At 60.3% G+C, this 54,392-nt stretch carries 62 protein-coding genes, 1 tRNA gene and 1 pseudogene (2 of these 64 only partly in view); 32 read left to right on the top strand and 32 right to left on the bottom strand.

The window, feature by feature from the left end; genetic code table 11:
- The 5 genes in view from F6X24_RS07825 to mraZ are tightly spaced (each overlapping or abutting the next) and all read right to left on the bottom strand, a layout consistent with a single transcriptional unit that may run on beyond the window.
- Positions 1-142: the beginning of a UDP-N-acetylmuramoyl-L-alanyl-D-glutamate--2,6-diaminopimelate ligase gene (locus tag F6X24_RS07825; RefSeq protein ID WP_191906508.1), read on the bottom strand. 1,337 nt of this gene lie to the left of the window's left edge; the window shows 142 of its 1,479 coding nt (coding positions 1-142); the start codon lies at positions 140-142; its stop codon lies off the left edge, out of view.
- Complete coding sequence (locus F6X24_RS07820; RefSeq protein WP_317132523.1) at positions 139-2,652, bottom strand: penicillin-binding protein; 2,514 nt, start codon at positions 2,650-2,652, stop codon at positions 139-141. Before F6X24_RS07820 ends, F6X24_RS07825 begins: the two co-directional genes overlap by 4 nt.
- The gene (locus F6X24_RS18940) at positions 2,636-3,622 is read right to left on the bottom strand and encodes an FtsL-like putative cell division protein (RefSeq protein WP_191906507.1); all 987 of its coding nucleotides are present in this window, start codon (positions 3,620-3,622) and stop codon (positions 2,636-2,638) included. Before F6X24_RS18940 ends, F6X24_RS07820 begins: the two co-directional genes overlap by 17 nt.
- Complete coding sequence (rsmH, locus tag F6X24_RS07810; protein WP_151087472.1) at positions 3,594-4,535, bottom strand: 16S rRNA (cytosine(1402)-N(4))-methyltransferase RsmH; 942 nt, start codon at positions 4,533-4,535, stop codon at positions 3,594-3,596. The genes F6X24_RS18940 and rsmH overlap by 29 nt, the downstream gene beginning before the upstream one ends.
- Positions 4,532-5,014, bottom strand: coding sequence for a division/cell wall cluster transcriptional repressor MraZ (gene mraZ, locus F6X24_RS07805; protein WP_151087471.1), 483 nt, complete (start codon positions 5,012-5,014; stop codon positions 4,532-4,534). The genes rsmH and mraZ overlap by 4 nt, the downstream gene beginning before the upstream one ends.
- Positions 5,015-5,326: 312 nt before the next feature.
- Between mraZ and F6X24_RS07800 the strand changes: the two genes are divergently transcribed.
- The 9 genes from F6X24_RS07800 (at position 5,327) to rlmF (ending at position 15,544) form a co-directional block, all read left to right on the top strand.
- Entirely contained in the window at positions 5,327-5,893 is a 567-nt protein-coding gene (locus tag F6X24_RS07800) for a glycoside hydrolase family 30 beta sandwich domain-containing protein (RefSeq protein ID WP_151087470.1), read from the top strand.
- A 48-nt stretch (positions 5,894-5,941) separates the two neighbouring features.
- Positions 5,942-7,393, top strand: coding sequence for a glycoside hydrolase family 30 protein (locus tag F6X24_RS07795; RefSeq protein ID WP_151087469.1), 1,452 nt, complete (start codon positions 5,942-5,944; stop codon positions 7,391-7,393).
- Positions 7,394-7,422: 29 nt separating this feature from the next.
- Positions 7,423-8,745, top strand: a complete 1,323-nt coding sequence (locus F6X24_RS07790; protein WP_151087468.1) for a glycoside hydrolase family 5 protein — start codon at positions 7,423-7,425, stop codon at positions 8,743-8,745.
- 191 nt (positions 8,746-8,936) lie between these two features.
- Positions 8,937-9,908 carry an alpha/beta hydrolase gene (locus F6X24_RS07785; protein ID WP_191906506.1) on the top strand — a complete coding sequence of 324 codons (972 nt, stop codon included), beginning with the start codon at positions 8,937-8,939 and terminating at the stop codon, positions 9,906-9,908.
- Positions 9,909-9,980: 72 nt separating this feature from the next.
- Entirely contained in the window at positions 9,981-10,943 is a 963-nt protein-coding gene (locus F6X24_RS07780) for an SGNH/GDSL hydrolase family protein (protein ID WP_151087466.1), read from the top strand.
- 76 nt (positions 10,944-11,019) lie between these two features.
- The gene (locus tag F6X24_RS07775) at positions 11,020-11,493 is read left to right on the top strand and encodes a hypothetical protein (RefSeq protein ID WP_151087465.1); all 474 of its coding nucleotides are present in this window, start codon (positions 11,020-11,022) and stop codon (positions 11,491-11,493) included.
- Positions 11,494-11,569: 76 nt separating this feature from the next.
- A complete protein-coding gene (locus tag F6X24_RS07770) occupies positions 11,570-13,897 on the top strand; it encodes a TonB-dependent receptor plug domain-containing protein (RefSeq protein WP_151087464.1) in 2,328 nt (775 codons plus the stop codon).
- Between the two features lie 169 nt (positions 13,898-14,066).
- Positions 14,067-14,438 (top strand): heavy-metal-associated domain-containing protein, encoded by a 372-nt coding sequence (locus F6X24_RS07765; protein WP_151087463.1) that lies wholly within the window; start codon positions 14,067-14,069, stop codon positions 14,436-14,438.
- A 122-nt stretch (positions 14,439-14,560) separates the two neighbouring features.
- Positions 14,561-15,544, top strand: a complete 984-nt coding sequence (rlmF, locus tag F6X24_RS07760) for a 23S rRNA (adenine(1618)-N(6))-methyltransferase RlmF (protein ID WP_151087462.1) — start codon at positions 14,561-14,563, stop codon at positions 15,542-15,544.
- Between the two features lie 14 nt (positions 15,545-15,558).
- Here rlmF and F6X24_RS07755 read toward each other — a convergent pair whose 3' ends face one another.
- The 11 genes from F6X24_RS07755 to F6X24_RS07705 all read right to left on the bottom strand — a co-directional run bounded on the left by F6X24_RS07755 (position 15,559) and on the right by F6X24_RS07705 (position 26,789).
- Positions 15,559-16,200 carry a fatty acid desaturase gene (locus tag F6X24_RS07755; RefSeq protein ID WP_151089549.1) on the bottom strand — a complete coding sequence of 214 codons (642 nt, stop codon included), beginning with the start codon at positions 16,198-16,200 and terminating at the stop codon, positions 15,559-15,561.
- A 234-nt stretch (positions 16,201-16,434) separates the two neighbouring features.
- Positions 16,435-17,289, bottom strand: a complete 855-nt coding sequence (locus F6X24_RS07750) for a 4-hydroxy-3-methylbut-2-enyl diphosphate reductase (protein WP_191906505.1) — start codon at positions 17,287-17,289, stop codon at positions 16,435-16,437.
- Positions 17,290-17,388: 99 nt separating this feature from the next.
- On the bottom strand, positions 17,389-17,946 hold the full coding sequence (locus F6X24_RS07745) for a hypothetical protein (RefSeq protein WP_151087461.1): 558 nt from the start codon (positions 17,944-17,946) through the stop codon (positions 17,389-17,391).
- 81 nt (positions 17,947-18,027) lie between these two features.
- Positions 18,028-18,870: a phytoene/squalene synthase family protein gene (locus F6X24_RS07740; protein WP_151087460.1), complete on the bottom strand. Its 843-nt coding sequence runs from the start codon at positions 18,868-18,870 to the stop codon at positions 18,028-18,030.
- A gap of 88 nt (positions 18,871-18,958) precedes the next feature.
- Positions 18,959-20,431 carry a phytoene desaturase family protein gene (locus F6X24_RS07735; protein ID WP_151087459.1) on the bottom strand — a complete coding sequence of 491 codons (1,473 nt, stop codon included), beginning with the start codon at positions 20,429-20,431 and terminating at the stop codon, positions 18,959-18,961.
- 117 nt (positions 20,432-20,548) lie between these two features.
- Complete coding sequence (locus tag F6X24_RS07730; protein ID WP_151087458.1) at positions 20,549-21,109, bottom strand: RNA polymerase sigma factor; 561 nt, start codon at positions 21,107-21,109, stop codon at positions 20,549-20,551.
- 166 nt (positions 21,110-21,275) lie between these two features.
- Positions 21,276-22,196, bottom strand: a complete 921-nt coding sequence (locus F6X24_RS07725) for a MerR family transcriptional regulator (protein WP_191906504.1) — start codon at positions 22,194-22,196, stop codon at positions 21,276-21,278.
- Between the two features lie 169 nt (positions 22,197-22,365).
- Positions 22,366-22,842: a sterol desaturase family protein gene (locus F6X24_RS07720; RefSeq protein WP_151087456.1), complete on the bottom strand. Its 477-nt coding sequence runs from the start codon at positions 22,840-22,842 to the stop codon at positions 22,366-22,368.
- Between the two features lie 57 nt (positions 22,843-22,899).
- Positions 22,900-23,706, bottom strand: a complete 807-nt coding sequence (locus F6X24_RS07715) for an enoyl-CoA hydratase/isomerase family protein (RefSeq protein WP_151087455.1) — start codon at positions 23,704-23,706, stop codon at positions 22,900-22,902.
- A gap of 209 nt (positions 23,707-23,915) precedes the next feature.
- The gene (locus tag F6X24_RS07710; RefSeq protein WP_151087454.1) at positions 23,916-26,204 is read right to left on the bottom strand and encodes a ComEC/Rec2 family competence protein; all 2,289 of its coding nucleotides are present in this window, start codon (positions 26,202-26,204) and stop codon (positions 23,916-23,918) included.
- A gap of 150 nt (positions 26,205-26,354) precedes the next feature.
- Positions 26,355-26,789, bottom strand: coding sequence for a GNAT family N-acetyltransferase (locus F6X24_RS07705; protein ID WP_151087453.1), 435 nt, complete (start codon positions 26,787-26,789; stop codon positions 26,355-26,357).
- Between the two features lie 126 nt (positions 26,790-26,915).
- On the opposite strand from F6X24_RS07705, the gene F6X24_RS07700 reads away from it, so the two are divergent.
- Complete coding sequence (locus tag F6X24_RS07700) at positions 26,916-27,236, top strand: DUF3817 domain-containing protein (RefSeq protein WP_151087452.1); 321 nt, start codon at positions 26,916-26,918, stop codon at positions 27,234-27,236.
- Between the two features lie 79 nt (positions 27,237-27,315).
- On the opposite strand, the gene F6X24_RS07695 is transcribed toward F6X24_RS07700, so the two are convergent.
- Positions 27,316-28,410: a PhoH family protein gene (locus tag F6X24_RS07695; RefSeq protein WP_151087451.1), complete on the bottom strand. Its 1,095-nt coding sequence runs from the start codon at positions 28,408-28,410 to the stop codon at positions 27,316-27,318.
- A 206-nt stretch (positions 28,411-28,616) separates the two neighbouring features.
- Between F6X24_RS07695 and F6X24_RS07690 the strand changes: the two genes are divergently transcribed.
- Positions 28,617-29,456 (top strand): SAM hydrolase/SAM-dependent halogenase family protein, encoded by an 840-nt coding sequence (locus tag F6X24_RS07690; protein WP_151087450.1) that lies wholly within the window; start codon positions 28,617-28,619, stop codon positions 29,454-29,456.
- 57 nt (positions 29,457-29,513) lie between these two features.
- Here F6X24_RS07690 and F6X24_RS07685 read toward each other — a convergent pair whose 3' ends face one another.
- Positions 29,514-29,705, bottom strand: a complete 192-nt coding sequence (locus F6X24_RS07685; RefSeq protein ID WP_151087449.1) for a hypothetical protein — start codon at positions 29,703-29,705, stop codon at positions 29,514-29,516.
- A gap of 126 nt (positions 29,706-29,831) precedes the next feature.
- Here F6X24_RS07685 and F6X24_RS07680 point away from each other — a divergent pair, with 126 nt between their 5' ends.
- The 4 genes from F6X24_RS07680 to F6X24_RS07665 all read left to right on the top strand — a co-directional run bounded on the left by F6X24_RS07680 (position 29,832) and on the right by F6X24_RS07665 (position 32,275).
- Positions 29,832-30,119, top strand: a complete 288-nt coding sequence (locus tag F6X24_RS07680) for a putative quinol monooxygenase (RefSeq protein ID WP_151087448.1) — start codon at positions 29,832-29,834, stop codon at positions 30,117-30,119.
- 51 nt (positions 30,120-30,170) lie between these two features.
- The gene (locus F6X24_RS07675; RefSeq protein ID WP_229725418.1) at positions 30,171-30,659 is read left to right on the top strand and encodes an iron-sulfur cluster co-chaperone HscB C-terminal domain-containing protein; all 489 of its coding nucleotides are present in this window, start codon (positions 30,171-30,173) and stop codon (positions 30,657-30,659) included.
- 82 nt (positions 30,660-30,741) lie between these two features.
- Positions 30,742-30,823: transfer RNA gene (locus F6X24_RS07670), tRNA-Leu, on the top strand.
- Between the two features lie 138 nt (positions 30,824-30,961).
- The gene (locus tag F6X24_RS07665) at positions 30,962-32,275 is read left to right on the top strand and encodes a site-specific integrase (protein ID WP_191906503.1); all 1,314 of its coding nucleotides are present in this window, start codon (positions 30,962-30,964) and stop codon (positions 32,273-32,275) included.
- A gap of 157 nt (positions 32,276-32,432) precedes the next feature.
- On the opposite strand, the gene F6X24_RS07660 is transcribed toward F6X24_RS07665, so the two are convergent.
- Entirely contained in the window at positions 32,433-32,669 is a 237-nt protein-coding gene (locus tag F6X24_RS07660; protein ID WP_151087446.1) for a hypothetical protein, read from the bottom strand.
- 70 nt (positions 32,670-32,739) lie between these two features.
- Here F6X24_RS07660 and F6X24_RS07655 point away from each other — a divergent pair, with 70 nt between their 5' ends.
- The 6 genes from F6X24_RS07655 to F6X24_RS07630 all read left to right on the top strand — a co-directional run bounded on the left by F6X24_RS07655 (position 32,740) and on the right by F6X24_RS07630 (position 37,099).
- Positions 32,740-33,282, top strand: coding sequence for a thermonuclease family protein (locus F6X24_RS07655; RefSeq protein ID WP_151087445.1), 543 nt, complete (start codon positions 32,740-32,742; stop codon positions 33,280-33,282).
- A gap of 66 nt (positions 33,283-33,348) precedes the next feature.
- Positions 33,349-34,374, top strand: a complete 1,026-nt coding sequence (locus tag F6X24_RS07650) for a hypothetical protein (RefSeq protein WP_151087444.1) — start codon at positions 33,349-33,351, stop codon at positions 34,372-34,374.
- Positions 34,375-34,456: 82 nt separating this feature from the next.
- Positions 34,457-34,723, top strand: coding sequence for a hypothetical protein (locus tag F6X24_RS07645; RefSeq protein ID WP_151087443.1), 267 nt, complete (start codon positions 34,457-34,459; stop codon positions 34,721-34,723).
- 21 nt (positions 34,724-34,744) lie between these two features.
- Positions 34,745-35,293 (top strand): hypothetical protein, encoded by a 549-nt coding sequence (locus F6X24_RS07640; RefSeq protein WP_151087442.1) that lies wholly within the window; start codon positions 34,745-34,747, stop codon positions 35,291-35,293.
- Positions 35,294-35,323: 30 nt separating this feature from the next.
- On the top strand, positions 35,324-35,869 hold the full coding sequence (locus F6X24_RS07635) for a hypothetical protein (protein WP_151087441.1): 546 nt from the start codon (positions 35,324-35,326) through the stop codon (positions 35,867-35,869).
- 117 nt (positions 35,870-35,986) lie between these two features.
- Positions 35,987-37,099 (top strand): PDDEXK nuclease domain-containing protein, encoded by a 1,113-nt coding sequence (locus F6X24_RS07630; protein WP_151087440.1) that lies wholly within the window; start codon positions 35,987-35,989, stop codon positions 37,097-37,099.
- A gap of 28 nt (positions 37,100-37,127) precedes the next feature.
- Here the strand turns inward: F6X24_RS07630 and F6X24_RS07625 are convergent, their stop codons facing one another.
- The 6 genes from F6X24_RS07625 to F6X24_RS07600 all read right to left on the bottom strand — a co-directional run bounded on the left by F6X24_RS07625 (position 37,128) and on the right by F6X24_RS07600 (position 40,805).
- Positions 37,128-37,910: a type IV toxin-antitoxin system AbiEi family antitoxin gene (locus F6X24_RS07625; RefSeq protein ID WP_191906502.1), complete on the bottom strand. Its 783-nt coding sequence runs from the start codon at positions 37,908-37,910 to the stop codon at positions 37,128-37,130.
- A gap of 322 nt (positions 37,911-38,232) precedes the next feature.
- On the bottom strand, positions 38,233-38,910 hold the full coding sequence (locus tag F6X24_RS07620) for a PD-(D/E)XK nuclease-like domain-containing protein (RefSeq protein ID WP_151087438.1): 678 nt from the start codon (positions 38,908-38,910) through the stop codon (positions 38,233-38,235).
- A gap of 4 nt (positions 38,911-38,914) precedes the next feature.
- A complete protein-coding gene (locus F6X24_RS07615) occupies positions 38,915-39,358 on the bottom strand; it encodes a hypothetical protein (protein ID WP_151087437.1) in 444 nt (147 codons plus the stop codon).
- A 59-nt stretch (positions 39,359-39,417) separates the two neighbouring features.
- Positions 39,418-40,164 (bottom strand): hypothetical protein, encoded by a 747-nt coding sequence (locus F6X24_RS07610; protein ID WP_229725416.1) that lies wholly within the window; start codon positions 40,162-40,164, stop codon positions 39,418-39,420.
- A gap of 42 nt (positions 40,165-40,206) precedes the next feature.
- Positions 40,207-40,443, bottom strand: a complete 237-nt coding sequence (locus F6X24_RS07605) for a hypothetical protein (protein ID WP_151087436.1) — start codon at positions 40,441-40,443, stop codon at positions 40,207-40,209.
- A 47-nt stretch (positions 40,444-40,490) separates the two neighbouring features.
- Positions 40,491-40,805 carry a DUF3846 domain-containing protein gene (locus F6X24_RS07600; RefSeq protein ID WP_151087435.1) on the bottom strand — a complete coding sequence of 105 codons (315 nt, stop codon included), beginning with the start codon at positions 40,803-40,805 and terminating at the stop codon, positions 40,491-40,493.
- Between the two features lie 190 nt (positions 40,806-40,995).
- Here F6X24_RS07600 and F6X24_RS07595 point away from each other — a divergent pair, with 190 nt between their 5' ends.
- Positions 40,996-41,793 carry an IS5 family transposase gene (locus tag F6X24_RS07595; RefSeq protein WP_151087205.1) on the top strand — a complete coding sequence of 266 codons (798 nt, stop codon included), beginning with the start codon at positions 40,996-40,998 and terminating at the stop codon, positions 41,791-41,793.
- Here F6X24_RS07595 and F6X24_RS07590 read toward each other — a convergent pair.
- Genes F6X24_RS07590 through F6X24_RS07580 form a run of 3 tightly spaced genes read right to left on the bottom strand, consistent with a single transcriptional unit; the run spans position 41,780 to position 42,633 of the window.
- Complete coding sequence (locus tag F6X24_RS07590; RefSeq protein ID WP_151087434.1) at positions 41,780-41,986, bottom strand: hypothetical protein; 207 nt, start codon at positions 41,984-41,986, stop codon at positions 41,780-41,782. The genes F6X24_RS07595 and F6X24_RS07590 overlap by 14 nt on opposite strands.
- A 49-nt stretch (positions 41,987-42,035) precedes the next feature.
- A complete protein-coding gene (locus F6X24_RS07585; RefSeq protein ID WP_151087433.1) occupies positions 42,036-42,242 on the bottom strand; it encodes a hypothetical protein in 207 nt (68 codons plus the stop codon).
- The gene (locus F6X24_RS07580; protein ID WP_151087432.1) at positions 42,235-42,633 is read right to left on the bottom strand and encodes a hypothetical protein; all 399 of its coding nucleotides are present in this window, start codon (positions 42,631-42,633) and stop codon (positions 42,235-42,237) included. The genes F6X24_RS07585 and F6X24_RS07580 overlap by 8 nt, the downstream gene beginning before the upstream one ends.
- Before the next feature lie 1,410 nt (positions 42,634-44,043).
- Between F6X24_RS07580 and F6X24_RS07575 the strand changes: the two genes are divergently transcribed.
- Together F6X24_RS07575 and F6X24_RS07570 are read left to right on the top strand one after the other, a co-directional pair.
- Entirely contained in the window at positions 44,044-44,340 is a 297-nt protein-coding gene (locus F6X24_RS07575; RefSeq protein WP_191906501.1) for a hypothetical protein, read from the top strand.
- Entirely contained in the window at positions 44,324-44,746 is a 423-nt protein-coding gene (locus tag F6X24_RS07570) for a M15 family metallopeptidase (RefSeq protein WP_151087430.1), read from the top strand. Before F6X24_RS07575 ends, F6X24_RS07570 begins: the two co-directional genes overlap by 17 nt.
- Positions 44,747-44,811: 65 nt before the next feature.
- Here the strand turns inward: F6X24_RS07570 and F6X24_RS19510 are convergent.
- Positions 44,812-45,628, bottom strand: a pseudogene (locus F6X24_RS19510) (IS982 family transposase).
- Between the two features lie 308 nt (positions 45,629-45,936).
- Here F6X24_RS19510 and F6X24_RS07560 point away from each other — a divergent pair.
- The gene (locus tag F6X24_RS07560) at positions 45,937-46,695 is read left to right on the top strand and encodes a DUF72 domain-containing protein (RefSeq protein ID WP_151087428.1); all 759 of its coding nucleotides are present in this window, start codon (positions 45,937-45,939) and stop codon (positions 46,693-46,695) included.
- A 212-nt stretch (positions 46,696-46,907) separates the two neighbouring features.
- On the opposite strand, the gene F6X24_RS07555 is transcribed toward F6X24_RS07560, so the two are convergent.
- A complete protein-coding gene (locus tag F6X24_RS07555; RefSeq protein ID WP_151087427.1) occupies positions 46,908-47,687 on the bottom strand; it encodes an MBL fold metallo-hydrolase in 780 nt (259 codons plus the stop codon).
- A gap of 245 nt (positions 47,688-47,932) precedes the next feature.
- Here F6X24_RS07555 and F6X24_RS07550 point away from each other — a divergent pair, with 245 nt between their 5' ends.
- Positions 47,933-48,325, top strand: coding sequence for a VOC family protein (locus F6X24_RS07550; RefSeq protein WP_151087426.1), 393 nt, complete (start codon positions 47,933-47,935; stop codon positions 48,323-48,325).
- Positions 48,326-48,530: 205 nt separating this feature from the next.
- On the opposite strand, the gene F6X24_RS07545 is transcribed toward F6X24_RS07550, so the two are convergent.
- The gene (locus tag F6X24_RS07545) at positions 48,531-48,929 is read right to left on the bottom strand and encodes an NUDIX hydrolase (RefSeq protein ID WP_151087425.1); all 399 of its coding nucleotides are present in this window, start codon (positions 48,927-48,929) and stop codon (positions 48,531-48,533) included.
- 189 nt (positions 48,930-49,118) lie between these two features.
- Positions 49,119-49,415, bottom strand: coding sequence for an STAS-like domain-containing protein (locus F6X24_RS07540; protein WP_151087424.1), 297 nt, complete (start codon positions 49,413-49,415; stop codon positions 49,119-49,121).
- A gap of 109 nt (positions 49,416-49,524) precedes the next feature.
- Between F6X24_RS07540 and F6X24_RS07535 the strand changes: the two genes are divergently transcribed.
- From F6X24_RS07535 to F6X24_RS07510, 6 genes are all read left to right on the top strand, one after another.
- Entirely contained in the window at positions 49,525-49,725 is a 201-nt protein-coding gene (locus F6X24_RS07535; RefSeq protein ID WP_151087423.1) for a hypothetical protein, read from the top strand.
- 74 nt (positions 49,726-49,799) lie between these two features.
- Positions 49,800-50,474 (top strand): HNH endonuclease, encoded by a 675-nt coding sequence (locus F6X24_RS07530; protein ID WP_151087422.1) that lies wholly within the window; start codon positions 49,800-49,802, stop codon positions 50,472-50,474.
- 435 nt (positions 50,475-50,909) lie between these two features.
- A complete protein-coding gene (locus tag F6X24_RS07525) occupies positions 50,910-51,512 on the top strand; it encodes a hypothetical protein (RefSeq protein ID WP_151087421.1) in 603 nt (200 codons plus the stop codon).
- A gap of 396 nt (positions 51,513-51,908) precedes the next feature.
- On the top strand, positions 51,909-52,439 hold the full coding sequence (locus F6X24_RS07520) for a hypothetical protein (RefSeq protein ID WP_151087420.1): 531 nt from the start codon (positions 51,909-51,911) through the stop codon (positions 52,437-52,439).
- 195 nt (positions 52,440-52,634) lie between these two features.
- Positions 52,635-53,402 carry a hypothetical protein gene (locus F6X24_RS07515; RefSeq protein ID WP_151087419.1) on the top strand — a complete coding sequence of 256 codons (768 nt, stop codon included), beginning with the start codon at positions 52,635-52,637 and terminating at the stop codon, positions 53,400-53,402.
- Positions 53,403-53,412: 10 nt separating this feature from the next.
- Positions 53,413-54,392, top strand: partial view of a hypothetical protein gene (locus F6X24_RS07510; RefSeq protein ID WP_151087418.1) — the 5' portion only. It continues 589 nt past the right edge of the window; the window shows 980 of its 1,569 coding nt (coding positions 1-980); it begins with the start codon at positions 53,413-53,415; the stop codon falls past the right edge of the window.

Raw genomic sequence — 54,392 nt, 5'->3', positions numbered from 1 at the left:
TGCCGCGCAGGGCACAGAACAGCTGCCCCGGCCCGGCCCGGCGCGAGTCGAGGGTGAGGCCGGCCACGGGCACATCGGGGTTGCCGTGCTGGGCAAGCACCGGAATTTCGGCGAGCAGGGCAAATAGCGGCAGCGTGCTCATGCGCGTTTGGGGGTTTTAGCTTTGAGGGCCGTATTGGCCTTTGCTTTTACCAGGGCGCTGCCGGCTGCGGACGTCGGAGCGGGCGGGCGCTGAGTGGTTCGACTATCAGCCTTTTCGGGCGCCGCCGGTTTTTTGGGCCGGGCCGCCGGAGCCGGCTTTTTGCTGGCTTTAGCTGGCGCGGCAGCCTTTTCCTTCGCCGTTTCAATGGCAGCCGGCCTGGGAGCAGCCGGCCTGGTGGCCGTTGGCTTAGCCTTGGCAGCGGCGGCTGGCCGGGCTACCTTGGCATGGCTGGTATTTTCGGCCGGAATAAGCAGCGTGTTTTCGGCAATTTCCGTGTGTAGCGGGGCGGGCAGGGCCAGTGGGGCGGCCGTGGGCGCGGCAGTGGGCGCCAGTATCAGGCCCACTGCGAGGCCACGCCGAACGGGCTCACCCGGCGCCAGTGACTGCTCGCGCACCCGGCCCGAGCCCCTGCTTTGCACGCTCATACCCCGGTTTTCGAGCAAAAACAGCGCATCGCGCAGCGTCAGGCCGCGCACGTCGGGCATGCGGCCGGGATGGGCCACGCTGGCATCGGGGCGCAAGGCCACCGTGCGGGCTACAAAAGCCGTGTCCACTGCCGCGGTAGCGCGCACCCACTCCTCACCACCGGTGGCGTGGGTTAGGCCGGGCAGGCCTATTTTCTGGCAAACCAACGCTATTTCTTCCTGCAGGCCGGCGCGCACCAGCGGCACGGGCGTGCGCCGGGCGGGCACCCGGGCCAGCATAGGCCGCTGGCTGGCCTGGTCGCGGGCCATGCAGCGGTCGGCAATGTCGCGAAATACCGGGGCGGCCACATCGCCGCCGTAGATGCGTCCCTTGCTCGGCGAGTCAATGACCACGATGCAGCTGTACTTGGGCTTGTCGGCCGGAAAGAAGCCGCAAAAGCTGGTCGAATACGTCTTGGTATACTGGCCGTTCTTGAACTTCCAGGCCGTGCCCGTTTTGCCGGCAATGCTGTAGTCTTTGGGCCGGATAGCCTTGGCCGTGCCTTGCAGCACCACGCCTTCCATCATGGCGTGCAGCTTGCGTAAGGTGGCATCGGAGCAGATTTTTGGAATAAGCACCTGCGTGTCGAAATGCTCCACTACCTGGTCGGCCTGCTTTATTTCCTTCACAATCATGGGCGCCACCTTCACGCCGCCATTGGCCACGGCATTGTAAAAAGCCAGGGTTTGCAGCGGGGCCAGCTTCAGCTCGTAGCCAATGGCCATGGTAGAGAGCGAGGTGCGGCTCCAACTGCGGTCGCGCGGGTCTTTCACGTAGGGCAGCGCTTCGCCGCTCATCTGAAAGCCCAGCGGCTTGTCGAGGCCGAAGCGCTTGAGGTAATCGGTGTACTGCGTGGGGTTGCTGGCAAAATGCTCCTGCACCAGCCGCGCCACGCCAATGTTGCTCGACTTCTCAAACACCTGCTGCACCGTGATGCGGCCATTGGCGTGCGAGTCGGTTTTGACCGCGCCGCCAATCAGCATCCGGCCGGGGCCGGTATCCACCATGTCGTCGAGCTTCAGCGCGGGGTCGGCTTCCAGCACGGCCATCATCGAGGCCAGCTTGAAAGTCGAGCCCGGCTCGGTGCGGCCCTGGTCGGCAAAGGCGTAGTTATAGTCTTCCTTATAAGTGCCGTCGGCGGCTTTGCCGAGGTTGGCCACCGCTTTTATGGCCCCGGTCTTCACCTCCATCAGAATGGCGCAGCCATACTTGGCATCGTTGGCTACCAGCGACTTATAAAGCGCGTCCTCAGCCCCGTCCTGCAGGTTGATGTCGAGGGTCGTTTTGACATCGTAGCCCGGCTGGGGCTTTATTTCGGTGCCATCATATACCGGCTTGAGGCCGCCCGGCACCCGCTCAAACAGGGCTTCCCCGGCCCGGCCGGCCAGCTTTTGCTGAAAGGTAAACTCCAGCCCCGCCCCGTTGCGGTCCTCATTGACAAAGCCTACCGTGCGCTGGGCCAGCCCGCCAAAGGGCCGGAAGCGTTTATCTACTTTTTCGAATATAACCCCGCCCCGCCGCTTGGCCCGGAAGATGGGCCAGGCCGCCAGCTCCTTCTTTTCCTGAAAGTTAATCTGCCGCGAGTTGAGGCGCAGGTAGCGCACCTCATGGTCGAGGTGGGCATCCACGAGCTTGCGCTTGTACTCCTGCTCACTACGGTCGCCAAAGAAGTGGGCCAGGTGCCAGGCCAGGGAGTCGACGTTGCTGGCAAACACGGCATCATCGACCACGCCGGGGTCCCAGGCTACCCGGTAAAAGGGCAGCGACGTAGCCATAATACTCTCATTATCAGAATATATATTGCCCCGCGTGGCCGGCACCGGCTGGTAGCTGATGCGCCGCTCCTGCTCCAGCGCCCGCCACTTGGCGCCTTCCTGGTATTGAATGCGCGAGATTTTCCAGGCGACAGCGCAGGAAAACAGCGCCACCCCCAGAAACGCGAGCCGTACCCGCGTAACGATGGATTTCTTAACGCTGCCTTTCATGGTTTTTAGCTCCTGACTTCTGGTTGCTGGTTGACTTGGAGGCTGCCGGATGGGCAGGCCCAGAAGCCTTTTTAGACTTTTTTATACTTTTTTGCCTGTCCCCTCCGCTTCCTGCTCTACTTCCTGCGCCAGTCTTATTGGTGGTAGTCAAGCCGGTAGCAACACCGTCAGCAGTCGCCTCCTCGTCGGCCGGGCCGGGCGGCGGAGCTCCCAGCTCGGGCGTATCATCCTCCGACAAGCCCAGCTGCTGGCGGCGGGCACGGCCCTGAATGGAATCGGCCCGGAAGGCCGCTACCGAGTCGCGGGCCGCGCGGGCCGCCAGAGTATCGGCCGTGAGCACGGGCATCGACTCCAGCTCCGCCTCATCGAGGCGGCCCGCCGGCACCGTAATGCGGAAAGGAGGCGATGAGCTTTCAACCAGCCCGATGGCCGCGACCTTACGGGCCACCTCGCTTTGCTTGCTGGCCTCCATATAATCCGATTTCAGGGTAGTATAATCGGCGCGCAAATCTTCCGTTTCCTGCTTGAGCCGCTGAATGTTGCGGTTCATACGGTTGCCATAATGGGTATTTCCTATATATATTAAAATAAGAAACATCCCAAACAGCAGCTTAGGCAGAAAGCGCACCGGCAAGCCCTCCCGAAACAGGCCATCGAGGCCCGTGAAGCGGTCGAGCAGCGAAAACAGACTCCAGCCGGTCGCCGTCACGCCTTCGTGCCGCTCCCAGGCCGGCGCGGTAAACTCGGCCGGAGCAGGCGCGGGCTTGCGGGCTTTTTTGGGCCCGACGGGCGGGGTGGGCACCGGCTCAACTGCGGCCACGGGCGGCGCGGCCACCGGTGCCTCAGGCAATTCTTCAGGCGCGGGGGCCTGCGGGGGGCGCACGGTGTTGGCGCGGGGCGGACCTGCCGCTGGTGGACGCATCGTATTGCCGGCCATGAGCTTACGCGGGAATAGAAGTTCGAACTGCAATGCGCAGCTTGGCGCTGCGGGCGCGGCTGTTTTCGGCTACCTCTTCGGCCGACGCCTCTACGGGCTTGCGCGTGATGGCCTCAAAAGGGAGACTAACACGGCCATACAGGTCCTTCTCGGCTTGCCCAAAGAACCTGCCCTGACTCAAAAAATTCTTTACCAGCCGGTCTTCGAGCGAGTGGTAGCTCATCACCACCAGCCGCCCGCCGGGGCGCAGGACCTGGGCCGTCTGGGTCAGCATTTCCTGCAGAGCGGCCAGCTCATCGTTTACTTCAATGCGCAGCGCCTGAAACACCTGGGCCAGGTATTTATTTTCTTTACCGCGCGCTACTACCGGCTGGATAGCCTGCTTTAGCTCCTGGATAGTACGCAGCGAGCGCTGGCGACGAGCCTGCACCACGGTAGCGGCCAGGGTGCGCGCGTTGGTCACCTCGCCATACATACCAAAAATGCGATGTAGCGCGGCTTCGTCGTAGGTATTGAGTACGTCGGCGGCCGTGGCCACGCCGGTATCGTGCGGGTCCATGCGCATGTCGAGCGGCCCGTCGAAGCGGGTGCTAAAGCCCCGCTCGGCCGTATCGAACTGATGCGACGACACGCCCAAATCGGCCAGCAGGCCATCGACGGGCAGGGCATCGCGCTGGGCCAGCTCGGCCGTCAGGTGCCGAAAATTGGCCCGGATAAAGGTAAACTGTGGCCGCGCCAGCTGCCGGGCCTCGCGCTCAGCCGCCTCGTCCTGGTCGAAGCTATAGAGATGTCCCTCAACTAGTTGGTCAAGAATACGTGCTGAGTGGCCACCGCCGCCGAAGGTGACGTCCACGTAGCGGCCGCCGGGCACCAGCTCGAGGCCGGCCAGGCACTCGGCCAGCAGCACGGGGCGATGGTAGGCGGTATCGTTGGCACGGGTGCTCATACGGCCAGTCCGGGCAGGGCCGGCGTTTCGGGGGTGTCGGACAAGAACTTCTGGGCCAGCTTGGAGAACGCCTGCTGGTCCTTTATCAGGAACTCGTCGTAGCGGGCGGGGTCCCACACTTCGCAGCGGTTGCCGAGGCCCACAATTACGGCTTCCTTTTCGAGGCCGGCGTAGCGGCGCATCGAGCCCGGCAAGCCAAAGCGGCCAATGCTATCGAGCTCAACTTCGGTCATGCCCCGGAAAAAATTACGCTGAAACTGCCGGTATTCTTCGTTAAACTCATCCAGGGCCATCACCTTAGCATGAATCAGCTCCCAGGCCGAGCGCGGGTACAGCACCAGGCAAGGCTCAAAGCCCCGTACCAGCACCAGCTGATTGGCGTAGGTATCGGGCAGGGCCGCTTTTACCTTGGCAGGCAGCACCAGCCGGCCCTTAGGGTCGAGCTTGCAGTCGTATTCGCCGGATAGAAGCTGGTGCATGGTGGTTGGATAGCCCGGCGAGCAGAACTACGCCTAGGATAACAAAAGTACGAGTCGTTTTAAAAAAGCCACCACTTTCTACCACTTTCTACCACAAGCCTAAAAGCCTGTCAAAACCTCACAAATGCACTTTTTAGCAATAATGAAACAATGTTGCGCCTATTGAAAAGGGGAACTAATAGGTAATTCACGAGAAGAGGCTGAGAAAATTTGCCTTCTCAAAAATTTGTTTTTCAGTGAAGCAATGTTGCAAAATACCTTAGGCATCACGTTCAGCAGCCAGCGCGTGACCGTTAACTAGGCAACTACTGTTTGCCACCTGCCGGGGCCAACCCCTACGTCGATGGCTCGGCGTTTCACTTCTACAGCCCAAATTCGCCCATCAGCGTGCTGAGCCAGGTGCACGACGCCTTCCCGACCAAGAACGTGTACTTTACCGAGCTGTGGACCCAGGCGCCCGGCAATTTCCCCTCCGACCTGAGCTACCACGTCAGCAACCTCGAAATCGGGGCCGTACGCAACTGGAGCCGCAACGTGCTGGAGTGGAACTTGGCCAGCGACCAGAACTACGGCCCCTACACCAACGGCGGCTGCAGCCAGTGCCTGGGCGCTGTTACCATCAACGGCGACGTAGTAACCCGCAACCCGGCCTACTACACGGTGGCCCACAGCAGCAAGTTTGTGCGCCCCGGCTCGGTGCGCGTGGCTACCAACGTGCCGGGCAACCTGCAGAATGTGGCGTATAAAACGCCTAACGGCAAGCGCTGCCTGGTGGTGCTCAATACTGGCCCGACGCTGCAAAGCTTTACTATTCAATACAAAGGGAAAGTTGTAAATACCTCGCTCTACGGGGGCGCGGTAGCCACCTATATTTGGTAGCGGCCGCTACCGGCCGCTGGCTCCTTTTCCCACCCGTTTTTCTTTCCGATGACTTCTAAATTTTTGCCCCTGCTGCTGGTATCGGCGCTGGGCCTGGGCCGCGCAGCGGCCCAAACCACGACTTACTCGGCCGCCGGCAAAAAAGCGCAGGTATATACCACGGCTCAGGGTACCGACCAGCGCCTCACGGCCGGCCCCGCGCTGAGCTTTGCGCCGGCGGCGCAGCCCGTCGAAACCCAGGTATGCGTGTTTGTCGACCCCAGCCACTCGTTTCAGACACTGGTTGGCATCGGCGGGGCGCTCACCGATGCCGCGGCCGAAACCTTTGCTAAGCTGCCCAAAGCGCAGCAGCAGGAGTTTTTGCAGGCTTACTACAACCCCACTACGGGTATCGGCTACTCGCTGGCGCGTACCAACATCGGCAGCTGCGATTTTTCGAGCGACAGCTACGCCTACGTGGCCGATAACGACGTGAGTCTGAAAAGCTTCAGCGTGCAGCACGACGAAAAGTACAAGATTCCGCTTATCAAACAGGCCACGGCGGCGGCCGGCGGCAAGCTGCCGCTGTTTGTGAGCCCCTGGAGCCCCCCGGCCTGGATGAAAACCAACCACGACCTGCTGCACGGCGGCAAGCTGCTGCCGCAGTTTCGCCAGCCCTGGGCCGACTACTTCGTGAAGTTTATTCAGACCTACGAAAAGCAGGGTATTCCCATCTGGGGCCTCACGGTGCAGAACGAGGAGATGGCCACTCAGAAGTGGGAATCGTGCGTGTTTACGGCCGAGGAGGAGCGCGACTTTATCAAGGAATACCTGGGTCCGACCTTGCAAAAAAATGGGCTGGGCAGCCGCAAGCTCCTGGCCTGGGACCACAACCGTGACCTGGTGTACCAGCGGGCCAGCACCGTGCTCGATGACCCAGCCGCCGCCAAATACGTGTGGGGCATCGGCTACCACTGGTACGAAACCTGGACCGGCAGCGGCATGCTGTTCGACAACGTGCGCCGCGTGCACGAAACCTACCCCGCCACCAACCTGATGCTGACCGAGGCCTGCATCGAGAACTTTAAGCTCGACCAGGTCAACGAGTGGCGCCTGGGCGAGAAGTACGGGCACTCCATGCTCAACGACTTCAACGCCGGCACCGTGGGCTGGACCGACTGGAACGTGCTGCTCGACGAAACCGGCGGCCCCAACCACGTGGGCAACTTCTGCTTTGCGCCTATCATCGCGGATACTAAAACTGGAAAACTAATTTATACCAATATTTATTATTATATTGGTCACTTCTCGAAATTTATCCGCCCCGGTGCCAGGCGCATTGCCACCACTTCCAACCGCGACTGGCTGCAAGCCACGGCCTTCCGCAACCCCGACGGCAAGGTAGCGGTGGTGGTGATGAACAGCGGCGACAAGCCCCAGGAGTTTCAGCTTTGGGTGAAGGGCCAGGCCGCGACAACGACCAGCCTGCCGCACTCCATCGCCACCTACGTCATCAACTAACGGCGCGGCCGGGGCACCTCACCCCCATCATGAAAATTCTACCTCTGTTCGCGCTTGTCGCGGCCCTGCCCAGCCTGGCCCAACCGCAGGTCGGCGCTAGCCAAACCACCACCAGCCCGCTGCTCCGCGCCGAAGGGCCCAGGATAGTAGATGCCCGGCACCACGAAGTGCTGCTGCGGGGCATGAACCTCGGCGGCTGGCTTTTGCAGGAAGGCTACATGATGAAGCCCGGCTACGTCGGCACCCAGGGCTCGGTGAAAAAAGTACTCTACCAGGCCGGACTAAGCGACGCGGCGGTAGAGCATTTTTACCAGCAGTACCGCGCCAACTTTATCACGAAGGCAGACATTGATTTCATTGCCCGGCAGGGCTTTAACTGCATTCGGCTGCCGCTGCACTACGACCTTTTTCTGACCCCGGCCCAGCGGGCCGTGCGCAACGGCGTCATTCGGGGCACCGTGCCGTATGCCGACTACCTGGCGAAGCTGAAGGAATGGCAGCAGAAGGATGAGCTGTTTAAAGAGCCCGCTAAGCTCGAAGCCATTCGCATTATTGACCAGACGCTGGCCTGGTGCGCCGCCAATAAGCTGTACGCAGTGCTGGATTTGCACGCCGCGCCCGGCGCGCAGGGCAGCGATACCAACATTGCCGACGCGCTACAGCCGCTCGACTTTTGGAAAGAGCCTGTGTTTCAGGATATGACCAACAGGCTGTGGGCTACCCTGGCCCGGCGCTACAAAAACGACGGGCGCATTGCGATGTACGACCTGGTAAATGAGCCCAATAACGTGCCGGGCGGCAATCCGCCCATCCAGGCCATGTTGGAGCGGCTTATTAATACGGTGCGCGCCGCTGGCGACCAGCACCTGCTCCTGCTCGAAGGCAATGGCTTCGGCAACAACTACAACGGCATCGAAAAGAAGACCTTTACCCACCCCGAAAACCTGGTTTATAACGCGCACCGCTACAGCATCTTGCCTAAGTATCCGCTCAGCAATGCGGTAGATGCCAGCAACCCCGATGCCAACCAGCTCGGGGCCATCGGCAACCTGGTGCGCTTCCGCGAAAGCCAGCAGGTGCCGGTGTGGGTGGGCGAAACCGGCGAAAACTCGGCCCAGTGGATGGGCGAAGCGGCCCACAACCTGAACAGCGTGGGCATTGGCTGGTGCAGCTGGACGTACAAGCGCTTCAGCGACCAGCCCATTGCCGCGCTGCTGCGCATCAAGCCACCCTACCCGGTGGATGTAAAAAGCGCCGCCGACCTGCCGGTTATTCTGGAAGACATCAAATTTAAAAACTGCCTGCCAAACCCCGACGTCATAGCGGCGCTGAAGGCCGAACTCACGAAATAATCTTCCCTTAAAGTGTGTCAGGCTGATGAAGGAAGCACCTTGTCAGGCTTAATTCTTAATTACAGAGGCTTCCTGTGCCAGCCCGACGTTTAGTTATGCTATTTTTATGCTTATCAAACGCTTGGCAGCCCTGCTGCTAGCCCTGCTCTACGTTTCGGCTAATTGCCCAAGCTGCGCCACCCGCCGGCCGCGTGGTCGTCACGCACCTCGATTCGAAGCTCCTGCGCGGCAACCCCGGTGGCGAAAACCCGCGCCGCCGCGTAAGCGTGTACCTGCCGGCCGGCTACGAGGCCAGCCCCGGCCAGCGCTACCCGGTGCTGTACTACCTGCACGGCTTTACCTGGAACGACAGCCTGATTTTCAACAAAGACGGCCTGAAGGCGCTGCTCGACCAGGCAATCGCGGCCGGGCAAATCAGGCCGCTTATTGTGGTGGTGCCCGATGAGCAAACGCGCTTCGGCGGCAGCTGGTACGCCAACTCGGCCACCAATGGCCCCTGGGCCGACTTCACGGCCCGTGAGCTTGTCACCTTCATCGACAAGCAGTTCCGCACGCTGGCTAAGCCTGGCAGCCGGGGCCTGGCCGGCCACTCCATGGGCGGCGGCGGCACCCTGCGGCTGGCTCTGGCCTACCCCGGCACCTGGGCTGCCGCGTATGCCCTAAGTCCGGCTTTTATAGGGCCGCACCCCACCTTTCTGCCCGGTGCGGGCGTGGCCCCGGCCCTGCGCGCTACCAGCGCAGCCCAGGCGCAGCGCAGCTACCCGGTGCTGACCACCGCATCACTCGCCCGGGCTTTCTCGCCCAATCCTAAGGCCGCACCGTTTGGGGCCGACTTTCCGGGCTCGCTCGGGGCCGACAGCGTGGCCCGGCGCGAGGCCGTGCTGGCACGCTGGCTTGAAGCTATGCCCACTTTCGTGCTGCCAACGCACGCGGCCGCCCTGCGTCAGCTGCGCGCCCTGGCTTTTGACTGGGGTGCCCAGGACGAGATAACGCATATTCCGCCCACTTGCCGCTATTTCAGCGGCCTGCTCACCGTTTTCGGCATTCCGCACTCGGCCGAGGAATACCAGGGCACCCACGGCAGCCGCATTATGGGCACCGATGGGCGCCTGTTTCAGCAGGTGCTGCCGTTTTTCAACAAGCACCTCGATTTTAAGCCGTAGCTTACTGCGGCCTTCAGCGAAAAGCACGAAGCTGCCGAGCGCTTTGTCAATATTAATTTTTTACTATATCAAATGCCCGTTTTTATTCGTTTTCTGCGTAGGGCAGCTGCGCTGGCGGCCGTAACTACCAGCTGTTCGCCAGCAGCGCTCGCGTATCCGGCTGCCCCGCCCCACAAGCCCACCGTTATCCTGTTTGTTGGCAACAGCTTTTTTCACGGGGCGTTTGAGCCGGTACTGAGCTACAATGCGGCGGGTATCACGGACGAAAATTTTAAGCCCGGCGGGGCGGCGGGGCGGGCCCGCAGCACCCTGCACGGCCGCGCCGCCTGGGGCGGTATTCCGGGTATTTTCAAGAAGCTGACCGCCGAGGCCGGGCTGAACTACGAGGTGCATATGGAGGCCATCAGCGGGCAAACAGTAAAGTTTCACTATGATAGCGCCCTGGCCGTGGTGCAGCAGCGCCCCTGGGACCAGGTGGTGCTGCACGACTACAGCACCGGCCCAGTGCCAACGCGCCACGGGGGCCAGCCAGCGCGCTTTTTCGACTACGCCACCCGGCTCGAACAGGCCGTACACGCGGCCAACCCCAAAGCCCAGGTGTACCTCTACGAAACCTGGGCGCGCGCCGACCTCACCTACCCGGCTGGCAAAAACTACTCGGGCCTGCCGCTCGATTCGATGACCACCGACCTGCACCGTGCCTATTACCGCGAAGCAGCTCAGGATAAGCATTTTGCTGGCGTAGCGCCGGCTGGCGATGCCTGGCTATGGGCTATTCAGCAGGGCGTGGCCATGCCCAATCCTTACGCCCCCGAAGCGGGCAAGGTAGACCTCTGGGGCCCCGACCACTACCATCCCAGCATCTACGGCGCCTACCTTAACGCCTGCGTGCTGCTGGACCGGGTAGCCCAGTATGACCCCCGCCGGCTGGGTGCCCAGGAGCAGGCCGCGGCCGACTTGGGCATTGCGCCCGAGGTCGCCGTGAAGCTTCAGCGCCTGGCCCACGAGCAGGTGCGGGCCGCCTGGCCTCACTAGTCAACCCCAAATCATGCACCCTGCGGCCCGTTGATTTGCACGCCGGGAGCACACTACCGGGCCGTACCTTTGTGCTATGCCGCGCCCCCTCCCCTATTGCCATCGCTTGCTAAGCGCCTTCCTGGCGCTGTTGGTGCTGGCTACGTCGGTGGGCCTCACGGCCGAGCGGCACCGCTGCCGCATCAGCGGGCGTAGCACGGTGGCGCTCAGCCTGCCCGGCCTGGCAAGCCCCGAAGCGGATGGGCTCACCAGCAAGCCTGGGCGGCCCTGCAAAAAGCGCCGCGCCGATGGCTGCTGCGATGTCAGCCACCTGCACCACAAGCTCAGCGCCCAAAGCGCCGATGCTGGGCCGGCCAAGTGGCTGCCCGAGCCATCACCGCTGCTACCGCCGGCCGTGCTGCCCGCGCCGGTGTGGGCGAGGCAGCCAGCAGCGGCGCCATTGGCCCTGGCCCTGGCCGTTGCCGCGGGCACGGCGGCCAACTCTTCGCCGCCCGGCGTGCCCCGGGCGGGGCGCATCCTGCTTACCCTGGGTTGTAAGCTGGTGGTTTAGGCTTCTCTGAAAATTCGCAAGTCCGGCCCGCCCGGCCTGACCGTATGTTTTCAGAAATGCTTAACTTTCAGACAAAATGAGCTTTATCAGCGGGAGATACCCGCGCTTATTACTAGGAATTCCAGGAATTCTGCCCCTGCTGGCCCACGCCCAGAGCGGGGCGGCCGTGCGCGGCGAAGTGCGCGAGGGCCGCGGCCCGGTGCCCGGCGCAGTGGTGCGCTGGCTACTGCCGGCAGGCGCCACCGGCCCTACCACTACGACCAACGACGCAGGTACTTTCGTGCTGCCCTTTCCGGCCCAGGCCAGCCACCGCGTTATCGTGGGCGCGGTGGGCTATACTACTGACACCGTGGCCGTGCCCACTACCAGCGCGGCGCCGTACCTGCGCGTGAGCTTGCGCGGCGGCGCGGCCCTCGGCGAAGTGGCCATCACCGGGCATGCCGTAGCTTATTCGGCCCGGTCGGTGAGCAGTATGCAAACCATTAGCGCCCGCGACCTGACCAAATCGGCGTGCTGCAACCTGGCCGAGAGCTTCGAAACCAACGCCGCCGTGGAGGTGAGCACCGCCGACGCCGTGAGCGGCGCCAAGCAGATTCAGCTGCTGGGCCTCGACGGGTCATATTCGCTGCTGACCATCGACAACCAGCCGGCCCTGCGCGGGCTAGCTGCCCCCTACCGCCTGGGCTACCTGGCGGGGCCCTGGATTGGCAGCATCGACATTATCAAGGGCACCGGCTCGGTGGTGAATGGCTACGAGGGAATATCGGGCCAGGTGAATATTCAGCTCAAGGAGCCTGACCTCACCGACCAGCTGCTGCTCAATACCTACGTGAACGACCTCGGCAAATTTGACCTGAATGCCGTGGCCTCGCAGCGCCTCAACAAGAAGTGGAGCAACGTGCTGCTGCTGCACACCGACCACCTGGGCAACCGCGTCGACCGCAACGGCGATGGCTTCCTGGATTTGCCGCTGGCTACCCAGTTCAACGGCTACGACAAGGTAAAGTATAAGTCGGGCACCGGCCTGGTGGCCGAGCTGGGCGCGGGGGCCCTGCGCGAAACCCGCCAGGGCGGGCAGGTTGGCTTTCGGGAAGGCGCCAGCGACTCGCTCGCCTTCCGGCAGTACTACGGCACTACCCAACGTACCGACCGCTACACGGCCCAGGCCCGCACCTCCTACACCTGGCCGGGCCGGCCTTTCCAGAGCCTGGGCCTGCTGGTGAATGGCACAAGTCATGATTTTACGTCGACCTACTCTTTCCGGCAGTACAGCGGCCCCCGCCAATATAGCGGCCACCAGACTACCGGGCAGGCCACGCTGCTTTTCCAGAGCGTGCTGGGCAATACCATGCACACCTACCGCACGGGCCTGAGCTTTTTGTACGACGACTACCACGAGCTGCTGCGCAACGGCGACATTCCCGTGCTGATAGCTGCCGCCCAAACCCTGCAGCGCACCGAGCGCGTGCCCGGTGCCTTTGCCGAGTATACGTATAACAATACCCGCAACCTGACCGCCGTGCTGGGGTTGCGCACCGATTACCACAACCTTTTTGGCTGGCAGGTAACGCCGCGCTTCAACCTCAAATATGACGTGCGCCCGGCTACCTCGCTGCGCGTGTCGGCAGGCCGGGGCTTCCGGGTGCCCAACCCGGTTGCCGACAATGCCGCCATGCTGGCCAGCGCCCGCCAGTTTTACCTGCTTCCCAGCTCCGGCTACCGGCCCGAAACGGCCTGGAACCTGGGGGGTTCGCTTACGCAGTACTTCCAGGTGCTGGGCCGGCAGGCTACGTTTGTGGCCGACTACTACGATACCATCTTTCAAAACCAGTTGGTGGCGGATATGTACACCTCGCCGCAGTTTATTCTGCTCGACAACCTTACGCCGGGCGCCCGCTCTTTTGCCCGCAGCGCGCAGGCCGAAGTGCAGGCCGAGCCGCTGAAAGGGCTGCAAGTGAAGGCTGCCTACAAGTGGCTCGACGTGCGCAGCACCTACGCCGGGCAGCTGCTGCCCAAGCCTCTCACGCCCCAGAACCGGGCATTTCTGAACCTGGGCTACGCCTCGGCTTTCGACAAGTGGCGCGCCGACCTCACGGTGCAATGGTACGGCGAGCGCCCGCTGGCCCACCTGCCCGCCGATGGCAGCAACACCGGCCACCAGCACGGCACCGGCACTACCGGCCTCGAGTATGCCCCGCGCTACGCCCTGCTCAACACCCAGCTTACCCGCGCCTTCAAGCGCATTGAGGTGTACGCGGGCGTCGAAAACCTCACCAACTTCCGCCAGCCCAACCCCATTCAGAATGCCGCCACGCCCTTCAGCGATGGCTTCGATGCGGCAATGGTGTGGGGGCCAGTGTACGGCCGGCTCACCTACGCCGGGCTGCGCTACCGCATTGAGTAAATTTTTATCGCTTGTAAAACGTCTGTTATGGCGAGCACAGCGCGGCAGTCGCCCCAGAACGAAGCCTGAACAATTTCGTTCCGGGGCGATTGCTTCGCAGGCTCGCCATGACAGACGTTTTATACCTAGTATTCAGTAACTATCAAATCGTATTTCAACTCTCAATCTTATGAAAGCTTTTGCATTTTCCTTGCTCGCGCTGCTGAGGTTTGCCGGGGCCGCCCGGGCCCAAACCACTCAGGCAGCCACTGCTACCGCTTCAAAAGGCACCGAAACGGTGCAGTTTAAAACATCGGCTATTTGCGATATGTGTAAGGCCCGCATCGAGAAAAGCATGGCCTATGAGAAAGGCATTCAGGCGGCCAACCTCGATGTGCCCAGCAAAGTCCTGACCGTCACTTATAACCCCGCCAAAACCACGCCCGATGCCATCCGCGCCGCCGTGCTGAAAACCGGCTACGACGCCGACCAGGCCCCCGCCGACGCCCGCGCCTACGACCGCCTGCCCGAGTGCTGCAAGAAACCGGCCAGCATCCATTAGGCTGCTGATTAACACGGACTTAAGCGTAGCCAGCGCTTGCTTTCCGCTTTGAGCGATTACTTCTTTGCTGCTTTAAAGCAGGCTGCCTCGCCCGGTGGCCTGCTTTACTTTTATTTTGTCCCATGAAACAGTCACCCCTTCCCCGCCCGGCCGATAAAGACCAGCTGCACCCGCGCAACCGGCACCGGGGGCGCTACGATTTTGCCCAGCTTGTGCGCAGCAGTCCGGCGCTCACGGCCTTTGTGTGGGTCAATGAGTTTGGTGATTCCTCCATCGACTTTGCCGACCCGGCTGCGGTAAAAGCGCTAAACCAGGCGCTGCTGCGGCATTTTTACGGCATCGAAAACTGGGATATTCCCGCCGGCTACCTGTGCCCGCCCATTCCGGGCCGCGCCGACTATATTCATTACCTGGCTGATTTGCTGGCCGAAGACAATGGCGGCGTGGTGCCGCAGGGCCGCAGCGTGCGGGTGCTGGACATTGGCGTAGGGGCCAACTGCATCTACCCCATTCTGGGCCACCACGAGTATGGCTGGCGCTTTGTAGGTGCCGATACCGACGCCGTGGCGTTGCGCGCCGCCCGGCAGCTGGTAGCCGCCAACTCGGGCCTGGCCGGCAGCATCGACTGCCGCCTGCAACCCGACCCGCAGCACATGCTGGCGGGCATCGTCAAGCCCGGCGAAGTGTTCGATGCCACTCTCTGCAACCCGCCCTTCCACGCCTCGGCAGCCGAAGCAGCCGCGGCCACCCAGCGCAAAACCACTAACCTGGGGCGCGGCCGCGGCCGGAGCGTGGCCCCGGCGCGCAACTTCGGGGGCCAGCACAATGAGCTATGGTATCCCGGCGGCGAGGAGGCTTTTCTGCGGCAGCTCATTGCTGAAAGCAGCCAGCTGCCCAAAGCCAGCTATTGGTACACGGCGCTCGTTTCCCAAAAAGTTGCCCTGCGCAGCGCCCATTATTTCCTTCAGCAGGCAACGGCGGTGCAAGTGAAAACCGTTGAAATGGCCCAGGGCCAGAAGAAAAGCCGCTTCGTAGCCTGGTCTTTTCTGACGGAGGAGGAGCGCACCGCCTGGCGGCAGACCCGCTGGGCGCCGGCGGCCCGGTAGCGAGCGGCAGGCCGCTACTTGGTTTGCCACAGCCGCCACCACGGCAGGTAGGGCTGGTCGTGGTGCTCGTAGTGGTAACCGAAGAAGTAGCAGCTCACAAAGGCCCACGCGTGCTGCCGCAGCTGGCTGCGCGACTTATGTCGGTTGTCGGGCGCGTGCTCGCCCCGGTGCGGCAGGTAGGTGCCAAAAAAGAAGAGCTGCAGGGTAGCCAGCACGGCCGGTATCATCCAGTAAGCAATGACGTTGGCCTGCGGGAAATATAGCTTTAACACATTATAGGTGGCGGCCATCAGCAGCACCTGCCACCACGTAACGTAGTTCCAGGCGAAGCGCAGCAGCCAGGGCAGGAAGCCGGGATGGTTTTCGGGGTGAAAGTCGGGGTCGGCGGGCGTGCCCACGTGGCGGTGGTGGTCGTGGTGCTTGGGTAGCTGGCGCGGAAACCAGTTGTAGGCAAACAGCAGCGCGCACACCGTACCGATGGTGTTATTCAGCCGCTTATGGGGGCTCACCACGCCGTGCATGGCGTCGTGCGCCGTAATGTAAAGCCCGGTGTATAAGTGAGTTTGCAGCAACACCAGCAGGTACGGCGCGGGCGAGCGCCAGTCGGGCCGGTAAAAGCCCAGCAGAAACGTGAGCAGCCCCGCCCAGCCGGCCATAATCAGCAGTGCCGCAAGCACGCCCTTGCCGCCCAGGGGGGCCGGGCGCACTGCCCGAGCCGCGGATTTACCGGGTTCGTCGGCTTGCACGGGTTTTAGTGACGATTGGGCTACCACACTTTTTGCCGAAATTATTACCAGCGTATCCTTAACCGGAAAGACGTTGAAAAAGTCTTTTACGCCACTACTGGTTATCCACAAAATTCGCACATTCCGACGAATCCGCGGCTCGGGCTAAAACCGCTCCAGGGCGTCGCGCACCTGCTCCATCAGCCACATGGGCGTGCTGGTAGCGCCGCAAATACCCACCGACTGACCTGCTCCAAACCAGCTGGGGCACAGCTCCTCGGTGCGCGACACAAAATGCGTTTGCGGGTTGGTGTCTTTGCACACCTGGTAAAGCACCTTACCATTCGAGCTTTTGGTACCCGACACGAATACAATCTGGTCAAACTTGGCCGCGAAGCGCCGCAAATCCTGGTCGCGGTTGCTCACCTGCCGGCAGATAGTATCGTTGGCGTTGATATTATACCCACGCCCAATCAGCTCATTCTTAATGCGATAGAACGAGTCGGTGCTTTTGGTCGTCTGGCTGTAGAGCGTAATAGTAGGCGGCAGCTCGTGGTGCAGCAGCTCCTCCAGATTCTCAAATACCACGGCTTCGCCGCCGGTCTGGCCCAGCAGGCCCAGCACTTCGGCGTGGCCGTGCTTGCCGTAGATGAATATCTTCTCGCGCCGGTCGAAGCTGGTTTTGATGCGGTTTTGCAGCTTGAGCACCACCGGGCAGCTCGCGTCGATAAGGGTCAGGTTATTTTCCATGGCCCGCTGGTAGGTGCTCGGCGGCTCGCCGTGCGCCCGGATGAGCACCGCCTCGTTGCGTAAATCGGCAAACTGCTCATGCCCAATAATGCGCAGCCCTTTGTGCTCCAGGCGCTGCACTTCTTCATCGTTGTGCACAATGTCGCCGAGGCAGTACAGGTAGCCCTGTTCAGCCAGAATATCCTCGGCCATCTGAATGGCGTAAATCACGCCAAAGCAGAACCCGGAGTTGGGGTCGATGCGAACGCTTAGGTGCAAACCAGACTGCATATCGCGAAGCTAACTCTCAACTACGGTACAAGGTTATCAGAACCAGCCTAAATATTGACCAATACTCAGTTACCTGACGCAAAAAGTGCTGGTTGCCGGCTACATCTTCACTTGAGCCAGGCGCTGCGCCTCCTCTTCCGAAACGTGCTTGCGGCCCACCAGAAAACCGCGCACCGTTTGGAAGGCTTCGGCATCGAGGCCCGAGTTGGGGTGTTGCAGGGCCGCATTCAGTAGAAAGGTCTTGTCTTCCTCCACATGCTTACTCATACCCAGAAAGGGCGGCAGGTTGCTCTCGACCGAAAAGCGCAGGAAGCGGATTTCGGCATTGGATGGATTCAGCGTCACCGCCTGCTCAAACGACTTAGCCGCCTGCTGCACATAGGTGAGTTTGTTGAGCATGGAGGCATCGCGGGCTTTAATAGCCTCAGCGGCCCCCTTATACCCCAACACCAGCGCATCCTGGCCCTGGTAATCGCGCAGCAGGTTGTAAAAACTCTCGCCCGCCTGCTTATCGGCAGCGGCTAGTTCGTAGTGGCGGCGCAGGGTGGCGGGTTGGTAAGGCGACATAGATGCAGGAGGGGAAATAGGGCGGGCTACTGCCATGCCGCCAGCCACTGGCAGGGCGCTCAGCAGGGCAAAAACAAGCAGTCGTTTCATAAAGACAAAGCTACGGGCCGCGCGTGGGTGGCGCGGCTCCCTCTACCAACGTGCTGCCGGTACCCAAAGTGCCGGGCCACCTTACACTGCCCGCAGGCGGTAGCGCAGCCACGAGCCCAGCAGCAGGAGCAGCTTCGTGTTATCGGGCAGGCGCACGCGCTCAGTCAATACCCGATTAGCGGGCGACTTACGCAGCTTATGGAAGAGCTTTAGGTAGTAGATGTACGCCAGGTACACCCCCAGGCGGGCTGCCCGCGGCAGCTGCTGGATGCCCACGAAAGCCGCCTCAAAATCGGCCCGGATATCGGCTTCTACCGTGCGCTTGGCGGCATCGTCGAACTGCTCGTAGCGTAGGCCGGGAAAGTAGACGCGACCGCGCTCTTCGTAGTCGGCGCGGATATCACGCAAAAAATTCACTTTTTGAAATGCCGCGCCCAGCCGCCGCGCCGGTGCTTTCAACTGCTCGAACAGGGCCGGCTGGCCCTGGCAAAATACGCGCAGGCACATCAGGCCTACTACTTCGGCCGAGCCATATATATATTGCTCGTACAATTCCTGCCGGTAGCTACGGTCCTCCAGGTCCATCTCCATACTGCGCAGGAAGGCATCGATAAACTCGTGGTCAATCTGGTACTCGTTCACGACCCACTGAAAGGCGTGCAGCACCGGGTTGAGGCTAAAGCCTTCGGCGATAGCCGCGTACGTATCGCGCTCAAACTGCGCCAACAGCGCGGCCTTGTCGCGGCTATGGAATGTATCCACGATTTCATCGGCCCAGCGCACAAACCCATATATGGCGTAGATGGCCCGGTGCAGCCCCTTATCCAGCGTGCGAATGCCAAGCGAAAACGACGTGCTGTAGCGCCGCGTAATAAGCTGCGCACACGCCAGGCTGGTATCGGTAAAGAGCTGCTCGTGGTCCATTTTTTAGGTAAAAGTTATGCGTTATGAGTTAAAAGCCGAGTGCCTTGAGTAGCTAAGCCACTCATTGTCAATGCTTGGTTTTTAACTCTTAACTTTTAATCTCCTTCAGCACCTCGCCCGCCACCACCTGCCCCGAAATGAGCGAGGGCGGCACGCCCGGCCCCGGCACGGTAAGCTGGCCGGTGAAGTACAAGTTACTGACCTTTTTACTCTTAAGCGTGGGCTTGAGAATGGCGGTTTGCCGCAGCGTATTGGCCAGGCCGTAGGCATTGCCTTTAAAGGAATGGTAGTCGGCCATAAAGTCGCGGTGGGCATAGCTGCGCTTAAACACTACGGCGTCGCGAATGGAGTGGCCGCAATGCTTTTCGAGCCGGTCCATTAGCAGATTGTAATATTTCTCGCGGGTAGCTTCCGGGTCGTCGAGGTCGGGGGCCACCGGAATGAGCAGAAACAGGTTTTCCTGGCCTTCGGGCGCCACCGTGGGGTCCGTTTTGCTAGGCACCGAGGCGTAGAACAGCGGCCGGCTGGGCCACTGCGGCGCCTCATAAATCTCGTGGGCGTGCTGGCTGAAATCCTCGTCAAAAAACAGATTGTGGTGCCGCAGGCGGTCCAGCTTGCGGCTTACCCCCAGGTAAAACAGCAGCGACGACGGGGCCAGGGTGCGCGAGTCCCAGTAGGCGGGCGAGTAGTGCCGATACTCGGGCGCCAGCACCTGCTGCTCCATGTGGTGGTAATCGGCGCCAGCTACTACGGCATCGGCGGGCCAGAAGCCAGTGGCGGTACGCACGCCGGTAGCGCGGCCGTTTTCGACCACAATTTCGCGTACTTCCTGGTTGTACTGCATCTGTACGCCCAGCTCTTCAGCCAGGGCCACCATGCCGCGCACTATCTGGTGCATGCCGCCCTTGGGGTACCAGGTGCCCAGCACCAGGTCGGCGTAGTTCATGAGTGAGTAGAGGGCCGGGGTATTTTCGGGCGTAGCGCCCAGAAACAATACCGGAAACTCAATGAGCTTGAGCAGCTTGGGATGGCTAAAGAACTTGCGGGCGTGCCGGGCCATGCTTTGCAGCAAGTCGAGCCGCACGGCCCCGCTGATAATCTGCCAATCTACAAACTCCAGCACCGAGCGGCTGGGCAGGTTCACAAATTTGTTGATACCGACCTCGTACTTATACTTGGCCTGGGCCAGAAAGGCATCGAGCCGCGCCGCGCTGCCCGGCTCCAGGCGCTCAAACAGCTGCCGCAACCCAGCCATGTCGGCCGGAATGTCCACGGCATCGTCGCCTTCAAAAATGACCTGATACGACGGGTCGAGCCGCACCAGCTCGTAGTAGTCGGCCACCCGCTTACCAAACCGCCCGAAATACTGCTCAAATACGCCGGGCATCCAGTACCAGCTCGGGCCCATATCGAAGGTAAAACCCTGGGCCTCAAACACCCGCGCCCGGCCGCCGGGGCTGCTGTTCTTTTCCAGCAGCGTTACCTGCCAGCCCGCCTGGGCCAGTGTGGTGGCGGCCGATAGACCGGCAAAACCGGCCCCTATTACTACTGCGTGGGGCATTTAAGTAAGTTATGAGCCTTTTGCCAATACCGAGCGCAGCGCGGTATCGACAGACGAAAAACGCCGCGCCCTCCGAGCTAGGCGGAAGGCACGGCGGTTGGTACGTAACGTGGCAAGCTATTCCTGCTCAGCGTCTTCGCTCAGCACACTGCCGGCACGCTCGGCGCCGGCGGGCGCGTATACCTTCAGGGCAGCCTTGAGGTCTTTGCGGGCAATGTGAATGCGGTTTTTTACGGTACCAATCGGAATTTGCAGCTTCTCGGCAATCTCCAGGTACTTGTAGCCGATGTAATACATCATAAAGGGCGTCCGGTAGTCGGTGCCCAGGCTGGCAATGGCCTCGTTGATGTCGCGCACCACAAAATCGGTAGTAGCACCGTTGTGGGTAATGTAGTTCTCATCGGTATTGAAGTACTGAAAATATTCAGTAGAGTCAATATTTGAGCTACGCTTGGTTATCTTGTTATAATTATTGATGAAGGTGTTGCGCATGATGGTGTACAACCACGCCTTCAAATTGGTACCCGCTTTAAACTTGTCCTTGTTGAGCAGCGCCTTCAGCAGCGTCTCCTGCACCAGGTCCTTCGCGTCATCCGCATCGCGGGTGAGGTTCATGGCCACGGGGCGAAGCGAGGAAGATATTTTCTGCACTTGGGAGGTGAATTCCAGAGAAGTCATATTGTAGAAGGGTTCGTAGCAGAATCTTAAACAAAGGTAGACTACAAGCAGGAAATATGGCTCGCTACGCAGCGCTTTTTTTTCAGCTTTTTTAGTACCGTGCCCGGCTGGCAGGCCGCGGCGCAGCTATCTACGTACAGAGCCTGGCTCCGGACCGTCTCTTGTATTAACTTTCTGTCAGCTCGCCCTCAATTGGCTGATTTACAAGCGGAATTAAATCACGAAACTCCGCCAGGCAGGCCAGCGGCAGGCAGCCGTCGGGCAGGGCCTGGGTTTGCACGGCCAGCGACCCATACAGTACCAAAGTGGCCTCGGGGCACTGGGCGCGCAGCTCGGCGGCGTAGGCCTGCACGGGGCTACGGGCCGGCGCCTTGGTAAGCACCGTGGCCAGCACCGTGGGCCGGAAGGCCTGGGCAGCGGCCACCACGTCGGCCAGGGGCAGATTGGCCCCCAGGTACAGCACCTGGCGGCCCCGCGCCCGCAACGCATAATTCATAAAGAGCAGCGAAAGCTCCTGCCACTCGCCTTCGGGCAAAAACAACAGCCAGCGCGGCGCCTCGGCCTGGGCCAGCGGGATAAGCGGCAGCGCATCGGCCGAAGCCAGCAGCTCCTGGCGCAGCAGCTGGGCCACCAGGCGCTCCTGCGCCAGGCTCAGCGAGCCTTCCTTCCACGACACGCCCAGGCGCTGCAGCAGCGGGTAGCCCAGGCGCAGCATGGTTTCTTCAGTGCCCATCTCACTGATGGCTTCATCAAACTGGCGGTGCAGGCGCGGCTCATCCAGGTCGAGGGCCGCTCCGAGCAGCGCATTGAGCCGGGCACTGTCGGCGGGCTTTACTTCGTTGCAAAACGCCAGGGCCGCCGTCTGGCACTCCTCCTCGCTCAGGCGCACCACCTGCGAGATGCGGTGGCCGCGGGCGCACAGCGTAGCTACATTGAGCAGCCGCCGCAGGTCGGTTTCGCTGTAGGTACGAATATTAGTTGTAGTCCGACTAGGTTTCAGCAAGTTATAGCGCTGCTCCCAGATGCGAATGGTATGCGCCTTCACGCCGGAAAGCTGCTCCAAATCGCTGATAGAATAATGAGCCACTAGTTTGTTTTTTGGAAGGATAGATAACATTCCGGCCCTGGCGTGGAGCCGGCAAGCAGAAACGCCTACTTAATAGCTGGTAAGAAGGACGGTTCCGGCCGAAGCTGTTTGCTGCCTTATCAAATTCAATACGCCTGCAAATAGTTTGCCGGAGCACCTTGGCAAGGCATCAGCGCGCTTTTTTGCTGGCTTGCTGCCGGGCCAGGCGCAGGTATTTGGGTGAAACCCAGAGCAGGCCAAACTCTTCGGAATGGTCGCGCCCCTGGGTTTTATGGTGCATTTTGTGAGCCATGTTGAGCGCCCGCAGGTACACATTGTCGGTTTTTTTCCAAAAGGGCAGGCGACCGTGAATTAGGCCATCGTGCACAAAGAAATAGACCGTGCCATATAAGGCAATGCCTACGCCAACCCAAAACCACCAGCGCTGGCCATTAGCGCCGGTTATAAACAGGCCCGCGGAAAGCGCCCCGTATATAGCAAAAAACCAATCATTGCGCTCAAACGGGCGCGGACTGGGCCGCACGTGGTGCGAGCGATGCAGCAGCCACAGTGGTCCGTGCTGCACATATTTGTGCATAAACCACGCCCAAAACTCCATAAAGGAGAAGGTAGCAAGGGTGATGAGGGTGGAGGCAAGGAGTGACATAGCAAAAAATCGTCGGTCGTGGCGAGCGTGGCGCTTGCCCCGACCGACGCGGCTTAATTACCAGTCCAGCTTCTCTTTGTTCAGGAACGCGGCAATGCCGCGGCGGCAGTCGTCGGAGGCCCGGGTGGCTGCGTTGCGCTCGGCGGCGTAGCGCAGGCCATCTTCGAGAGCCAGCTCGGGCAGGCGGGCCAGAATTTCCTTGGTGATTTCGATGCTGTGGCCCGAGTTTTCGCGGGCCAGGCGCAGGGCGTAGGCACGCACCGTATCGGCCAGCTGGTCTTTCTCGGCAATGAAGGTGATGAGGCCATACTCCAGCGCCTGCTGGGCCGAGATAATGTCGCCGCTCAGCAGCAGCTGCTTGGTGCGGGCCTCGCCGATGCGGCGCAGCAGAAACACACTCACAACGGCCGGCAAAAAGCCGATTTTTACTTCCGTGTAGCCAAACTTGGCTTCGGGCACGGCAAACGTAATGTCGCACAGCGCGGCCAGGCCGCAGCCACCGGCCAGCGCGTGGCCCTGCACTTGCCCGATTACCAGCTTTTTGAGGGTATAAATCTGGTGAAAGAGCTGCATCAGGTGGGTGCTGTCGGCCAGGTTTTCCTGGTACGTATTGTCTTGTAGCTCCTGGAGGTATTTCAGGTCGGCCCCGGCACAGAACACGTCGCCAGTAGCGCGCAGGATGATGACTTTTACCTTATCATCGGCCTCGGCCTGCTCGAAAGCCTGCTTTAGCTCCGTTACCACGTTAGCACTGAGCGCATTGCGCTTGGCCGGACGGTTGAGGGTAATGTAGGCCAGGCGGTCCTGCACCTCATATTGCAGAAAGCGCAGGGTATCAAGTTCCGGGGAGAGGTAGTCAGTCATAGTAAAGCAAAATACGGCGAAAGCGGCCGCCTAGATTAAACGCCCATGGCGGCGTACTATTTTACAGACTCACGAAGTAGGGGCTAATGGTTGCGTTACCGCTAAAAATTCCGAGTAAATTCTGGCCGCACTAGCTGCTATTGTCCCTTTTTCGGCAGCAAGCCCGGCCATGACTCACCAGCAAAGTAGCCGCAGCTAGTTAGCGCCGGCTACCGCCCGGGTGGCAGGGCATAGGTGAAGGCGCCCTGCTCGTTCACATCCCAGGTGCGGAAGCCGGCGGCCCGCAGGGCCGAGTCTTGCCGGGCAATGTACCAGCGCTTGCACGACGAGTCGAACACGACCCGCGCCTGCGCCCCAAAGTGCGCGGCCAGGGCTTCGGGGTAGAGGTATGGGTTGCGACGCAGTACCACTACATCAGCAGGCTGCGCGGGCGCGGGGCCGGAGAGGCGACGCAGGCGGCCGCTCACAAACGCGATGCGCAGGCCGCGCCACCGGGCCAGCACCAACGGCGCGGGCGGGTAGCGGCGCGTGGCCTCAGCGCTGTCGGGGGCAGCCACGGCGCGGGCCGGCACGCGGGCACCCTGCCAGCCCACGCAGTAGCGCGGCGCCCGCACGCGGCGCAGTATCAGGCTGGGCTTGAGCCGATAGGTACGCTCCGTTTCGGAGAGCGGCAGCGAGTCGGGGGTGGCAAACTCTACGGCGGCCCCCTGCCAGAAGCCCACCACTGAGCGGCGCGGGATGCTATACACCACGAACTCGCGCCGCGGCGCTACCGCCTGCGTCTCTAATATTCTACTTATGCTATATAAACCCAGCAGCGCTACGCACCAGCCTGCCCAGGCCAGGCGGCGGGAAGCCACGAACGCGCAAAACGCCCCGATAAGCAAAAACACCAGCAGCGTTTGCCCCTGGCTGAGGTGCACGCCCCCGACTAATGCGCCCGGCAGCAGCCGGCCAATGAGGAAAATATACTCGTTGAAGAGCCAGATGAGCTGCTCAAACACCCAGCCTACGGCGCGGGGCAGCCAGTCGAGCCAGGGCAGCCACTGCGCCGGCAGCACCACCAGGCCCTTTACCAGCAGCAGTACCACGCCCACGTACACGGCCAGGCTCGAAATGGGCACCGCAATCAGGTTAGACAGCAGAAAGTTGAACGGAAACTGGTGGAAATAATACAGCCCCAGCGGAAAAGTAGCCACCTGCGCCGCCACCGACAGCGCCGTGAGCTGCCACCCGGCGTCGGCCAGCCAGGCGGCGGCTTCGAAGCTTTTTTGCACCACCGGGGCGTGCCAGCTACGGCGGCGGTCGAGCACGGCATTGCGCACATCGAGCCAGCGCACAATGCGCGGCTGCAAGTACACAATACTGAGCACTGCCAGAAACGAGAGCTGGAAACCAACGTCGCAGAGCAGGTACGGATTATATAAAAGCAGGCAGAACGCCGCCGCGCTCAGCGTATTGAAAAGGCTGCTCTGCCGCTCCCAGGCCTGCCCCAGTATCACGAGCGTAAACATCACCGTAGCCCGCAGCACCGAGGCCGAAAGGCCGGTTAAGAAGGCGTAGCTCCAGATGAGGGCCAGGCCCAGCCCGGCCGTCAGCAGCCGGCGGCCCCCGCCCGAGCCGCCCAGCGGCACCCGCGCCAGCAGCCATTGCAGCGCGGCAAACAGCAGCCCCACCTGCAAGCCCGATACGGCCATGATGTGCGTGGTACCCGTGTTGGCGTAAGCCTGCTTCGTATCCTGGTCGATATCATCCTTAAAGCCCAGTACCAGCGCCGTGCCCAGCGCGTACTCGCGCACGCTGGGCACGTAGCGGCGCAGCACGTTATCGAGCACGGCCGCCGTCCGCTGGCTAATCGCTACCGGCCAGCTCAGCGGCGCGTAGCCCAGCACCTTATACTGCCCCTGGTGCACAAACTGCGCGTGGTACACCTGCTGGTACTGTAAGTAGCGCCGGTAGTCAAATTCGCCCAGGTTGGCCGGGCCCTTGCTCAGCTCGGGCGCGCCCTGCACCAGCCACACCTGCCCGTAGCGCGGGGCGGGTACTGAGTCGGCCGTTTCGTGGCGCGGCATGCTCACCCGAATGCCTCCGCTGGCTTGCTGCCAGCGCCCGGCCACGCGCACCGCCTGCACCCGCAGTGTGGTAGCGAACGTATTGGCGCGCACCACGGGCGCCTCATCCACGGTAGCGCGGTACAGCTCGATACGCGGCGCCAGGTGCCCAAGGTGGTCGGGCCAACGACTTTCCGTTACGGCCTGCGTGCGGGCAAAACCCAGCGCGGCCACGGCCAGCAGCCCTACCAAACCCACGGCGTCGGGAGCGGCCGGCGCAGGGTAGCGCTGGCCCCAAAGCCAGCTCAACAGGTAGAGCAGCACGAGGCCCGCTGCCCAGGGCGCGGCGCTGCCGGCCCATTGCTGCCCCAGGTAGATATAACCCGCCACGCCCCCGATAAAGGCCAGCGCCACGCGCAGGAAAGGAGCCGAAGACCACGTAAGCATAGCGCAAAAATTATCTATAAAAGATAAGCCCTTGCATAGATACTTACTAAAAACTCTTGAATGGCGGAAGCGAAGCTTTAAAAATCAGTTAAGATTCTTATTACCAGCGGCTAACTTACTCTACACCCTACGCAGCCGCCTGGCTTGCTGCTACTTCAGCACCATCTTATAGTGCTGAATGGCGCATTCCTCAAACAGCTCCCCTACTTTCCGGAAGCCGGTGCGCTCGTAGAGCGGAATGGCGCGCAGCTGGGCATGCAGGTACACCTGGGCGGCATCGGAGGCTTCGGCGCGCACATCGGCGAGCACCTGGTGCACGAGAGCTTCGCCCACGCCGTGGTTGCGAAAGCCGGGCAGCACGGCAAAGCGTTCCAGCTTTACGCCCTGCTCGGTGGGGCGCCAGCGGGCCGCGCCGGCTGGCTGGCCATCCACGTGAGCCAGGTAGTGGCGGGTGGTAGCCGCGCGGTCGTGCTGGTCGTACTCGGCATCGGCGGGCACGTTTTGCTCGCCCACAAATACTTTCTCCCGGATGGTAAAGGCCGCGTCAAGGTCGCGCAGGTCGGTAATTTTATGAACGGTGGTCATGGACGAAGCTGAAAAACGGCGTAATCGACCGCAAATATCCGGGCCTGGCGGCAGAATCCGGACGCGCCGGCCACGGCCCGCCCGCTGGGCGGCCAGCCGCCTAAGCAGGCGGCGTATCTTTGCGTTATGCTTGCTTATCTAAACACGTCACTGGGCCGTTTGCGTGGCATCAGCATTCTGGAAGGTATTTCGCTGCTGGTGCTGCTGGGCATTGCCATGCCGCTAAAATACCTGGCCGGCCAGCCGGAAGCGGTGCGCATTGTGGGCATGGCCCACGGAATATTGTTTATTTCCTATGTTTTACTACTGGTGCAAAACACCATCGAGCAGGGCTGGTCGGTGGGCAAGGCCGCGCTGGGGCTCGGGCTGTCGGTACTGCCCTTCGGGGCCTTCTATGCCGAGCGGCGGCTGTTTGTAGCCGCTGCGCAGGAGCCGCTGGCTCGTTAAATATAAATTATTTACTACATAAAAAGCAACCCCGACCAATGCTGGCCGGGGCTTCTTTTTGAGAGGGCTTATTCCTTTTTTACAGAGCCTGCTCGTGGTTGAGGGGCAGGTCAGCCTCAGTGGGCTGGGCCGGGCGGCGGCCTTGGTCAGCGCGCCCCTGGCCATTGCTGCGGTCGTTGCCCTCGTGGCGACGCTGCTTAAGCTCGGCTTCGCGGCGCTGCTCGGCCACGTCGTATTTGTCGTAGGCCTGCACTATTTCCTTTACCAGGCGGTGGCGCACCACGTCGTCGGCGGTCATCTCTACGTAGCCAATACCGGGGATATCGCGCAGTATATCAAGTGCCTGCATCAGGCCCGACTTCTGGCGGGTGGGCAGGTCAATCTGACTGCGGTCGCCATTCACCATCACTTTCGCCGAAGGCCCCATGCGGGTCAGGAACATCTTAATCTGGCTGGGAGTGGTATTCTGGGCTTCGTCGAGCAGCACGAAGGCGTTGTTCAGGGTCCGGCCGCGCATGTAGGCCAGGGGGGCGATTTCGATAATCTTGTTCTCCTGATAAAATTTCAGCTTTTCGGCCGGAATCATATCCTCCAGGGCATCATAAATCGGGCGTAGGTAGGGGTCTACCTTTTCCTTCATGTCGCCGGGCAGAAAACCCAGGCTCTCGCCGGCTTCCACCACGGGGCGCGAGATAATAATTTTTTTAACCTCTTTATTCTTGAGGGCCCGCACCGCCAGCGCCACCGAAATATAGGTTTTGCCGGTGCCGGCGGGCCCAAGCGTGAAGGTGAGGTCATGCTTCATCACGGTGTCCACCAGCTTTTGCTGGTTGGGCGTTTTGGCCTTGATGACGCCGCCTTTGGCCCCAAACAGGATGACATCGGGCGAGGCCGCCAGCACCCGGCCTTCTGCCTCCTCGGAGGTGGCGGAAAGGTACTGGTTCACGTCGCGGTCGGTGATGGCCCCGTACTGATGGTAGTGCTCAATGAGTGAGCTAAGGATATCGTTGACCCGCGAAATGACTTCGGCAGGGCCCTGAATCTTGATTTCGTTGCCCCGGGACACGATTTTACTGCCCGGAAAAGCAGCCGAAATTCGACGAATATTCTGGTTATCGGCCCCCAGGAAGTCGACCAGGGACACATTTTCGAGGGTGATGACTTTTTCGAGCAAGCTGGAAAGGCAGAGGAAAGGAGGGAGAAAAGAAACGTAAGCGGACTACCCAACGGCCCGGCCCGGGCAGCTGGCATTATTTTTAAGCGTAGCCCATTGGGCCGGAAACTCCCGGCCGACTACCGGAAATCGGGCTACTTTTGCAGCCGCGCCGGCCGGCTGGCCGGCCACTAAACAATACTACGAAGAACCTGGCAACTGCGGGCATGGGGGTACTGACACTGCTTACGGATTTTGGCTACCGCGACCAGTATGTGGCCGCGCTCAAAGCCCGTTTGCTGCACCTGGCGCCAACCCTGCCGGTGCTCGACCTTACGCACGGGGTCGAACCCTACAACATCGCCCACGCCGTACACGTTCTCCGGGCCGTGTTTCGTGACTTTCCGCTGGGCACCACGCATCTCATTACGGTGAGCGACTACGGAGCCAGCGATGCCGGTGCGGTGGCCGCGCCCGCCTGGCATGCCGCTGAGTTTGAGGGCCACTATTTCGTAGCCGCCGACAACGGCCTGCTGCCCCTGCTTTGCGACGGCATCCCGGCCCAGCTTGTGCGCCTGAATGCCCCGGCCCCACCCGCACCAGCCCCCCCGGCGACCTCGATAGCCGCCGGCAACCTTCAGCCCGTTTCGCTTAACCCTACGCGCGATATTCTGGCGCCGGCGGCTGTGCGCCTCGCCCAGGGGCAGCCGCTGAGCAGCCTCGGCCCACCCGCTACCGAGGCTTACCTGCTCACCAACCGCCAGCTGCGCCTGCAGGACAACCGCATTACCGGCCACGTGGTGCACGTAGACCACTACGGCAACCTGATTACCAACATCTCGCGGGAGGCGGTGGAGGTAGTGGGCCGGGGCCGCCCGGCTACCGTCCATTTTGGCCGCGAGGTGGTGCGCGAGCTGCGCCCGCACTTCGCGGCAGCCCCGCCGGGCGAGATTGTCTGCACATTTAACCCCCAAGGCTGCTTGTCGATAGCCATCAACCAGGGGCACGCCAGCGAGCTGCTAGGCCTTTACTTTGACTCGCAGGTAGATGTGCGCTTTACTGGTTAATCCACAAAAAAGCCCGAACACTATATAGCATCCAGGCTCTGATGTAACCGCTACCAACTATTGCTTGGGAGCCTGAGCAGAGTCTACTTTTACGGCTGTACTATCGGAAGCTTTGTTGGCTTCACTGGGCACTACCACGGCTGTTTTGTCGGTTTCGGTGGTTTTGGGCTTGCTATCGCACGAAGCAAGCAGCGACAGAGCCGTGAGGGCCGGAGCCGCCAGCCAAAAGGCACGGGGAGCGTAACGCATAAAAAAGTCAGTAAAATGTAAAAAATAAGCTGCTATGTACGCCCGGCGGCCGGAAGGGTTAAGCTCGAGCTTACTTTTTAGCACCCCGGCCTCTTAGCTATAACGCCCTGCAAATCAAACTTTCCTGTGCTCATCCGCATCGTTCGCCTCACGCTCCAGCCCGCCCGCACGGCTGATTTCCTCGCCTTGTTCCGGCAATCGGAAAGCCACATTCGGCAGCAGCCCGGCTGCCGCCACCTGGAGCTGTGGCAGGACGCCGACGAGCCGCACATCTACTGCACCTACAGCCAGTGGGACGATATGGCCGCCCTTAATGCCTATCGGCGCTCCGGGCTGTTTGGCCAGGTGTGGCCCGCCACCAAGCGCCTGCTGGCCGAGCCAGCGCAGGCGTTTTCGGTAATAAAAGCCAACTAAAACGCCGGAGTTGTCTTTAATTCTATAACCAAGTGCCGGCCACTTATTTCTATGCCTGATTCACCCAATTACTTCGCCTTTTATGGCCTGCCCGAAGCATTTTTACTTGATGAGGCGGCTCTCAAAGGCAAATACTACCAACTCAGCCGCGAGCTGCACCCCGACTTTCACGCCCAGGACACCCCCGCTGCGCAGGCCGAAGCGCTACGCCTGAGCACGCTCAATACCGACGCCTACCGCACCCTGGCTGACCCTGACTGCCGCATGGCCTACGTGCTGGCCCAGCACGGCCTGCTCGAAGAAGGCAGTGCACAGAATCAACTACCGGCTGACTTCCTGATGGAAGTAATGGACCTCAACGAGCAGCTAATGGAGCTGGAGTTTGAGCCGGACCCGACTGCCAGCGCCAGGCTCGAAGCAGAGGTAGCGACCTTGGCCACTACGCTCGACGCCGGTATTGAGCCCGTACTGGCCGGCTACTCGGGCCTGCCCCCGACCACCGCCCCGCTGCCCTGGCGCAAGTGCGCACGTATTACCTAAAAAAGCGCTATCTCTTGCGGCTTCGCCAGCAGTTGGCTACCTTTGCGGCCCGCTCGTGAATACCGACCGAGCCGGATAAGTTGCCCAGATGGCGGAATCGGTAGACGCGTTGGTCTCAAACACCAATACCGCAAGGTGTGCCGGTTCGACCCCGGCTCTGGGTACTAGAATACATTGACGCCAGGCCCCAAAAGCTGCGAATCCTTCCAGGAATGCAGGTTTTGGGGCCTTTGTGCATCCGGGCCCTAGCCTCATTCAAGACTATTCGCGGACGGGTGCACGTCACTAAAAGCGTCACTAAAATGAAGGTGTCTTTTGTATTGCGGGAAGACTTGATGGATAAGGCCGGACTCGCGCCCGTGTTCTTGAATGCATCGTTTGATGGGAAGCGGCTGCGCTGCTTTACCAAGGAGAAGTGCCGGCCGGCGGAATGGAATGCGAGCAAGCAGGAATTCCGCAAGGCGTTTACGGGCCAAGAAGAGGCCAATGACTATCTGGAAAAGCTGGCAGAGCGGTTGAAGAACCGCTATCGGGACTTGCGGAGTGCGGGCGTGGCCCCTACCGTGGCCCTGATGCGGGAAGCAACGCAGCCGGTTGAGGTGGCGGAGCCCGAAGCGCCGGAGGTGCTGCGGCTGGTGGACTTGTTCGATGAGTACCGCGAGGTGCTGCACGGGCGGGGCTTTGCCTTCAACACCCTGCGCCACTACAACACGGCGCGCAACTGGCTGGCGAAGTTTGAGAAGCACTTGAAGCAGCAGCTGGAGCCCGCGACCTATACGCTGCCGGTGCACGACCAATTCGTGCACTTTTTGCGGGTCAAGCACGGGATGGGCGCCAATGGCTTGTTCTCGATTTTGAAGGACCTGAAGAAGTTTCTGCGCCACTTGCAGCAAGACCGGGGGCTAGCCCTGGGGCTGGATTTGGGCCGCATGGAAGTACGCTGGTCGGATGTGCCCAAAACGTACTTGACGGCGGCCAACCTTGCCGCGCTGGCCAGGGCGGTGCTGCCGAGCAACTTGGTGCCCGTGCGGGACGTGTTTCTGTTTTGCTGCTATACGGGCCTGCGCTACTCAGATGCCCTGCAGCTGCACCCTGGCAACCTCCATGCGTGGAACGGCCGGCGGGTGCTGCGTCTGGTGCAAACCAAAACACGGCGGCCGGTGAGCATTTACTTGACCGAGGCGGCGGGGGCCATTCTGGATAAGTACGCAGCGGGCGAAGAGCGGGCGCGGCTGCTACCGGTGCTGGCCAACCCCGTGATGAACCGCTACCTCAAGCGCATTGGCGCGTTGGCCGGACTCGCTAACCCGGTGGAGACGATGGAGATGGTAGGCGGGCAGGTGGTGAAGAAGTCGGTGCCGACTTACGAGCTGGTCACGATGCACACGGCTCGACACACCTTCGCTACGCAGTCGCTGCTACGGGGCGTGTCGCCGGCAGTGCTGCAGCAGATAATGGGGCACTCGAAGCTGCAAACCACCATGCACTACGCCAAAATAGTGGAGGACTTTCAGCACCAGGCGTTGCAGTTGGCCTGGGATGGCCCGGCCCTGGGTGAGCAGCCAGCGATGACGGTAGTAGCCGGGGAGGTATGCGTGGCAGCTGCGGCGGCCTAACCTTTACGCTGGAAAAGAAAACGGCCCGTTCCCTAGTGGGGGCGGGCCGTTTTGTTGCCGGGCTCATACTACTGCTATGCTTCCACTATGCTCGCGCTGCGGTGCGGTTGCGGTAGGCGATGAGAACCGATGAGAATTGCAGGCCTTATACTATCACCTAGACGGCGCGGCGCAGAGGCGGGGTAGTGCTGCTGACTTGGCGGTTGAGGGCGGCGGTTACTTCCTGCTCGTTAAGGCCGGTGTGGTGGCAGAAGTCGGCTACGGTGAGCAGGGCCCCGGTGGGCTTGCCGGCAGCGGCGCGCGCTTGGCGCAGCAGGCGCTTGGCCGCGTCGTAGCTGCGGCCGGTCAGGGCAGCCACGTCCTTGGGATAAATGCAGATTCGGAGCGGGGGCATATGAGGGCGTAATGGGGCAAACGGGGCACTGCGAAGATAATTCAGGTTAAGTGCCCGCTAGCTTCGTTCCATGAAAAATGCAATTAGCAAGTGTGGGCTTTTGTTGCTGACCGCGGGGCTGTGGGCGGGGTCGGCACAGGGGCAAACCGTAGAGGCAGGCCGGGTGGTACGGGTGGTAGATGGCGACACCTACGACGTGCTGGCCGGGGGCGCGGTGCGCCGGGTACGGCTGCTGGGCGTGGATGCCCCCGAGCACGACCAGGCATTTGGCGCGCAGGCCACCGACTCGGTGCGGCAGCTGCTTTGGCCCGAGCGGCGGGTGTGGCTGACGCGGCAAGGCCTCGACCTATATGGGCGGATGCTGGCCACGGTGCGGCTGCCGGTAGCTAGTGGGCCAGCCCTGGCGCTGGACTCGCTGCTAGTGGTGCGCGGGTGGGCCTGGGCGTGGGACCCCACGCGCCGGCTAGCCGCGCGGGCCGCGCAACAGGCGGCGGCAATAGCGGGTGGGCGGGGCCTGTGGAAGTGCGGCGCCGGGGAAGCGCTGCTGCCGAGCCAATGGCGCAAAATGACTTATCGAATCAAGCGGCGCTACGGGGTGGGCTGCACCTGGTAGCAAGGCCGCGTAACGGCAAGCAGCCAAACGCAAACTATTTTTTAACCTTTTACCTACTTAATTACGATGGCACGTCAGACGGGCATACTCGGCATTCAGGGCACCGTAGGTGGCCTGGTGTTTAATAAAAACGGGAGCATCTCCCAGAAGCCGCAGAGCAATAAGGCGGCCTTCGCCAGCGCCCCGAGCCGGGCGCGCACGCGGGAAAACGCCAGCGAGTTTGGGGCAGCGGCTTCGGCGGGCAAGCTGCTGCGCGACTCCTTGCGGGTGGCAATTCAGGCGGCCAGCGATACGCGCATGGTGTCGCGCCTGACGCAGGCTATGCGCGCCGCCATCTCGCTGGACATGACCAACGACCGGGGGCAGCGCCAGGTGCTCAAGGACAACCTGGCTGCGCTGCTGGGCTTCAACTTCAACAACGGGGCGGGTATCGCGCAGAACCTGTTCTTCCAATACACCGTGACGGGTAGCGGCTCGGACGTGACGCTCACTATTCCGAGCCTGAACCCGCTGACGGATATTGCCGCGCCGCAGGGGGCTACGCACTACGAGCTGGTGCTCGGGGCCTCGTCGGTGGATTTCATGGGCAAGACCTACCAACAGGCCGCCGTAGCGCAGCCGCTGGGCATCCTGGCGCTGAACGGGGCGGCCCTGGCCAACAAGACAGTAGTGGCTTCATTGCCCAGTGCGCCGGCGGCGGATGACTTGGTAGTAGGGGTGCTGGGCATCAACTACTATCAACAGCTCAACGGCAAATACTACCCCCTGAACAACAACGCCAATAACCCGCTGGCGGTGGAGTATGTGAACGTGGTGGCTTCAACCGGTGGCTCTAACGTGAACTTCGACACGAACCTGACGGGCCCGAACGACAACGCCCAGGGTGTAACGCTCGCCGCCTCAACCGGTGACTTGTTCAAGTTCAATGCCCTGACTACCGGCGGCTCGGCCCCGGCCAGCATGGACATCTCGGTGGGTGGTGCACAGGTGGCCAGCGTGGCCTACCTGGACCGCTACACTGGTAAGACATTCAGCTTCAGCCACGCCGGCGTGACCCACACGGACGCGTTTGCGGCGACGGTGAACTTCTAAGCCTGGCGGCTTAGAGACTAATGGGCCGGCCCTGGTAGCGATGCCGGGGCCGGCTTTTTTCTACCCCTCATTTCTCGTGGTGATGACCATGCATTCGGAAACAACCCACGCGGGGCTAGTACTGGCGCAGCTGCGCATTACGGCCGTGCAGCCGGTAGCCAGCCTGAACGGGCGGCAGGCACAGGTGGCGCTGGCGGACTGGCTGGTGGCCGTGGTGCAGGCGCCGGCGGGCCAACCTAACGATTGGCAGCGCGCCTTTGCGGTGGGCGCTACCTGGCCGCTCACTTCTTTCCCGGCGAACTACGTGCTGCTGGGCTACCTCGACCCGCGCGACTTACTGGCCATCTAACCCTTTAACTTTTTCTTTTTGATGAGTACGATAAGCAAAAAACTGGTGGGCTTCCTCTACAGCGGGGAAGTCCAGGCGCTGGCTTCAGTCAGCTGGAAAACGAATGCCAATGCCGTGTACGGCATCAACAGCGCGGGCACGGGCTACCAGGTATTTAAGCCCGGCAACACCTTCAACTCCCTCACCCAGCTCGCGCCCGATGGCGTGTACATCTTGGATGCGGCCACCACGGGCTTCGAGTTGCCGGGGGCCATGCTCACGGCCGCGGCGGGGGTAGGCGCCCCCACGGGGACGATAACCGTGTCGTCGCTGGTGCCGACCATGACCCCGGACGGCCTGCAACTGCAGTTCGGGGCCAGCAGCACCAACGGCGGGCTCATTACCCTGGTGCTGGATGCGCCCATTCCTAGCCACGATGCCGATGTGCAGTATGGTATTTCCAGCTTCTGCACCCCGCACGGGCCGGAACTCCTCTACACGGCCATTACGGCGCCGGGCACCTACTATGCCCACTTCTACGATGCCAAGGGTGTGCACGTGGTGCGCGATTTTACCATTCAGCCCGCTTAACCCAGGCCCTACCCTCTTTACCCTTTTTGTATGAGTACGATTAGCAAACAGCTCACCGGCTTTCTGTTCAGCGGTGCTGCTCAGGTGCTAGCCTCGGCCAGCTGGAAAACCAACGCCAATGCCGTGTATGGCATCAACAGCGCGGGTACGGGTTATCAGGTGTTCAAGCCGAGCAACACCTTCAATTCGCTCACGCAGCTGGTGCCCGATGGCATGTACATTCTGGATGCCGACAAGCTGGGTTTCGACTTGCCAGGGGCTACGCTGACGGCGAGCACCGCCACGGTACCGGCCGCTGGGGCGTTGACGCTGGATAGCTTCCTGCATAGCTTTTCAAATGGCTACGATAACCTCACCCTGCAAGTCTCCTCGCCGGAGGCGACGGATAAAGAGTTCTTGCTCGTGTTTGATTCGCCGGGGGCCTACTCCTACAAGCTGGCGCTAAACGACACGATTAGTATGTCGGTGCCGAACGTGGCGGTGGGACAGGTCATCACACTCACGGCGGTGGCCCCGTCGGGAGCACGACTGACGCACACATTTACGGTAGGTGAGACTACCGCTGCCGCGTTGTAAACGGCTTTGTAGCAGCCTTGAATAGCAACGAGAAGCCGGTTCCCTGATAGGGAGCCGGCTTTTTCCATGGCTGCCAGCCTCGCTTTGGACTCAATAGCCCGGCGTATCTTGGCCCGTATGGCAGAAATTACGCTTTCGACACTAGCGGAACAGATTGGGCAGCTACACGCACAAACGCAGCGGGCGGCGGCGGCGCAGATAAACTACTGGCTGACGGTGCGTAACTGGCTTATCGGGTGGCACATTGCCGAATATGAGCAGGGCGGCAGCGACCGGGCCACGTATGGTGAGCAACTGCTATCGGAGCTGGCGCTACAGCTACGCGATGTTAAAGGGCTAGCGGAGCGGCGGCTTTATCAGTGCCGCGAGTTTTACCAAGCCTACCCCCTAATTTTGCAGACAGTGTCTGCAGAATTACAACGCGCTGGTTTTCTGGATACTGCTAGCTTCCCAGCGCTCCCAACAGTTGAGGAGTCGGTAGGGCAAGACGCCTTGCCGGGCATTGCCCCTACCCTACTGCTGACGCGGCTCAGCTTCTCGCATTTTCTGGAATTGCTGGCTCTGGACCGGCCGTTGCAGCGGGCCTTTTACGAGGTGCAGGCGGTGAAAAACAGTTGGTCGGTACGGGAGTTGAAGCGGGCTATCAATTCGGCGCTGTACGAGCGCACGGGGCTCTCTACCGATAAGGTGGCGGTGCTGGCGGGCCATGCCGGGGCGCAGCCGCTGGTGGTGGCTGACGTGGTGAAGAACCCCTATGTGCTGGAATTTTTGGGGCTAGAAGAACGGGCTAGCTACAGCGAGAGCGACTTGGAAACGGCCATCATTGCGCACTTGCAGACGTTTCTGGTGGAGATGGGGCGGGGCTTCTGCTTCGAGGCGCGGCAGAAGCGCATCACCTTTGACAACGAGCACTACTTCATTGACCTGGTGTTTTACCACCGCATTTTGAAGTGCCACGTGCTGGTGGATTTGAAGATTGGGGCGTTCAGCCATGCCGACGCGGGGCAGATGAACGTGTATTTGAACTACTACCGGGAGCAGGAGATGACCGAGGGCGACAATCCGCCGGTGGGGCTGATTCTGTGCGCGCAGAAGAATGACACGCTGGTACGCTACGCCACCACGGGCATGGCCGAGCAGCTATTCGTGAGCAAGTACCAAGTGAATTTGCCTTCGGAAGAGGAGTTGCAGGCGCTGGTAAGGGAAGAGCAAGAGCGAATGCAAGGGTAATTGTTGGTAGCCGGGCTGGCAGGCTACTTCACTTCAAGTACTGCTCGGCCAGCATGGCGGCTACTTCCTGGTTGCGGGGGTCGCCGCTCAGGATTAGGTCTGCGTAGGCTAGCAGCGGTGAAACGCAGTTGGGGAGAGGAGTTTCCGTGGGTGGCTCCTCAAACGGCACCAACACTTGCACTCGCCCGTTGGGGTCAGGTATCAGGCGCATGGTCCCCATCAACTCGCCGCGCGGGGCGGTGGTGTACAAGGTAAAATCCAGGGGTAGCAGGTAGCCATCGAGCAGCAAATGGGCGGCGGGCTCCCCGCCCCAGCGGGTGCCCGCTGGCAGGGGCACTTGCTGCCAGCCGTTGCGCGCCCGCTCCGGCTCCAGCCAGCGGTAGCGCCCCGCTACGAGCTTGGGGCGTAGGGTTTCGCCGTAGGCATCTATCCAGCGCCGCCGCAGCTCCGTGAGCCGTAGTAAGCGCCGTGGTTTCTCCTGGCGCAGGTAGTCTTGGCTTTGCAAACTCAGGAGTGCCCGCCCGACGGTGGCCGTCGGCAGCCCGGCCCGCGCTGCTATGGCGCGGTAGGGCTCGCGCACTAGTTGCGACTCCAGCAACAGCGCGTACAAGAGCCGGAGCCCGTTCCTGCTAAACAGCTGTCCACCGGCGGCCTGCGTGGCTACTTGGGGCCGTGCCCGGCCCAGGATTAGTATGGCTAGCTCGTGCGCCGCGTCGCTCAGCCAGGCGTTACCCGCCCGGTCGAGGTAGCAGAAGCCTTGGGCTCGTAGCTGGGCACCTTGCGACTCTCCCACGTAGGGCACCACTAGCACGGTTCCTGGCTCAGGCTGTCGTAGTTCGGCGGCATTGCTTAGCCAGCCAGGGCGCACTAGGAGGCGAAAGCTAGTGTGCTTACTTATTCGTAAGTACAGTCCCTCCCTGCTTGGCTTGGCTTTCATAGGCAATTGCTTGGGTAGTAATCCACTCAGCGCCGTTAGGGCATCATCCAGCAACGCTTTTTCTTCCGGGGTTTGTCTCATTACTACTAGTTGTCTCAGATTTCAAGACAAAGTAATGAGACGGGATGAAGTCAACGGCTTACCTACTGGTCTCAAACGACAACGGCCCACTTCCTGCGAAGTGGGCCGTTGTCGTTTAAGCAGCTTGGGCTAGAGCAGGCAAACATTGATGACCTGTGAGTTGGCGGGCATGGTAGCGCAGCAGAGCGGCGTACTTCTTGCGGCCCTGCTCGATGAGGCCAGGCATGGCGGTTAATTCAACGCGCCATACTTCGTGCGGAGCTTTCTTTTGCACGCCGATGATGAGGAAACGCGTCGCGCTCAGTACGTCGAGATAGAGCGCGGCCTGGCGGTCGTAGTCGTATTTCTCGATGGTGGCCAGGAAATGAGCCAGGTCAGGGGCGCTGCTGGTTTTGAAGTCGATGAGGGTGAGCTGGCGGCCGGCGCGGCTATGCACGAGCAGGTCGGGGCGCAGCTTCACCCCTACCCCGGTGGCGGTGTGGACGGCGGTGTAGGACTGCTCGGCCTGGCCGCGGTAGAGCAAGTCGCGGCAGTAGCGTTGGCGGCGCAGTTGGCGGGCTAGCATTTCGAGGTCGGGCCACTTGATACCGCGCTCGTCGGTGCGCTGGTAGTATTGGGGTTCCAGCACGGCGGTGTGAAAATGGGAGCCGAAAGCCAGGGCCACGGGGTTGGGCCGACGCAGCTGGCCCAGGATGCTAGCCTTGAGGTCGGACAGGTCGGTATTGGAGACGTGCGGCAGGGCGCGGTGCTGGGCCTGGGTCAGGTCGGGATGATGGGTAAGGGAGTGAAACATCTTTTCAGTTATCAATTAACAGTGAGCAATTATCAATGGCTAGCAGCGGGTAGGCGGCCTGGAGGGCACGCTTTTGCTTTTCCAGCTGGCGGGCCTGGCGTAGCTGCTGCGGGCTTTGGGGGCGGTATAGCTCGCCGCGAGCGGCCGGGCGCGGGCAGTGCTGGCGCTTTTCTTCCTGAGATAGAAAGCTGCTATTGTCTGCATCACGGTCGAAGGCAAAGGCTAAGCAGGTGGGTCGCAAGTGAAACACTTCAAGTAGTTGCCAGCCCTTGCGGTCGCAGAGGTAGCGAAGCGACTTCTGCGCGTCATCGGCGTCGGTGCCCTGCACTTCGGCTAAGTCAATCCACTGCTTTTTGCGCTTGTTGGATTTGAGCACTCGGAATTGCGCCTGCCAGCACCAACTAAAGCAGTAGCGCGAGAGGAGCGGATATTTACGGCTGGTTTCCATATGGTTGGCTAGTTGAAGTGGCACTTAGGCCCCCACCCAAACGGGCGGGGGCGGTAGCACTAGGCAGCAGCAGGCAACTCGGCGGCGGGGGTGTGGGGGTGGCTTACGCCTTCCTCCGGTTCGCCGTCCTCGGGCACGGTGTAGCCGTGCTGGATGCGGATGTCGGCCGCGCCGGTGTGGGTTTCGGCTCGCCAGATGGGCAGGTCGCGGGCGTAGTCGCGGCGGGCGGCTACCTCCTCGGCGGGTGCGGGCTCGTAGCTGAACTGGGCGATGTAGTAGGTCGCCGTTTTGCCTTCCTTGGTGGTCTGCTTCTTCTCGGTGGTCACTTTTACCACCACGTCGGCCAGGGTCAGGTCGTCGTAAAACAGCGGCTCAATGAGGCGATAGAGGTTTTCCACACTATAGCCGTGGAAAAGCACCGCACAGATTGCGCCCTTGTCGTCGGCGAAAAACAGCTCGGCCCAGAGCTTGCGGCCCATGTTGAGAATATCGTCCTGGAAGATGCGCCAGGCCAGCGGGATGAAGCGGAGTGAGTTGCCCAGCGGCACTGTGCCGCCGATGTTGAACTGGCCGGCCTTGGCATCGAAGCGCACCTGGCGGGGGTGACCGGGCAGATAGCGAAAGCGCGACACCTGCGCGACTTCGCCGCTGGCCTCATCCACTTTGTCGATGAGGTAGGCACGGGTGGGCAGCCCCACCCCCGGCCCTACGGGGGAGGGGAGTCCGATGAGGGCGGCCGAGGCTTCGATGGGAGCGGCGGGCAGGCTAGCGATTCCCTGCAATTGGGTTTTTGGTGTAGTAGACATGGGGTTAGGGAGGTGGTGAGGTAAAAAATGAGTTTGGTTGGTTTACTTGGCCACATAGGCCGTAAACCGTTCAGTAGCAGCGTGTGGGAACTGTCTTAGATATTCCTCCCTAGCCGCTTTCTTGTCGGTCGCATAGACTACTGCACCGGCGCCGACCGAATGATTCTCGATGTAGAAGGGGCGTTTCATGTCCTTTTGGGCTACTTTTCTCAAGTCGCGCAGTAGCTTTTTAGTCTCTGACCTGCTACCACTTAGTGCGCTGAAGACGGGGGCTTTCATTGATGCTAGGGAAAATTTGGGGCCGCCCTGCAGCGGCCCCTGAGTGGTTAGCGGAATTGCTGGTCGTGGCAGAGAATGGCCCGGCCCACGATGGCATCGACGCCACGGGCGGCGGGCTGGTGCTGGTGCCACAAGTAGGTAGCCAGCAGATTGAGGTAGGCGGGGTTGCGAAACTTGCCTTCATCGTCAATGATGAGAATCAGCTCATCGGTGAGGCGCACCACGTCGACTAGCTCGCAATCGAGCAAGCGGTACAACTCAGCTAGTTTGAAGCTGCGGCCATTGGCTGGGCTGACGGGCTGGGGCTCGGCGGCGTGCGGGTCGAGTAGATGAGGCTGGTAGGTGACAGTAGTTGTAGGCATGGGTGAAAGAGGAAGTGGGGCCAGCACAGGGCAGCCCCCAGGTGGCTAAAAGGAGGAAGCGGGGCCGGGGGCACCGTCGAAGCTGCCGACGGCAGCTAGGGCGCGGGCAGCGGGGTATGCGTGCGCTGACTCATGGAAGAGCTGCACCGCAGCGGCTAGAGCCTGTTCTGTACTCTAGCTAAATTTGGGCATGGCAAAAGTAGCGCATTACCCGAGCGACATTTCCGATGATGAATGGGCCTTTGTGTGCCCCTATTTGTGTTTGATGCGCGAAGACGCACCTCAGCGGGAGCATCCCTTGCGGGCGCTGCTCAACGGCTTGCGCTACCTGGCCCACACGGGCTGCCCCTGGCGCTACCTGCCCGGCGACCTGCCACCCTGGTCGGCCGTTTACCAGCAATGGGAACGCTGGCGCGATGCTCGCGTGTTTGAACGTATCGTACAAGATTTGAACGAGTTGCAGCGCGTGCTGCTGGGGCGGTCGGCCACGCCCACGGCCGTTATTTTCGACGGGCGGACCCTGCAAAGCACGCCAGAGAGCGGGCACCGGGCGGGTTACGACGGCGCAAAGAGGCGCAAGGGTAGCAAGGCCCACATCGCCGTCGACACCCTGGGCCAGTTGCTGAGCGTCGTCATCACGCCAGCCAACGAACAAGAGCGGGCGCAAGTGGGCGAGTTGTGCCGGCAGGTGCAGGAGATTACGGGCCAAACCGTGCAGGTAGGCTTTGGGGACCAGGGCTACACGGGGGAAGACCCGGCATACGAGGCCGCCGTGCATGATATTGACTTACAGGTCATAACCAAGCCCGAAGGTCAGACGGGTTTCGTCCTGTTGCCCCGTCGCTGGGTGGTCGAACGCAGTTTTGCCTGGTGCAGCCGCTTCCGGCGACTGGCCCGCGACCACGAACGCTTGAGCCAGACCTTGCAACAGCTGCATTTTGTCGTTTTCGCCTGTATTATGCTCGCTAGGCATGCTAATAGTGCATAACAGGTTCTAGGGCTTCGTAGCAGGTGGCACCGGTACCGTGATAGTGGCCAGGGCAGCCTGAATCGGGCGGGGTACTGACGGTGAGCGCGTAGCGAGTGCCGCGGGCACTGGCGTAGCCGCGCACCGAGCAGCCGGGCAAGGGAAAGCAGGCGGCGGCCACCTGCGAAAAGCTGGGACTGAGGCGGGCAATCATGCTAGAGGGCTAGAGTGGCCCGCCCCACCGATGGGCGCGGGCCGAATGACTAGAGGAAACCTTGCCAGTGGCAAGGGTCAGTGGCAGGCTCATCGAGCGGGCCAGCGCTGGGCGGAGCCAGGTAGTAGGGACGCTGGGACGGGGCGGCCTGCTTATCGAGGCGGGCCAGCAACTCTTTAATGCGGGCGCGTTGGGCGGCTTCCGGCTGGGCCGCCCCCGTAGTGGGAGCGGCAGGCGGGGTAGCAAGCCTAGGCATGGGCATAGTGGGTGAGCGGCACGTAGGAGCACCCACACTCGCCGAAGTGGTCGCGGCCTTCGCCGCAGCTAGCGCACACCACAACGGGCAACGCGGGGACTGAACCACCGGCAAACAGGTACTCGGCCTGGGCCACTATTGCGCCAGCACTGGACACGCATACGGCAAGGCCAGCGGCGGCGGCAGCCTGCACAGCGGCCAGCACGGCGGCAAAGGGACACGGACGCTCCTCTTGAAAGCACCGGCTGCCCGCCTCGCCGGGGTGGTAGCTAGCCCGGTAGGTAGTAGTAGCATGACCGCAGGCGCTACGGTAGCTGACAATGGAGGCAAAGAAGGTGGTGCCGGGCCAAGCGGCCTGGGCTAGCTGGGTGAACTGAACGGAGGTAAGCATGGCTGCAAGTGTTAGCCGTGAGGTGCCCCGCGCCGTAGGCCTCCGGTGGGGCGGGTAGCCAGGCCCTTCCTAACTACCTTACAAATATACGCAATATGTGCGAATATGTTGCATAACTTAGCAACTAATGTGCAACAATAAATGCAATAGTTTTACACCAACAACACGAGCGCTTTACCGAAAAAAGTGCTAAAGGAGCAACAGACCAACGAGAGCTGAATACCTTGCCCTGGGGGTGTGGGGGACGGGCTGAGGCCCCCACTAGACACTGCCCGAAGGGCGCCTTATGAGGGCGGTGCGGGAGGTTCTGGGGAGGGCCCGAGGAAGATGACCGGGCGTTAGCCGGGGCATGCTGATAGGGGGTGTGGGGGGCCGCCCCCACTTAATACTCCGCGAAGCGGGCCTTAGTCGTGCGGTGGGGAGAGGCGCTGGCTGCCGCGCTGCGGAGGGGGTAGCGGCTGGTGGGCGGTGGCCTGCGCTGGGGCGGTGGGTACGCGGGGGTGCCGCCGGGCTGCCCGTGGTGGGTTAAGGGGCTGGCGGGCTGCACGGGGGCGGTGCGGCTGGCTGGCGAATGGGGAGTAGCAGATGAAGCGGGGGTAGCAGCTGACTCGGTGCGATGGGCAGAGGGGCGGGCCAGGGCTGCAACGACCGAAGCGACTGGAGCGCAGCAAGCGTAGAGAATGAGGAGCGCAACGCAGAGAAGCGACGAATGAACGTAGCGCCGCGTCGCGGAGGGAGCGCAGGGAGTGAAGGCCCTGGCTGGCGCCGGAGCGTAGTTTGGGAGGGGCCGGCACGCTGCCTGACGTGGGGAGCTAGTGGGTAGCAGGCCAGGGGGCGTGCCGGCCGGCGCGGGGGCGGGCGTCTGGGCGGACGCGGAGGAAGAGGCCGGGGCCCGCAGCAACGCGAAGGGGCTGGGCCGGGGGCTGGTTTGGGGGGCCGGACGCCCGGCCGGGCCCCGACCAGCGCGCAGCAAAGGGAGGGGAACGGTGGGGCGGTAGGCGACGCGGAGGCTGGCGCTAGGGTTGACGCCGGGTATCGGCAGGAGCTGGTGGGGCCGGGTGGTGGGGTAGCTGCTATGCCGGTGGTCGGGCGGGGTCGGGGGCCAGCGCAGAGGTAGTGGGTAGGCGGCTGGCCCCCGGCCCCGCCCGGGCAGCATGGCCCGGCTGAGGGATAGTAGCCGAGCCGACCAACGGGAGGCTGCCCGCAGGGCCGTAGCGCAGCGAAGTGGCGGATAGCCCGACCCCGACCCGCAGCAAAGCGGAGGGCCGGGGGCAGCCCCAACTACTGCTTACTTGACCCGATACGATTCTCTGTTTTATACAAATCAGGAAAAATGAAATTATGTACTATTTTGACAACATATAGGCAACCTTATTATAAATTTGTGCGAACAACCAACAACTTTCACTTATGAGACTGGATATGTTTAGTAGCACGAAGACTGGGCACTTTGCCCACATTATGCTGACGGCACTGCTGGGGCAGGTAGCGAGCGTGCAGCTGACGCCGCCGAATCCGGATGCCATCGAGAACTACGGGCACCTGATTATTCAGGGGCTGGTGGCGCTGGTGACCATCTGGGCGACGGTGCGCAAGGCGTTGCAAAAGCCGGAATCGGTAGTCAAAGTGTCGGCCGAGGCGCTGCCGATGAGTACGCTGCCGACGCAGCCAACCGCAGAAAGGGGGAGCGATGGTGGCGCTAACTAAGGCTCAGGCAGCGCGGCAGGTAGCGCGGCTGGCCTCGGTGCGGCCGGAGCTGGCGGAAGCCTACGCGGTGGCACTGCGACGGTGGCTCGGCGACCCCATCTTGGTGGTGCTGGGACGGCCATTTGTGAGCGAGGGGTACCGGTCGGTGCAAGAGCAGGACGAGTTGTACACGCACGGGCGGTCGGCACCGGGGCCCATCGTGACGTACAAGCGCGGGGGCGAGTCGAAGCACAACGAGCTGCCGAGTAAGGCGCTGGATGTGGCGTTTCTGCTGCCGGATGGCACGACGAGCTGGTCGCCGGAGCTGCTGAGCAAGTTTGCGCGGTTGATGAAGGCGGCGGACGTGCGAGTGCACTGGGGCGGCGACTGGCCGGGATTTAAGGACCGGCCGCACTTTGAGGTGTAGGGTTTAAACGAAACGAGCGGGCTAGATGGTCCGCTCGTTTTGATTTAGCTAACTCAAGTTGCGGACTATAGGCCGACTCGGTCCAGGACGTGCGCAAAGATGAAGAGCGCGATTTTTAGGGCAAAGCCCGCGGCCGTTACGGCGTGAATCTGCTTGGGAAAGCGAGCGGTGAGTTGGCTGAAACAGGTTTCGATACCCTTGCGAAAATACTGTATCAGAAAGCGTTGTGCCGGATGACGGGGCCGTTTGCTATTCTGGCGGCGGGCGGTTTGCTGCTGGCTCCCGCTGGCCTCGTTGAACAGGTCTTCCGCCCCGTAGTCGGTGTAGCCAGCATCGGTGTAGAGCACGCTACCTGCGGGCAGGTCCAGCGCCAGGCCGCGCCGGCCGGTCTGCTCCGACTCAGCGCCGGCATGCAGGTAGAACTCGACCGGTAGGCCGTCGCTGGTGGCCACCACCTGCACCTTGAGGCCGTAAAACCAGCTACGCTTGCTGGCACAGCGGCCGTGATACGCCTTACCCGTCAGCAACTTACAGCGTGGAATACGCGTGTTATGACACACGGCCACCGGAAAGGAGTCCAGCACGTAGCGGGCTGAGCACCTCGCCCACCAGAGCGAACAGGGCCAGCAGCGTATCAGTGAGCGCGTGCAGGCGACGGGTAAAGCCGCTCTTATCCAACTGGTTCTGACCCCAGTGCTGCTCCATGTAGTGCTTGGCCACGACCAGGTTGCCGCCGAAAAAGCGGGCAGCTACCAGGGCCGTCGTCAGCACCTGGGCATCGGTCAAGCGCCGGGCCGAAGACGGTGGTAGCGTGCCGGCAGGGCGGGTAAAGCGAATTAAATCATCAAGTACGCAGTACATTGCAACGGTCTGTTCGCGCATGGTCAGTAGGGATTTGGGAGGTCAGAGACCCAAACCTAGCCTGTTCACGCCGAACAGACTTTTTTATGCCCCTACTACGCCGCAACTTGGGTTAGCTAAGCATTTGCAAAAGCTCGTCAGGTTAGCTAGTCGCTCCGGTCGGTATCAGTGGCGGTGATGACGTTGTTGCGGTCGATGGCCACGGTGTACTCGTGGCACTTGCTAGCGTCGAAAGTCTTTGCTTTGGGACCCCGTGAAGATGCGCCTGGGGTAAAACGCCGAGGCAGCGTGGCACGTTATACCCCGAAACTTTCGTCTACCTGCTTCCCATGCCGTCCCTCCTTGGCACCCTGCGCACGGGCACCAGCGGCATCGTCGTGCCCGGTCCCAAGGCCACCTTTCCGGAGGCCTACCAGGCGACGAGCCGCTTCACCTACTATGCCACCCTGTTTAACTCGGTTGAGATTAACAGCACCTTCTACCGCATCCCCCAGCCCAAAACGTTTGCGACCTGGGCCGCGGAAACCGGCCCGGCGTTTGACTTTACCCTCAAGCTGTGGCGCGATATCACGCACACCAAGACGCTTGCCGAGGACCTCTCCGGCCTTGTCCGCTTTCTAGAGGCAGCACGTGAGTTGGGCCCCAAAAAGGGCTGCCTGCTCCTTCAGTTCCCGCCCAGCAACACCATTCGCCAGCTAAAGACGGTCAGTGCCCTCTTGCAGGCGCTTGCGGCGGCAGACCCCGCCCACGAGTGGCGCAAAGCGGTGGAGTTTCGCCACCCAAGCTGGTATGCAGAGGATGCGTTTGAGATGCTGGACCACCACGGCGCTAGCCTCGTGCTGCACGACAAAGGTCCCGCCCGAAACGCCCAGCTCAACGAGGGGGCAGACTTTGTTTATATGCGCTTCCACGGCCCGCAGGGAAACTACCGCGAGTCCTACGAGCGCGACTTTCTGCACGACCAGGCCGAGCAGATACACGACTACCTCCAGGAGGGGAAAGACGTGTATGCCTACTTCAACAATACTATGGGTGCCGCGTTTGAAAATGCCCAAGACCTGTACCGGCTGGTAGCGGAGCGGGCGTGAGCAGTACTCCTCGCGTCCGGGGGCAGGGGGCGCTGGTTCCTTGCGCAACGGCACCGGGTATAGTAAGCAATAGGGCCACAATTACCCTCAGCAAAGAGAATTCAAGGTGGTCCAGTTCGGAGGGGAAGTACTAGGGGTAAAAGCAGCCAGATGGGGTGAAACCAAAACGAGCGGGCCAACTGGTCCGCTCGTTTCAGTTAGTAAGTGTTGCCTTACTGGGCCGCCGGGTACCAGTTGCGCAGGCGCACGTCGATTTTCTTGTTGGCTGCGTTCACCGTTTTCTTGAAGGCGGCCACATCGCTCAGGCCGCTTTGGCCCCGGTAGTGGTAGGGGTACACAATGCTGGGCTTGAAGGCCAGCACTGCTTGTGCGGCTTGGTTCACGTCCATAGTATAGGGCAGGTTCATGCACACGAAGGCCACGTCGATGTGCTGGAGGGCGCGCATTTCAGGGATGTCTTCCGTGTCGCCGGACAGGTACACGTTTTTGCCGCCCAGGTTTAATACGTAGCCGTTGCCCCGGCCTTTGGTATGCGGCGCGTCGGCTGCTTCGGGCAGGTTGTACATGGGAATGGCCGACACGCTCATCCCCAGCGTGTCGAGCTTCTGTCCGTTGCGCAGGATGCGCACCTGCGGCTTGTACTCGGCGGGCAGCTTCTCGGCCACGGCTTGGGGCACTATCATCAGGGCTTTGCTCACGGAGAGGCCGGCTAGCGTCTTGGGGTCGAGGTGGTCGCCGTGGATGTCGGTGATGAGGATGACATCGGGCGCAGCTAGCCCGGCATAAGCTGCTGCCCCGCCGTAGGGGTCCACGTAGATAGTCTTGCCGCTCCAGGTGAACACCACGCTGCCGTGCGTGATGGGCTGCACCGTGAGCGGGCCTTTACTGGTGGCAATCTGGTCGGCGGCCGCGCGCGGCGTGGTGGCAGTTTGGGCCGGGGCTTGCAGGGCAAAAGCCGCCAGGGCGGCCGTGAGGAGGAGAATAGATTTCATCAGTTGTTTGCTGGTTGAGTGAAGGGTTGGAGCGGTTTTTTGAGTAGCATAGCCCTGTAGCTGCCGCCTAAAACCGGGACCATAACTTGGTTGTCCCACACAAGTTCAGGCTAGCCAGCAGCCAAGCTACGTTTATCGGGTGGGGGCGCTGTAGGGCGACCGGCTCAGGTTTGGAAGGCCGGCTAGCTAACGTCCCCGATTTACCGTTAAAGAGGGCCACCGCTTTTCTTTCTTTTTCTTTATTCATGGCTATTCAACCAAAAACCAAGGGCTTGGCGCACGTCGCCCTGCGCACCACCGACTTTGCCCGTGCTAAGGCGTTTTACCATGACCTGCTGGGCTTACCTATCGCCCTGGAGACGCCCGAAATACTGGGCTTCCTGATAGGAACAACGTTCCTGGGCTTTAAGCAGGCGCAGCCCACCTACCCCGGGGGCAGCACCTTCACGCCCTTCAACGTGGGCCTCGACCACATCGCCATTTCCTGCGAAGACGAGGCCGAGCTGCACCGGGTAGCCGACGCTTTACAGGCGGCCGGGGTGGAGAACACCGGCGTAAAGCAAGACACCGTGGGGCCGATGAAGTACGTGGCCTTTAAAGACCCCGACCGAATCGCCTGGGAGTTTTACATGGTGTAGGAGGCGGCTTCCCCCGATGGCGTAAGGGACAGTCAAGGACTGGTTGCGTGGTAGCTCAGCCTAGCCGTATGGGGGTTGCTTTAGATAGGATACTGTACTAAAAGGGTTGCCTATCAGGCCACTATTTTAGCACAGCATCTCGTGGATACCAACTCCGAAACCGCTCTAGCGGGCTTTGGTGGCCGCCACGCTGCTTTAGCATAGGCTACTCGGCTAGCAGGTGCTGCTGGTGGAGCCAGTCGAAGATGAGCTGGTCGACGGCCGACACCTGGGGGCGGTGGCGGTAGGTGAGCCAGACCACCTCCTCAATTTCGGCGGCGGGCTGGATGGTGCCGAGGTAGCGCTGGGCCCAGTAGCAACTCATGCGCACGAGCACGCCGGCGGGGTGGCCGTGGGCAGGGGCTTCGAAGGTACCGGCGTGGGTTAGACTAGTGGGGTCGAGCCGCACGGTGAGCTCTTCCTGGATTTCGCGCAGCAGGGTTTGGGCATCGGTTTCGCCGTGCTCGCGCTTGCCGCCGGGCAGGTAGTAGCGGTCTTTGCCGCGGCTGCGGGTGCTGAGCAGTTGGCCGGCGTGCAGGTGCAACCAGGCTATTTTGTCAATCATGAGGCAGCAGGAGTTGGTGAGGAAGGCCTAGTGCAGCTCGTAGCTGGAAACGATGCCTTGGGCAGCGAAGCGGGAACGGAAGGGAGAGGCAACTCATTTCTAAAAGTTGTTAAATACCACAACTTTTAGAAATGAAACGCAAACGCAGAAGCTACTGCGTGGTTTTTGATATTGTGGATGCGGCTGGCACTACGGGAGCAGGTAAGTATCGAGGTAGTTTTTGATGCAGCTGGCGTGTGAGGGCAAGTAGTTGGTCAGCCGTAAGCTGTGCTGCACGGCAGGTAGGCCATACTGGTCAATCAGCGCGCCGAAGGAGGAATTTAGAAAGGACGTGGACATAGGGGTAGCGTGATGCAGTGATAAGCGCACCACCTGCCCAGCGGCCACGGCGGGAGCTAGCGCCGCGAAGAGCTTGGCTCCCTCGGCGTTGGTGAAGGTGCCCTGGACCAGCGCCGTGAGTTCGAGCAGAGGGGTAGAAGCAAGCATAAGGCGGAGCGAAAAGCTGCTTGTGAGTTGCGGGGCAGGTCTTTTTTGATGAGAAAAGGATGACTGAACGTTACTTGCGTGGCTTATTCAGTAGCGCGGCCTATTCCTTATGGATTATCTCACTTCGTACCGGAAACGACTTGTTAAGCTAAGAGTAGATTCGGAGAAGGTTGACGGAGCAAAATTAGAATCGCCCTACAAGCCGGCGCTACTGTTGGCCGTGCTGGAGGGGGTAGAGGAAGGGCTGATTCAGGACAACCGGATTGCGATTACACCGGAGCTGATTGCGGCTTTCAAGGCGTACTGCTAAGTCCGGGGCCGGCGTACGCGGCTTGTCCGTTCCAGTTGCCGTTTTATCACTTAAAGGGCGACAAGTTCTGGCATTTGCATGCCTGGCCGGGTAAGGAGTTGGTACTGACCGCGTCGAATTCGGTGCGCAGCTTTGGGCACTTGCGGGAGGTTATTGCCTACGCTTCGCTGGATGCGGCGCTGTGGGAACTGATGTTGCAGCCGGTGGCGCGGGAGGATATTCGGCAGGCGCTGCTGACGCGCCACTTCCCGTTGACGAAGAAGTACTTCCGGCCGCAGGCGGGGCAGGAAAAGCTGGATGAGTTGGGGCGGCAGATGCTGGAGGAGCCTGCGGCCGTGTATAACCGGGTGGTGAACGTGGTGGACGAAACAGAGGTGCTGGTGCGCAGCGCGGGGTTTAGCCGTGGGATAATGAAGGCGTACCAATCAACGTGCGCGGTGTCGGGCTTGCAGCTAGTGAGTACGACGGGGGCCACTCCCCTACTCGATGCCTGCCACATCGTGCCCTGGGCAGTGAGCCACGATGATAGCATAGGTAATGGGCTGGCGTTGTGCCCGAACCTGCACCGGGCGTTTGACCGGCACCTATTCTGGATTGATGGGGACTACCGGGTGCGGGTAGCGGAGGGGTTCGGGGAGCTGGGCGGGCACGAGTACGGGGTGCAACGCTTTAATGGGCAGCAGTTGCGGCTGCCGAAAGTGCGAGAGTGGTGGCCGCGGGTGGAGAATCTGGCGGCGCAGCGAGGATGAACATTCCATACTATGCGGCACCAGATAGCGCCTGCATCTTACCAGTCTGCCCAGATACAAAAGCTGCAAACCTTAAAGTTCAGTGGTGGCACTGATGCAAGACGGAGCGAAAAAAGACGTGCTTTACAGCCAGTAGAATAATCGGCATTTACTGACGATTCTATCCTTTGCTTCTAGGTGAGCTTTCAACCAGTAGATACATGAGCTTAGGAAGGCGCTCTTGGCAAGCTCAGGGTCTACCCCTCACTACAAAACCAGATAAGCTGCCTGATGTAATCGACGCCTGCCACAGGCTGCACAATAGAGGGTCGGCAGAACAGGTCATCTGCTATTACTTCTGCGCAAATAGCTAAGCATATCACTCTCAGTGACCTAGAGAGAAAAACCACCTTGTTAAAAGAGCTAGGCTTATATTTTTAGCCTCATCAGTTAGCCATGGATGCTGGAACAAAAGATTTTTGGACCGTTGTGCTATCCGCCATCCAGACTATTGGAGTAGGCATTGGCGCGCTGTGGGCATACTTCCGCTTTTGGCGGGAAGGCGCGCATAAACCGCGCATTGAGTTCGATATACAGTGCTCCTTCTTAGGACAGCAAGGCAATGCACGGGTAGTCAGCTTCACAATTTTGGCCACGAACAAGGGGAATATTGAGCACAAGTTTTCTCGTATCTCCTTGCGCGCTCGAGGAATAACAGCGGCGGATGGTGAATTGATAAAACGGCCGGATGGGCGGGTGAACTTTCCGAAGGAACTGCTGAAAGAAGAGGTTATTCCAAAGGAGTTCGGCTATTATTTCGTAAGACCAGGTATAGCGCAGCCCCTCACCTTCACGACTATCATTCCTGCCGAAGTGCGCCTCTTGCTAGTGCGGGCCGCATTTGAATACGAGCGCAGCAAGGACCTGCACACTAGTGAACGAACTTTCGAGGTGCTGCCCACGACCAGTCATTCCAACGGATATGAATCAGAAGACTCAGCCCAGCGCGAACCAATAAAGCATTATCCCAAGCTTGCACCGGGTCCGGTGATTAATTAGCGCTTGTCATAGCTTATGAGAGCTACTATATAAGCTCCAAATACTGGTAGCCAGCTAGTTGTCATAAGCACGGGGTGCCGCGACTTAATGAGCAAGCGCTCATGCTACCAAAGGATGTGACTGGTGGCGTAGCGATGGTAGCAGCTAGAAATACGACTGGTACTTCATACTCGTGTATCAATCTAGTCAGAGGCTGTCTACTAACTAGGTGCTTTGCAGGAGAATATGGCTGTTTATGTATAACTCAGTGCTGGCACTGATGATACATAAGCTCCTGAAAGATGACTTTTACGGCGAGCTCAACGGCCTACCGGCAGCTGCAAATACCCCTCCTACCCTGACGTATCTCGGCCACTAATAAGCGGCAATTCCATGAGAGGATTTACAATATTCTTTATGGGGCTTTGGGCTGCTGGATATACACTTTGTGCTAATGCACAAGTCTTGCTATCAGCGGGCGCTAAAAATTCTAATGGGGTGAGCGTGCCAATCTCAACATCAAAGCTGGTAGGATTAGAAATGGGTAGCGACGAAGTGGATATTCTCTTTACATATAGCATTACTAGCAACACCAATGGATGTAATGAGATTAGCTATCTATCGGTGGAGCATCGTGACGCCGGTACTGTCAATAGAAGACCCGTGCTAGTCGCTGCAACTAAAACAAGGGTAGAAATTCCGGATACACCACCCGATAGCGTCGCCGACAATAGTGATGATAGTATTGGCGAGCCTTATATAAGAAATACTACGGTGTATGAGCCGCCTGCTCGGTCTTATCGCTGTCAAAAGTACAAGTACTTGATTCAAATCAAGCTCTGGCAAGGCAAACGTGCTCAAACTGGATTAGCTCATACTATCAGCCTCACAAGCGATGGTGAGATAAAGCATGAAGGACCGATTGCAGGTGAAATACTCAATCACTGAAGAGTTAAGGCTTGCACCGCTAATAATTATAATGACTGAGTAAATGACCGATATATACAGACTACGCTTATACTCTTCCTCAGCGCACTCAGACATTATTACTACCCTTTGAAGAATAACTAAATGTCTTTCTTCAACTTGTACGCTTTATAAATATTATCTCTCAAGTACCCATCATATTTTATGCTTTTCAGTATGAAAAAAGACCAGCTTGCTCGCCACCGCAGGATAAAACAAGTGCTGACTGATAATGACGGAGTATTAATCTCTGAACTGACCTTCGCCAAAATCGCGAAGCAGTATATCGACCGACTAGCATTACTTGATGGTATGTGTACTAGTCCAAATAGTACTCCAGATACAGGCACTGGCAAATACACCGTCAGTGCTTTGAATGTCTTTCTTAAAAAAGACTTACGCTCAGGCATTGAGTCATTGAAAAGCACTCACCCTAATTTTTATAAAGCTTTGCGCGAGGCTAACCAAGCAGACGATGCGTGGTATAGACATTCAAAGAAGCGACCAAGCTTGACAGCGACAACTCTATCGAGCCCAATAGCGACTGAAGCGAGTGTAATGCTTAGCGGTGGTATCGCGTCCGTTTTTTTAAACGACGATGGCACTGTGAGGATGGAATTGACTGTAAGCACCGATTGCGTATGGGCTTTCACGCTAGCTTCCTCTCCAACAACTGTGCACGAGCAACAGAACTCACTCCATGATATGCCTCACCGTACAGATACAGTGGGCGAACCAAGCGACCTAATTGGAAAACCCTATGCATGGTCGTTGCATCTAATCAATGAGGCTCCTGAAAAAACCCTTCCCTACCACGTTGAACTTTACCTATTTCAAGATGGCAATCAACAGCCTGTTTACAGCTACACACAGGATGGCGAGATAGACCCAGCGAGTGGAACCGCTGATGCCTTTTTGGGACAAACATTGTCTTATCGCCGTTAAGCTTACTGCAATGATTTGTAAATCTACTGTACGTCTTGCCTGTGTGCTAGGACTTTGCTGGGGAACAATTGGTATATGCCTAGGGCAAACTCAAGAGCAAGCCCCACCGACAGAAAGCCAGGATGTCAAAGTGCTTAACGCCTTGTATGGTGACTTTGCCGCTCCTGACTTAACAGCTCCAACCCTTTTAGGAGTCAATGCCAGCCAAGTATCAAAGCCGGCCAACATTAAGGCTTTTGCGGCCAATATTATTGGAGCCGTTGCGAGTTTTCCTGAGAAAGGAAAAGGACTGGGAATAGAAATAGCTCCGGCCCAATTTTTTCAGCGAACTGCTTGGAAGCAAGACGGGAATAAGCCACCAAATTTGACTGAATCACTACAATCGTACGCTAGCTGGACAAATCAACTTGGCCGCAATTTTACTTTGTCAGGAGCTCAAATCAGTACTGACTCGTCTGCCAAGGTAGCGGCGGGTGGGGCGCTTGTCCTTCTTGACCGCACAGACCCTTTGCTGGATGCTACTTATATCCAAAAGGCTTCGCAAGCCTTAGCTAGTCAAGAAGCTCTAAAATTTATCGCTTTAAGCGCTACACACAATAACGCAATAGATATCAGCCGCACTCAGGTTTACCTAACGCAGAACATCTATAATAACGCATGGCCAGATGCTCAGCGACAGGCTGCTCGACCATTATTGAAAAAAGTAGAAGAAGCAATGAACACTGTTGGCCTATTGCCAGAAAGCCCACAGGCACTTGGCACGCCAGAAGCTTTCAACCCTGAGCAAGACAAAGCTTTAAAAGCCCTGTCTGAATCATTGAAAAAGCTCCAGTCTCCAAATCTATCTCCAAACCTAAATAACACACAGGTCCAAGCATTAGTAAATGAGGCTACAAAGAACGTGGAATCTGTGAAAGCTAATTACAGAGAATATTACGATGCAAGGCAACAAGCTACTGCTTCCACCAATTCTACGCTAAAAACAGCTCG

Source organism: Hymenobacter baengnokdamensis (assembly GCF_008728635.1).
Classification (GTDB): Bacteria; Bacteroidota; Bacteroidia; order Cytophagales; family Hymenobacteraceae; genus Hymenobacter; species Hymenobacter baengnokdamensis.
This window is presented reverse-complemented; position numbering and strand designations above follow the sequence as displayed.

Coding starts and splice junctions, on each gene's coding strand:
- F6X24_RS07555 (WP_151087427.1), bottom strand. CDS start 47,687: ATGAAATCTATTCTCCTCCTCACGGCCGCCCTGGCGGCTTTTGCCCTG.
- F6X24_RS07550 (WP_151087426.1), top strand. CDS start 47,933: ATGGCTATTCAACCAAAAACCAAGGGCTTGGCGCACGTCGCCCTGCGC.
- F6X24_RS07795 (WP_151087469.1), top strand. CDS start 5,942: ATGACTTCTAAATTTTTGCCCCTGCTGCTGGTATCGGCGCTGGGCCTG.
- F6X24_RS07665 (WP_191906503.1), top strand. CDS start 30,962: ATGAAGGTGTCTTTTGTATTGCGGGAAGACTTGATGGATAAGGCCGGA.
- F6X24_RS07745 (WP_151087461.1), bottom strand. CDS start 17,946: ATGAAACGACTGCTTGTTTTTGCCCTGCTGAGCGCCCTGCCAGTGGCT.
- rlmF (WP_151087462.1), top strand. CDS start 14,561: ATGAAACAGTCACCCCTTCCCCGCCCGGCCGATAAAGACCAGCTGCAC.
- F6X24_RS07770 (WP_151087464.1), top strand. CDS start 11,570: ATGAGCTTTATCAGCGGGAGATACCCGCGCTTATTACTAGGAATTCCA.
- F6X24_RS07690 (WP_151087450.1), top strand. CDS start 28,617: ATGGGGGTACTGACACTGCTTACGGATTTTGGCTACCGCGACCAGTAT.
- F6X24_RS07790 (WP_151087468.1), top strand. CDS start 7,423: ATGAAAATTCTACCTCTGTTCGCGCTTGTCGCGGCCCTGCCCAGCCTG.
- F6X24_RS07820 (WP_317132523.1), bottom strand. CDS start 2,652: ATGAAAGGCAGCGTTAAGAAATCCATCGTTACGCGGGTACGGCTCGCG.
- F6X24_RS07755 (WP_151089549.1), bottom strand. CDS start 16,200: ATGGCCGGCTGGGCGGGGCTGCTCACGTTTCTGCTGGGCTTTTACCGG.
- F6X24_RS07765 (WP_151087463.1), top strand. CDS start 14,067: ATGAAAGCTTTTGCATTTTCCTTGCTCGCGCTGCTGAGGTTTGCCGGG.
- F6X24_RS07615 (WP_151087437.1), bottom strand. CDS start 39,358: ATGGAAACCAGCCGTAAATATCCGCTCCTCTCGCGCTACTGCTTTAGT.
- F6X24_RS07780 (WP_151087466.1), top strand. CDS start 9,981: ATGCCCGTTTTTATTCGTTTTCTGCGTAGGGCAGCTGCGCTGGCGGCC.
- F6X24_RS07715 (WP_151087455.1), bottom strand. CDS start 23,706: ATGACTGACTACCTCTCCCCGGAACTTGATACCCTGCGCTTTCTGCAA.
- rsmH (WP_151087472.1), bottom strand. CDS start 4,535: ATGAGCACCCGTGCCAACGATACCGCCTACCATCGCCCCGTGCTGCTG.
- F6X24_RS07705 (WP_151087453.1), bottom strand. CDS start 26,789: ATGACCACCGTTCATAAAATTACCGACCTGCGCGACCTTGACGCGGCC.
- F6X24_RS07730 (WP_151087458.1), bottom strand. CDS start 21,109: ATGACTTCTCTGGAATTCACCTCCCAAGTGCAGAAAATATCTTCCTCG.
- F6X24_RS07585 (WP_151087433.1), bottom strand. CDS start 42,242: ATGCCTAGGCTTGCTACCCCGCCTGCCGCTCCCACTACGGGGGCGGCC.
- F6X24_RS07575 (WP_191906501.1), top strand. CDS start 44,044: ATGAGACTGGATATGTTTAGTAGCACGAAGACTGGGCACTTTGCCCAC.
- F6X24_RS07590 (WP_151087434.1), bottom strand. CDS start 41,986: ATGATTGCCCGCCTCAGTCCCAGCTTTTCGCAGGTGGCCGCCGCCTGC.
- F6X24_RS07635 (WP_151087441.1), top strand. CDS start 35,324: ATGAGTACGATTAGCAAACAGCTCACCGGCTTTCTGTTCAGCGGTGCT.
- mraZ (WP_151087471.1), bottom strand. CDS start 5,014: ATGCACCAGCTTCTATCCGGCGAATACGACTGCAAGCTCGACCCTAAG.
- F6X24_RS07525 (WP_151087421.1), top strand. CDS start 50,910: ATGGATGCTGGAACAAAAGATTTTTGGACCGTTGTGCTATCCGCCATC.
- F6X24_RS07675 (WP_229725418.1), top strand. CDS start 30,171: ATGCCTGATTCACCCAATTACTTCGCCTTTTATGGCCTGCCCGAAGCA.
- F6X24_RS07710 (WP_151087454.1), bottom strand. CDS start 26,204: ATGCTTACGTGGTCTTCGGCTCCTTTCCTGCGCGTGGCGCTGGCCTTT.
- F6X24_RS07700 (WP_151087452.1), top strand. CDS start 26,916: ATGCTTGCTTATCTAAACACGTCACTGGGCCGTTTGCGTGGCATCAGC.
- F6X24_RS07535 (WP_151087423.1), top strand. CDS start 49,525: ATGGATTATCTCACTTCGTACCGGAAACGACTTGTTAAGCTAAGAGTA.
- F6X24_RS07600 (WP_151087435.1), bottom strand. CDS start 40,805: ATGCCTACAACTACTGTCACCTACCAGCCTCATCTACTCGACCCGCAC.
- F6X24_RS07645 (WP_151087443.1), top strand. CDS start 34,457: ATGACCATGCATTCGGAAACAACCCACGCGGGGCTAGTACTGGCGCAG.
- F6X24_RS07610 (WP_229725416.1), bottom strand. CDS start 40,164: ATGTCTACTACACCAAAAACCCAATTGCAGGGAATCGCTAGCCTGCCC.
- F6X24_RS07720 (WP_151087456.1), bottom strand. CDS start 22,842: ATGTCACTCCTTGCCTCCACCCTCATCACCCTTGCTACCTTCTCCTTT.
- F6X24_RS07685 (WP_151087449.1), bottom strand. CDS start 29,705: ATGCGTTACGCTCCCCGTGCCTTTTGGCTGGCGGCTCCGGCCCTCACG.
- F6X24_RS07580 (WP_151087432.1), bottom strand. CDS start 42,633: ATGCTTACCTCCGTTCAGTTCACCCAGCTAGCCCAGGCCGCTTGGCCC.
- F6X24_RS07515 (WP_151087419.1), top strand. CDS start 52,635: ATGAAAAAAGACCAGCTTGCTCGCCACCGCAGGATAAAACAAGTGCTG.
- F6X24_RS07655 (WP_151087445.1), top strand. CDS start 32,740: ATGAAAAATGCAATTAGCAAGTGTGGGCTTTTGTTGCTGACCGCGGGG.
- F6X24_RS07735 (WP_151087459.1), bottom strand. CDS start 20,431: ATGCCCCACGCAGTAGTAATAGGGGCCGGTTTTGCCGGTCTATCGGCC.
- F6X24_RS07520 (WP_151087420.1), top strand. CDS start 51,909: ATGGGGCTTTGGGCTGCTGGATATACACTTTGTGCTAATGCACAAGTC.
- F6X24_RS07560 (WP_151087428.1), top strand. CDS start 45,937: ATGCCGTCCCTCCTTGGCACCCTGCGCACGGGCACCAGCGGCATCGTC.
- F6X24_RS07595 (WP_151087205.1), top strand. CDS start 40,996: ATGGCAAAAGTAGCGCATTACCCGAGCGACATTTCCGATGATGAATGG.
- F6X24_RS07540 (WP_151087424.1), bottom strand. CDS start 49,415: ATGCTTGCTTCTACCCCTCTGCTCGAACTCACGGCGCTGGTCCAGGGC.
- F6X24_RS07570 (WP_151087430.1), top strand. CDS start 44,324: ATGGTGGCGCTAACTAAGGCTCAGGCAGCGCGGCAGGTAGCGCGGCTG.
- F6X24_RS07630 (WP_151087440.1), top strand. CDS start 35,987: ATGGCAGAAATTACGCTTTCGACACTAGCGGAACAGATTGGGCAGCTA.
- F6X24_RS07775 (WP_151087465.1), top strand. CDS start 11,020: ATGCCGCGCCCCCTCCCCTATTGCCATCGCTTGCTAAGCGCCTTCCTG.
- F6X24_RS07650 (WP_151087444.1), top strand. CDS start 33,349: ATGGCACGTCAGACGGGCATACTCGGCATTCAGGGCACCGTAGGTGGC.
- F6X24_RS07605 (WP_151087436.1), bottom strand. CDS start 40,443: ATGAAAGCCCCCGTCTTCAGCGCACTAAGTGGTAGCAGGTCAGAGACT.
- F6X24_RS07750 (WP_191906505.1), bottom strand. CDS start 17,289: ATGCAGTCTGGTTTGCACCTAAGCGTTCGCATCGACCCCAACTCCGGG.
- F6X24_RS07660 (WP_151087446.1), bottom strand. CDS start 32,669: ATGCCCCCGCTCCGAATCTGCATTTATCCCAAGGACGTGGCTGCCCTG.
- F6X24_RS07620 (WP_151087438.1), bottom strand. CDS start 38,910: ATGTTTCACTCCCTTACCCATCATCCCGACCTGACCCAGGCCCAGCAC.
- F6X24_RS07740 (WP_151087460.1), bottom strand. CDS start 18,870: ATGGACCACGAGCAGCTCTTTACCGATACCAGCCTGGCGTGTGCGCAG.
- F6X24_RS07545 (WP_151087425.1), bottom strand. CDS start 48,929: ATGATTGACAAAATAGCCTGGTTGCACCTGCACGCCGGCCAACTGCTC.
- F6X24_RS07640 (WP_151087442.1), top strand. CDS start 34,745: ATGAGTACGATAAGCAAAAAACTGGTGGGCTTCCTCTACAGCGGGGAA.